Genomic DNA, 52,484 nt, shown 5'->3' on the forward strand with positions numbered 1-52,484 from the left:
TCCGGGCCCCGGTGCGCGTGGACCCGGGCACCGGAGAGGGGGCACGGTCGGCCCGTTCTCGCCATGTCATGGCCCGCAGACACGACCACTACCGCAGGCGCCGCGCCGGACACCGCACCCGCCAGGGATTCCTGTACCGCGATCCCGACGAGGGCGGCTGGTACGTGGTGGAGGTTCCCGCCACCGCCCTGGAGCCCGGACCCGGGAGGGCCCTGAAGGTCTCCTTCGACGTGTTGCGGGAGAGCCTGCGCACCTGGGACTTCGGCGTGGTCGACTTCCCTGACCCGCCCCGGGACGGCACGTACGTGCCCACCACCCACGAACAGCACGGCCGCCTGCAACACCGGTGGGTGTACGCGGTGCACCTGCGCGGGCGGCGCGGGATCGCCGCCGTGGCCCCCGACGACCGGGAGGCCCGGGCCCACCTGGCCGCTCACGGGGGTTCCGGAGGGGTGGTTCCGGCGCTGCTGGTCCTCACCGGGAGCGCCGGTCAGGAACGGCGCAACGCCTACCTGTTCCCCCGGCCCCCGGACCCGCCCCCGGGGCGGCTGCCGGTGCCCGACTCCCTGGTGGAGCTGTTCGAGTCGGCGGCCCAGGTCACCGGCTACCAGAGGGCGGCCTTCCCGGACACCCTGGGCGCGGGCGGGGAGTGCCCCGACCGCGCCCCGGTGGGCGGTGCCGGTGGCGGCGGCCTGCCGCGCCGGGGACCGGAACCGGTCTGGTTCGACGTCGACCCCTCGGGGCGGGTGGTCTCCTTCGGCCGCTCCGGCGGCTACCGGGTGACGGTCAGCGACGACGACCCGATCCGCCGGGCGGTCCCGAGGGGCGTGCTCGGACCCCAGCACGGGGACCCCGACCGGACGGAGCGTGCCGGGCGGACCCCGGACGCGTGCCGGGCGCTGTTCGGCGACACCGACCTCCTCGCGGGCGAGTCCGGCGCGGTCAAGGGGCGCGTGTCGTTCGGTAACGCCCTGGGCACGGAGCCCGATCCGGACTACCCGGACGGTGCGGCGCTGCGCGTGCGCCTGCTCTCCCCGCAACGCGGCTGCTTCGCCAACTACCTGGTGCAGGGGCCCGACGCGGCGGGGGAGCGTCCCGACGTCGTCACGTGGTCCCACGAGGGCGACATCCGGCTGGGCGGGTACAAGGCCTACCTGCACCGGCACGAGGACCGACTGGGGTCGCCGGTGCGCTACGACGACCGGGCCCAGGCCGACCTCGGGTTCCTCGTGGTGCGCGAGGGGGCCGACACCGAGCCGCCCCAGGACACCCAGCGCGACGTCATACCTCTCCGGGACGGCCTCACGCTGCGGTCACGGATCACGTTCACGAACCTGACCGCCGCCGAGCTGGGCGCGCTCCTGCGGGCCGTGCTCCTGGGCAATCCGGCGGACGGAGGAGACCCCCGCGACCCCGGGCACGCGCACAAGGTCGGCATGGGCAAGGCGCTGGGCCTGGGCAGCGTGCACCTGCGCCCCGAACTCCACCTGGTGGACCGTCGGGCGCGCGCCGCCGACCTCTCCCTACACCCGGGCGCCGGGGTCACCCGGGCCGGTCCGGGCGCGGTGGCCGCCTTCCTGGACGCCTTCTCCGAGGCCCTGGCCGGGTACCGGGAGGCGCGCGACTGGCGTGCGGTCGACCAGGTGGTCGACGTGCTCCTGGCGAGCCGTTGGCGGGAGCGGCTGCCGTTGGCGGAGACGGCGGTGATGTCACTGCGTCAGTTCGCCGAGTACCCGGTGCTCCCGTCGCTGGCCGAACGCTTCGGGGTACCGGGCGGCTGAGCGGCGGTCCGGGCGCCACCGCGCCGCAGGCCGGGTACCGACGTGTCCTCAGTCGTTGACCGCGTCCGCCAGCGCCTCCAGCAGGTCGGCGCGGCGGTCGGGGTCGTCCTGGGCACCCTGCCACAGCAGCGGCGCCCGGGGGCCCTCCTCCAGGAGTCGGCACAACAGCGCGTCCAGCGAGCCCCGGGGGTCGGCGTCGAAGGCGGCCCGGTGCGCCTGCGCCTCGGCGGCCAGCTCCCGGGCGAGCCAGCCCAGCCACGCCCGCTCGGTCCGGCGGAGCACCTCGCGCCGGGGCCCGTCCGGGTCGGGGTGGCCGTCGCCGCGGGTGTCGCCGTCCTCGGCACCGGTCAGGTCGGGGACGGGGGTGTAGGGCGCGCTGCGGGCCCGGCCCCGGGCGCGCTGCACGAGTTCGAAGTGGCCGGGCATCGTGGCGGCCATCCGCCCCAGGACACCGGTGAGCCGCCGGGCCACGTCCTCGCCGCTCAGACCGGGCAGCAGACGGCGCAGGTGCAGGCGGCGGCGCTGGTCCGGGGTGCGGCCCGGGTCCGCGTCGCGACCCCCGGCCAGCTCGGAGAGCTTGCGCAGCAGGTAGTCGCCGGTGGCGGTGGAGACCAGCGGGGGTTCCTTGACCGCAGTGAGCGACCTGCCGTGCAGGTCCGCGACGGGCACCGCGCTGCCGTCCTCGGTGAAGGACACCGACTCCCCGGGGTGCACGTCCTCCGGCAGGTCGGCGGCGGGGTTGCCCCATCCGGCGGTGAGGACCAGCAGGGCGAGCGCCTCCTGCTCCACCACGTCGGTGGCGACCCGGGCGACGTCGCGCCGCTGGGCCCAGCGGCGGGGGCGTTCGGAGAAGGCGCAGCGGACCTTGCCGTTGGGGGCGGGCTGGGGGTAGACGCGCCGCAGGTTCTTGTACGAACGGTCGCGGCGAACGTCGTCCAGGGCGTCACGGAGGCGGTGCGCGGCACCGCGGTCGATGGCGGAGGACCCGCGCACGCCGGAGGCCCCCGGGGCGGTACGCCCGATCCCGGGCACGGCCTTGGCACCGACCGCGTCGGCGCCCGGAAGGTCGCCCGGGCCACGGGCGGCCGTGCCGTCCGTGACGCCGGCCATCCGCGTGGCGATGACGCTGGTCGGCTCTCCCCGGTGCCTCGCGCACGGACAGTGCTCGAAGCACAGGTCGACGTAGTCGAAGAACTGCTCGGAGTGACCGGCGCAGCCCTGCGCTGTTCCGTCCGAGGAGCAGGGCCCGCACCCCAGGACGCGCGTGAACACGCGTAGGAAGGCGGCCGAACCGAACAGTTCCACGGCGGAGCAGTCATGCTTGCTCACGAACTCTTCTCCCCGGGTGTGCCGGGGCCGGGACGCTTCCCCAGCCCTTCCGGGAAAACGCGTGGTCGAGACGTGAGACGGGTGGTGACACTCCTGCGTCAACGGGAGGTCGATCAACAAAATAGAGCCACCGGGAGCACACTGTCAATTGTCGGTGACTTCACAGTGGGAAAAGCGAATTCCGGGCCTTTAATAAAACGGTCACAGGAAACAACGGCCCCACGAACAACACCACAGGTGACCATCGGGCCAGCACGAGGTGTCCGAGAGAGGGCGGAGAGGGCCTCGGAGCGGGGTGCGTCGCGCCCGTCCCGGTGAAGCGGGCGGCCGACAGGAACGAGTGGTACGGGAGGTCGCTGGATGTCCGTGGTCAATCTGACGCCGCACGAGGTGACGGTCGTCGACGAGCACGCGCGGGTGATCCGGTCCTGGCGGGGATCGAGCGAACCGGCGCGGGTCGAGGCGGTGCGGGTGCCCCTGAGCGAGGTCGAGGGCGTCCCGCTGCTCGCGGAGGAACGCACCCGGGCGCGCCTGCCCGCACCGGTCGAGGGGGTCTGGTTCATCGTCTCCTCGGTGGTCAGCTCCGCCCATCCGGAACGCCACGACCTGCTCGTCCCCTCCGACCTCGTGCGCGACGACAGGGGTGTGGTCACCGGCTGCCGTTCCTTCGTCCTCACCTCCGTTCCCGTCCGGGCGCACCAATACCGGTGCGGTCCCGCCTGCCGGGTGGGAACGTCGTTTCCCTGATCCATTCCGGGCGCGGGTGAGTACTGTGGTCCCGTTCCTGTTGTCCGGGGACCGCCGACAATGGCGCGTCCGGAAGGGAAGACCGTGGACGCACCCCGAGTCGCCGTCGTCCTCGTGGGCCAAAACCCCACGCCCGCCCTCCTCTCCTCCCTGACCCTGCCGGTCGACCAACTGCTGCTGGTGTGCAGCGACGGGACCCTGCCCGTGGCCCGTCGCGTCGCCGAGGCCGTGGGCCGCGCCGCCCGCGACCGGTCCGTGCGCGTGCTCAGCGTCGGCGCGGACCCGCACGACCCCGACGGCGTCACCGGCCTCCTGGACACCGTCCGCCGGGCCCTGGGCGGCCGCCCCTGGTACCTGGACTACACCGGGGGCACCAAGGTGATGAGCGTGGCCGCCGCCCTCCACCACGAACGGTCCCTGCCCGCGGCGGCCAGCGCCTGGCGGTTCTACCTCGACTCCCACAGCGACCTCCTGCGCACGGCCGACCCCGCGAGCCCCGACCACCCCGTGAGCTGTCGCGGCGTCGACCTGCGCACCCTGGCCGGAGTCCACGGCGCCAGCTGGCTCAGCGACCGCGACCCCGAGCCCGTGCGCCGCTTCCTGCGAGGCGGGGACCCCGCCCTGGCGGCCGCCTACCCGAACCTGCCCGAGAGCGAGCGCAACGGGATCGCGGCGGAGGCCCAGGTCCTGTCCCACCTGCGCCGACTGCTGGGCGGGCGGCCCGACACCGAGGTACTGGGTTCGCGCCGTGTCGCCGACCCCTACCGTCCAGGCGGGTCCGTGGCGGACTTCGACATCCTGGTGCGCCACCGCCACCGCGTGCTGTGCGTGGAGGCCAAGACCCGTGCGGAGGACGTGGTGGCGCGCGCGGGCTGGACGGTGGCCAAGGCCCGCAGGGTCTTCGGTGGTGCCACCCTCGTGCTGTTCGTGTACTCGGGCCCGGTCGTCGACGACCTGCGCACCCGGGTCACCGCGTACAACCCGGCGCTGACCGCACGCCACGTGCACGTGTGGAACCTGGACGCCCTGACCGCGCGGGTCACCTCCTTCGAAGCCGTGCGGGACGCCTTCTTCCCGAGCCTGACGGACACGCCCCCGCCGCCCGCGGTCCCCGCCGTCCTGCCGCAGGCCGCCGCCCCGCGCACCGACCCCTCCGGCCACCAGGCCCCCGGACCCCCTCACCGGCACCCCGGTCCCCAGGACGGACCCCTCCTGGTCACGCCCCTGGGCGGCAGCCGCCTGGGCGCCCTGGCCGCCCTGCACGCCCACCGGCCGGCCCGCGCGCTGGTCCTCCCCTCCCGGCAGAGCCTGCGGGGACGGGTCCGCGAGGCCGCCGCCGGAGCCCTGCGCGCCGCCGAACGGCCCGACGCGCCCCCGGCCGACGCCGCCACCCTGCGCTCCGAGGGCTACCGGGACCGGGTCCGGTTGGCCGCCGACCCCGTGGACGGCTACGACTCCGGCGCGGTCCAACGCGCCGTGCAGGGGTGGATCGCCCAGGAGCGGGACGGGGACCAGCCCGTGGTCGTCGACATCACCACCGGAACCAAGGCGATGAGCCTGGGCCTGGCCCGCGCGGCCCTGGGTTCCGGCGCCTGCGCCACCTACCAGCTGCCCCGTGACCGGGCCGTGGTGTGCCTGACGCACGGCCGCCGCGAACTGGACGGCCGGGCCCGGATCGACTGGTCGCTCGTCCTGTCCGGGTACGCCCCCCTGGCCGCCTCGTTGGACCGGGAGGTCACCGGTCCCGCCCGCGACCAGGTGGACCTGGAGCTGCTCGACCTGGCCGGGTCGGCGCTCGGAGCGGCCGCCTCCGGTCCGGTCTCGGTGTGGTGGGACGTCTCCCTGGCCGACCCCGAGGGGTTCCTCACGGCGCAGGAACGGCCCGCGCTGGTCCTGACCTTCGACGACCGTGCGGTGGGTCTGGCCGCTCCGGCCCGCCGTCGGCGCCGCAGTGCGGACGGGCCCCTGCGGGAGGTGAGCCCGGGGGCGTGGGCGCAGAGCGTGTTCGCGGCCACCACCCACCTCAACGTGCGCTGCGACGTGGCGGGTGCGGTGGTGGCGCTGACCCGCCCCGGCCGGGACGTGAGCCGGGCGGGCGAATTGGTCGACTGGATCGCCCAGCCCTCCCCGGGGCACGCGGCGCCCGCTGGCGGGCTCCGGTTCGGCGAACCGCTGTACCCGCTGGTCGTCGAGGTCGACCCGGCGGTCGGAGTCGACCCGACCGGACCGCTGTCCACGGACGTGAGCGGGCTCTGAACCGGGCGGCGGCTCCGGGGCGCCGGGCGCCGACCGGGGCCGACGTGATCCGCGTCCCTTTCGAGAACCGGTGTCCGGTTCGCGGTGTCCCATCCCGTGCCCCAGGATGGGGTCGCGGCCGCCCGGCCGCGTGTGGAGCGGAAGCGGCGGAGCGTACGAGGCATGGCGATCACGGTTGGTCGGGTTCGGTGGGGCGCGGCGGCGGGTGTGTTCGCGCTCCTGCTCGCGGGGTGCACGGGACAGGGCGACGGGGACGCGGCGGCGGCCGAGCCCGCCTCCGGGCCCCGGGAGATCGACTGGGCTCCCTGCTACACCGAGGAGGAGCTGGAGGAGGCGCCCGAGTGGGACGGCGACCCGGAGTGGTTGGAGACCCTCGAGTGCGGCACCCTCACCGTGCCGGTCGACCACTCCGACCCCGACGGTGACACCCTCGACCTGGCCCTGGCCCGCCAGCCCGCCAGCGGTGCCTCCGACCAGCGGGTCGGTTCCCTGGTGGTCAACCCCGGAGGGCCCGGGGAGTCCGGGGTGTCGATGCTGGACCACCCGCTCTTCGCCGACCCCGTCCTCGAGGCCTTCGACCTGGTCGGCTTCGACCCGCGCGGCGTGGGCGGCAGCGAGAGTTTCGCCTGCGGTGACTGGTACGCGATGTACGACGCACGACAGGCGGTGGCCGACCCCGAGAACGTCACCGACGACGACCTCTCCGCCTTGGAGGAGAGCGCCCGCGCCTACGCCGAGGCCTGCGCCGAGTCGGTGGGGGAGGAGTTCCTCGCGAACATGGGCACCGTCAACGTGGTGCGCGACCTCGACCTGATCCGGGACGCCCTGGGCGACGACCGGCTGACCTACGCGGGGTTCTCCTACGGCACCTACATCGGCGCCCTGTACGCGGACATGTACCCCGAGAACACCCGGGCCCTGGTCCTGGACGGCGCGGTGGAGACCGAGCGCCCCAACGTGGAGGTCGCCGCCGACCAGGCCGAGGCCTTCCAGGCCGCCTGGGAGTGGTTCGTCGACGACTGCTCGTACGCTCCCAGCTGCCCGTTCGACGGCGTCGACACGGCGGACCAGCGCATGGAGGGCATCCTCGACCGCCTCGACGCCGACCCGCCCACGATCCGGGACACGCGTGTGGACGGCGAGATCCTGCTGAGCATGGTGAGCATGCAGCTCTACGACGAGGTCTCCTGGTACGACCTGGCCCAGACCCTGGCCGCCCTCGACGAGGACGTCGACGGCGCCCGGCCCGCGCTGGAGGAGCTCTACGACGTGACCTTCGGCCAGCAGGAGGCGGAGACCGAGGAGGGCGACGAGCCCGAGGAACCCGGGGTCCACGAGGACACCGAGGCGGCGATGACCGCCGTCAACTGCGCGGACCGCGACGATCCGACCGACGCCGACGTCTACCGTGATGCCGCCCAGCGGGCCGCCGCCGACTCCCCGTACTTCGGAGCCGACCTGGTGTGGGAACAGCTGCCGTGCGCCTACTGGGTGGACACCGAGGAGGCACCCGCCGGGTTCACCGCTCCCGACGCGCCGCCGATCCTGGTGATCGGCACGCTCGGCGACCCCGCCACCCCCTACGGCTGGGCCGAGGAACTCGCCGACCAGCTCGACACCGCCACCCTGCTCACCTATGAGGGCGCGGGTCACACCGCCTACGGGTACGGGCTGGAGTGCGTGGACAGTCCGGTGGACGCCTACCTGTTGGACGGGCTGGTCCCGGAAACCGGGTTGTCCTGCCCCGCCTGGTAAAAACGCGACGGAACGGACTGTTTACCCTCCTTCCGGAATGTTCAACGCGGCCGCGCCCCCGGACCCTCGGAGGATGGGTCCCGATCACGGACGAATCTGGACGGGACGGGTGTGCGGGTGCGCGGTGCGGGCGGACGGGCTCTGGTGACGGTGGGGACGGCGTTGGCGCTGGTCGCGACGGCGGGCTTCGCGCCTCTCGACGAGTGGGGCCACGCCCGCTCCTTCTACGGCCAGCACGTCGACTGGAGCCCGTGCCTGACCGCTGACGAGATCGCCGGTGCCGGGCCCGTGGAGGGCGACCCGGACTGGCGGGCCCGCCTGGAGTGCGGGACCGTCACCGTTCCCGTCGACCACGGCGACCCGAACGGCCGGACCATCGAACTCGCGGTGGTCCGGCACCCCGCCCAGGGCCCCGCCGAACAGCGCCGGGGGTCCCTGGTGTTCAACTTCGGCGGGCCCGGTCGCGCGGGGGTGGCGCAGTTCGAGTCCGGGCCGCTGGCCCTCTCCCGCAGGGTCCGGGACTCCTACGACCTGGTCTCCTTCGACCCGCGCGGAGTGGGGGAGAGCGCGGGGTTCACCTGCCCGGCGTGGGACGCCATGGAGCGCCCGCTGGAGGCGGTGGAGGACGTCGCGCCCGCCGACGTCGACCACGACCGGCTCCAGGACCTCGAAAGCGCCGCCCGCAGGTTCACGTGGAGCTGCCTGGACGAGGTCGGGGAGGAGTTCCTCGCGAACATGGGCACCGTCAACGTGGTGCGCGACCTCGACCTGATCCGGGACGCCCTGGGCGACGACCGGCTGACCTACGCGGGGTTCTCCTACGGCACCTACATCGGCGCCCTGTACGCGGACATGTACCCCGAGAACACCCGGGCCCTGGTCCTGGACGGAGCACTCCGGACCCGGCGCGGCCTCATCGACGACGGGGTGGAGCAGAGCCGGGGGGCGCAGACGGCGTGGGAGGCCTTTGTCGCCTACTGCCTGGAGGGCGCGCCGGAGTGCCCCTTCACCGGTGCGGAGGAGGCCCCGGGCGAGGCTGAGGCGCTCCTGGCCGGGCTGGACCGCAGGCCCCTCGTCGTCCGGGGGCAGCGGATCGACCGCCACGAGATGCTCACACTGCTGAGGGACTCCCTGCACACCGAACGGCAGTGGGAGAGCGACGCCCATCTGCTCGCCCGGATCGCGCTCGGGGACACCCGGGACCCGTTCGTCCAGGCCTACCTGGGCCGCTTCGTCGACGGCCGGAACGAGAGCCCCGGTGCGGAAGAGTCCGCTTTCATGGCGGTGCGGTGCGCCGACCACGAGCCCCCCGGCGGCGTCCGCGCCTACCAGGAGGGCGCCGAGCGCGCCGCCCGGTCGTCCCCGTTCTTCGGCGGCGACGACGTCTGGTCCTACCTGCCCTGTGCGTCGTGGCCGGACGCGGAGTCCGCCGCCCGCGCACCGAGCGCCCCGATGGCGCCGCTGCTGCTGGTCGTCGGCACCCGCAACGACCCCGCGACCCCCTACGCCTGGGCCGAGGAACTGGCCGACCAGCTGGCCACCGCCACCCTGCTCACCTACGAGGGCGGCGGCCACACCGCGTACGCGGGGGGCAGGTCGTGCGTCGACGCCGCGGTGGACGCCTACCTCCTGGACGGCGTCGTCCCCGAGCACGGCGCCTCCTGCCCCGGAGCCCTCTGAGCCCTGTCCCCACAGGGAACGGAGAGTTTCCCGCCGCGGGGTGGCGGCGCCGCACCGAGGCGACCATACTCCCCTCAGGAGCACGTCGGCGGGGAGAAGGGGAGCGGCCATGGACGCGCGGGCGCAGGGCGGTGCGGCCGGAGCCGAGCGGGGCCCGGAGTCCGGAGAGCGCGGGCACGAGGGGCGGTCCGGGCACGGACCCGCACGGGCCGTACCCGGGTGGCTCGGTCGTTCGGCGGCCGGTGCGGGCCTGCTGCTGGGTGTCGCGCACCTGCTGGTCACCGGCTGGATGGCGGCCTCCGCCGGACAGGCGGTCGGAGCCGGCTACCTGGTCTGGATGCTCGCGCCGTTGGCGATCACGGCGGGCACGGCCGTCGCGGCGCTGGCACTCGTGCGCCCCGGGGCCCGGCGCTGGCTGACCTGGGTCACCGGAACGGTGGCGGTGCTCTGCGCCCTGCTCACGCTGTTCGGGTTCGCGTCCCTGGCCTTCGGTGCCAGCCCGGCGTCACTGTTCCTGGGGCCCGGACCCTACGCCCTCCCCGGCGCGGTGCTCTTCGCGGCCCTCACCGTCAGCTCCCGGCGGGCGCGGCGGGCACCGACCGCTCCGTGACGTCCCGCGCGGCCTCCCGGTAGCGGCCGGGGGACTGGCCGAACTCGCGCTTGAACGCGTTGGCGAAGGCGAACTGCGAGGAGTACCCCACCCGGGTCGCCACGGAACCGATCGGGACGTCCTCCTCCCGCAGCATCCGGGAGGCGGTGGTCAGCCGCCACCACGTCACGTACGCCAGCGGGGACTGGCCCACCAGGGCAGTGAAGCGCCGGGAGAAGGCGGCCCGGGACAACCCCGCTCGCGCACCGAGCTCGGCCACGGTCCACGGGTGGGCCGGATCGCGGTGCACGGCCTGGATCGCGGCGTGGACCGCAGGGTCGCGCAGGGCTCCCGCGAACCCGCACCCGGCGCCCTCCTTCGTGGCCGCGACCTCCTCCAGGTAGGTGCGCAGGATGTACACGACCAGCATGTCCAGCAGGTGCGGGACCAGGGTGTCGCCGCCGGGCCGGTTGGAGCCCAGTTCCCGCCCCAACAGCCCCACCGCCAGCGGCAGCTCCGAACGCTGGCCCACCTTCGCGGGCAGGTGCACCACCGAGGGGAGTTCGGCCAGCAGGGGGTGCGGCCGGGAGGCGCTCGCGTGGTAGGAACCGCCGACCGTGACACAGCTGGGCGCTCCGTCACCCGGCTCACCGACCGTCGCGGCCCCGAACGCGGGCGTCGGCGGCATCTCCTTGGTGCGGGCGGAGCCCCGCGAGCACACCAGTGTGGGCATGGTCTGTCCCGACATCGCGGCGGCGCGCAGCACGGCGGCGCAGTCCACGCCCTCGTGGGGCGGCTCGGGGGAGTCACTCAGCGTGTGCGCGCGGCCGCGCGGCAGGAAGAGCACGTCGCCGGGGCCCAGCTGGAGGGGCTCCCTGCCGTCGACGGACAGCCAGGTCGACCCCTGCAACACCACCATGAACTTGGCGCCGGGGATCTCCGGGAACCGGGTGGCGTAGGGTGCGCGCCACTCCACCCGCGCCGAGTGGGGCAGGCCGGTGCGCACGGTCGAGATGACGTCGCTCAGTACATCCATGCGCCCATCGTATCCCCAGGGTCTTGGGTCGTGGACGAACGCGTATACAACGAAGCGAATCGCGTATAGGAAGTATCGCCCTGGTTCCGTACGGTCGTGAACGTCACCAACCACGAGGGAAGAGTCATGACCCAGAGCGCCACCACCGCACCCCCGACCGTCTCCCGCCCGACCTGGCAGCCGCGCCTGGTCGCGGTGCTCGCGGTCATCGTCGTCAACACCGTCCTGGCCCTGGCGGCGCCGCTGTTCGGCGCCGACCTGGTGATCGCTCCCCGAGGGCAGGAGCCCGGGCCGGTGGCCTGGCCGGTCTTCGTCCTGTTCACCGCCGTGTTCGCCCTGGTCGGATGGGGTGTGCTCGCTCTGGCCGAACGTCTGCTGGGAGCACGGCGCGGGCGCCTCGTGTGGACGGTCGCCGCGGTGCTGATCACCCTGGTGATGTTCGTTCCGCCGCTGATGGCGGAGGCCAGCGCCGCGACGGTCGTGGTGCTTCAGCTCTCACACCTGGTGGTCGCCGCGATCATCCCGGTGTTCTGGAGGACCTCCCGGGTCTGACCCCGACACGCCACGACCCCGTGCACGAGGTGAGGCCCCTCATGTACGGGGTCGTGGCGTATCAGGAGAGCGGCCCGATTCTCTGGACGGTGGAGGGCTACTGTCGCGAGGGGCGCGCGGCTTGACCCTCTGGTAACCGCAACCCTGAGACTGGGCGCATGAGCCTTTCCATCAAGGACTTCAGCGAGATGAGCGAGCTGTCTCCGCAGACGCTGCGCTTCTACCACTCCGAGGGGTTGCTGGTCCCCGCCGTGGTCGACGACGACACCGGCTACCGGTACTACGACTTCGAGCAGGTCCAGGACGCCCTGCTGGTCAGCGCGCTGCGCGGCACCGGCATGAGCGTGCGGGAGGTGCGCCTGGCGGTAGAGTCCCCCGACACGGCGGCCGGACTGCTGGACGAGCACACCGAGGGACTGCGGCGACAGCGCGCGGCAGAGGACGAGGCGATCGCGACCGCACGGAGCCTGCTCACGGTCTGGCCCGAAGTGCGGCGGCGGGAAGTTCAGGAGGCGACGGTGCTCTCGAAGGCGGTCGCGGCGGTTCCCGTGGAGAAGCGGCGGGGCCAGCCGGAGCGGTACGACTGGGACGCCGTCGTCGCGGCGGTGCGGGCCGCGGTCACGGAGCTCCGTGCACTCGCGGAGGAGCAGGGCGCCGAGGTCGCCGGTGACCCCTGGTTCACGTGGGCGGGGGAGTCCCACGAGCAGCGGGAGGCCGCTCTCACTTCCGAGGGGCCGCACTGGCTGGCCAAGCTCCCGGTCACGGCGGACGAGGGAGGGCGGACCGCGTTGGCCGAACGGGTGGACGTCCAGGTCTTCGAGGCCCGAGAAGAGCTCGCCATCCACCTCCCGGGCCGGGCCACCATGCCCAAACACGCGACGGCCCAGCTGAGGCTGGCGACGCAGGTTCCCGAGGGTCTCTTCCCCGACGCCTCCACCCAACGCCACATCCTGCACGAGGACGGTGTGGAGACCGCCGTTCGCCTGAGCCCGCTGAGCACTGCTGAGAACATCGACTGAGTGACGGCGAAGGGCCCGAGCGTCACGCGCGGGCCCTTCACCGCGTCCGGGTTCAGCCGTGGAAGTCGAATCCTCCGGCGCGTACGCCGTTGGTGAAGGCTTCCCACTCCTGGCGGGTGTAGAGGATGTGAAGGCCCTCGGGATGCTGGCTGTGGCGCACGGCGACCCGCCCCGACCCGTCACCCAGCGGCCCGGCCTCCACACAGGTGGCGCCGCCGTTGGAGCTGTAGGTGCTGATGTGCCAGTTGATGGTGGCGCGTTCCTGCTCGGAAAGCTGCTGGAACGTCGGCTCGGGGGTCACGATGGCTCCTCGATGAGCGCCGAGATGCGCTCGGCGGTCGCGTCTGTGCTCAGGGACTTAGCCCACAGCCGATCATATCGCTGGGCCATCGGATCGGCCTCCGCCTGCTCCAGATAGACGGCACCGTTGGGGGTCTCGGCGTACACCACGTCGGGGTAGGGATCGTCCATCACGAAGTACTGGAACGCTCCTTCGGGACTCTCATGCGCCCCGGACGTGAACGGCAGCACGCGAAGGTGGATGTTGGGGCGTCCGGCCAACCCCAGCAGGTGGGAGAGCTGTTCGCGCATCACCTCGGCGGAGCCCACACGGCGGTGGAGTACGGACTCGTCCAGGAGTACGTTCATGGTGGGCGGATTCTCCCGAGTCAGGAGTTCCTGGCGTTGGAGTCGGACCTCCAGACCCTGCACGATGTGCTCTTCGGATGTGTCGAACTCCGCTGTGCGGATGGCGGTCTCGGCGTATCGTTCGGTCTGGAAGAGCCCAGGGAGCAGTACGGTGTCGAACAAGCGCTGCTCGACGGCCTGAGCTTCCAGCCAGATGAAGTCCACGAACTCGGTGAACTCGTCCGGGTAGCCATCCCACCAGCCGGTCTGCCAGACACTTTCGCTGAGTCGCATCAGGTTCTCGCGGTGCCGGGCGTCGTTCACCCCGAACAGGTCGAGCATGGCCATCATGTCCGGCCGTCGAACCGGGTAGATGCCGTTCTCGAAGCGACTGACGGTGCCCATGTTGCGCTGGAGAAAGTCGCCGACCTCCTCGATGCTCATCCCGGAGGCCTCGCGAAGGTCTCGGAGCCGACGCCCCAGCCAGCGGCTCCGCAGTGTGGCTGTCTTCGCCTTCGCCATCCGGCACCTCCTTCAGGCGCGAGCCCAACAATCGATCTTGACGTACAAGCTTGTGAATCTGTTTGACATGTGTCAGCCTAGCAGAAGGTGAGATGGCCGTCACAGAGAGGGTGGCCCTCGACCCGACACGAAGGCGGCCCGGACGGAGAGCTTGGAACCGATCCGTCCGGGCCTGGTGAGCCAGCGATAGGGGATGCCCGTGCAGGACGACCGCCACCGCGACCCGAACTCTGTCTATCAGAAGCCAGACGAGCCCGCCCACCCCCGTGCGTTCTACGTGGACGTCTGGAACGAGGACACCGACACCGCCGAGCACTACTACTACGGGGTGACCCACCCCGGCGGGAACGGCGGTATGGCCCGTCGCATCCTTGGTGGGGGCATCCACCTGTTCCGGTGTCCCGACACCCTCGCGGACCGGATCGGCGGAGAAGTGGTCTGGATCTGACTCCGACCCGGCACACGACGGCGCCCCGGCCGGAGATCCGGCCGGGGCGTCCTCACGTACGACTACAGCCGGGCGGCGGCGGCCTCGTCCACCCAGAACACGGTCTTCTCGCTGCCGCGCGCACCGGCCACCGGGGCCTCGTCCACGCTGCCGCCCGCCACACCCAGGCGGACCGCTTCGGCCTTGGCCGCACCGGCCGCCAGCACCCACACCTGGCGGGAGGCACGGATCGACGGCAGGGTCAGGCTGATCCGCGTGGGCGGCGGCTTGGGGGAGTCGTGCACGGCCACGGCCGAGGCCTCGTTCTCCCGCACCCCCGGCAGGCCCGGGAACAGCGACGCGACGTGGTTGTCGGGTCCCAGCCCCAGCAGGCACACGTCGAACTCCGGCACCGGGCCCCGGCCCCGCGCCGCCACCGACAGCGCCTGCGAGTAGTGGGTGGCCGCCCGCTCCGCCTCCGCATGGTCGGTCCCGTCCGAGGACGGCATGGGGTGCACCTGGTGCGAGGGGATGTCGATGTCGTTGATCAGCGCGTCGCAGGCCTGGGTCTGGTTGCGTTCGGGGTCGCCGTCGGGCAGGAAGCGCTCGTCCCCCCACCACAGGTGGACGTGCCCCCAGCTCATCCCGCTGGCCAGCGCCTCGTCGCGCAGCACCCCCAGGGTCTGGATGCCCACGCCGCCGCCGGTGAGCACCAGATGGAACTCGCGCCCCTCGGCCTCGGCGCTCACGATCAGCTTCACCAGCCGCGACACCACGCTCTCGGCGAGCTGTCGGGCGTCGGTGGTGCGGACGATCTCCGGTTCGGTCATCCTCAGGCTCCGCTTCCAGCGAGCATCGGGCCCAGGTGGCGGGCCGCGCTCGCGTACGTCTCGTCGGCGTCCAGGCGGCGCAGTTCCTCGGCGAGAGCCGTGGAGGCGCCCCGCCTGGCCAGCGCCACCGTCTGGTCCGGCTGCCCCGTCCGGGACAGCGTGGCCACCCGGCCGTCCACCCGGGAGACGGTGATGTCCCCCTGGTCCGTGGTCAGCCGTACCTCGGTCAGCCCCGGCCCGTGCGAGGTGGCGCGCTCCACCTCCACCTCCAGCCGCTGGGACAGCCAGGCGGCCAGCAGTTCGGCGCTCGGGTAGTGCGGTTCGGCCGTGACCCTGGCCGAGTTCACCCACCCGCACGGCTGGTCCATGGCGCTGGCCAGCAGCGAACGCCACGGGGTGAGCCGGGTCCAGGTCAGGTCGGTGTCGCCCGGACGGTAGTGGCTGACCCGCTCCAGCAGGTCCGCCACCGGGTCCGGGGCACGCAGCGCGTCGGTGATCCTGCGCTGGGCGAGCTTGCCCACGGGGTCGGCGGCCGGGTCGGCGGGGCCCCGGCCGGGCCACCACACCACCACGGGCGCGTCCGGCACCAGCAGGGGCGTCAGCACCGAGTCGGGGTGTTCGCCGAGCGGGCCGTACAGGCGCAGCAGCACCGCCTCGCCGGGCCCGGAGGTGCCGGGGCGGCGGATCTCGGCGTCGATGGCCGGTTCGGCCCCCGGGTCGCGGCGGATCAGCGCCACCACCCGCGAGGGGTGCTCGCGTCCGGCCTCGGTGGCCGCGCGGACGGCGTCGTAGTGGTCGGCCTCGTCGGTGACGATGACCAGGGTCAGCACCATGTTCATGGCGCCCCCGCCGACACTGAGGCGCTCGGCCATGAGCGCCTCGGTGATCTTCGAGGTGGTGGTGCGCGGCAGATAGAGCGTCATCGGTTCCTCCCTGCGTGGACGCGGACGGTCACGGCCGCCGCCACTGGCGTCCGTCCCTGGCGAGCAGTTCCTCCGCCGACTCCGGACCCCACGTGCCCGAACCGTACTGTTCGGGCTGGCCCGACGCCGCCCAGTACTCCTCGACCGGGTCGAGGATGCGCCACGACAGCTCCACCTCCTCCTGACGGGGGAACAGCGGCGGGTCGCCGATGAGCACGTCCAGGATGAGCCGCTCGTAGGCCTCGGGGCTGGCCTCGGTGAAGGACTGCCCGTACGTGAAGTCCATGCTCACGTCGCGCACCTCCATGGAGGCGCCCGGCACCTTGGACCCGAACCTCAGGGTGACCCCCTCGTCGGGCTGGATGCGCAGCACGAGCGCGTTCTGGCCGAGCTCGCTCACGTCGCCGCGGGCGAACAGCTGCTGCGGGGCGGCCTGGAACACCAGGGCCACCTCGGTCACCCTGCGCCCGAGCCGCTTTCCGGTGCGCAGGTAGAACGGCACGCCCGACCAGCGCCGGGTGTCCACGTCCAGCCGCAGCGCCGCGTAGGTCTCGGTCACCGAGTCGGACGGGATGCCGTCCTCCTCCAGGTAGCCGCGCACGGCGTCGCCGCCCTGCCACCCGGCCGCGTACTGTCCGCGCGCGGTACCCGTCCCGAGGTCCTCGGGAAGCGACACCGCGGAGAGCACCTTCTCCTTCTCGGCGCGGATCGCGTCGGCGCTGTAGGAGACCGGTTCCTCCATGGCCACCAGCGCCAGCAGCTGGATCAGGTGGTTCTGCATGACGTCGCGGGCCGCGCCGATGCCGTCGTAGTAGCCCGCGCGCCCGCCCACGCCGATGTCCTCGGCCATGGTGATCTGCACGTGGTCCACGTAGCTGCGGTTCCACAGGGGTTCGAAGAGCGTGTTGGCGAAGCGCAGCGCCAGGATGTTCTGGACCGTCTCCTTGCCCAGGTAGTGGTCGATGCGGAACACCGCCGAGGGCGGGAACACGTCGTCGACGACGGCGTTGAGTTCCTGGGCGCTCTCCAGGTCGTGGCCGAACGGCTTCTCGATGACCACGCGGCGCCACGGGGTGGTGCCTCCGGCGCCCTCGCCCTCCCCGGGGGTGGCCAGGCCGCTGCGCTTGAGCTGGGTGACCACGGTGGGGAACAGCTTGGGCGGCAGGGACAGGTAGAACGCGTAGTTGCCGCCGGTGCCGCGCTGGGTGTCCAGCTCCCGCACGGTCCGGGCCAGCTCGTCGAAGGCCGCGTCGTCGTCCAGGTTGCCCTGCACGAACCGCACACCCTCGCTGAGCTGGCGCCACACGTCCTCGTGGAAGGGCGTGCGCGCGTACCTGCGCACCGCCTCGTACGCCTCGGCCGCGAAGTCCTGGTCCTCCCAGTCGCGGCGGGCGAAACCGACCAGGCCGAAGCCCGGCGGCAGCAGGCCTCGGTTGGCGAGGTCGTAGATGGCGGGCAGGAGCTTCTTCCGGGCCAGGTCGCCCGTGACACCGAAGAGCACCAGCACGCTGGGCCCGGCGATGCGGGGGAGCCTTCGGTCCAGGGCGTCGCGGAGGGGGTTGGGTACCGCCCCCGGCATCACCGGTTCTTTCACGGGCTTGCGTCTCTTCCTGTCAGGAACGGCCTGGTGGCTGGTGGAACCCGTGCCCGCGCGGATCACGCGCGGGCACGGGTCGGCGACCGGGAACGGGTCCGGGTCAGGAGAGCTCGTCGAGCTTCATGGTGAGGCGGCCGAGCAGGCTCTCCCAGGAGTCGACGAACTTGACCAGTCCGTCCTCCTCCAGGTGGCGGGTGACGTCGTCGATCTCCACGCCGACCTCGGCGAGCGCGGCCAGGTCCTCCTCGGCGGAGGCGTACCGGCCGCTCACGGTGTCACCGGTGACCTCGCCGTGGTCGGCGGTGGCGTCCAGGGTGGCCTGCGGCATCGTGTTGACGGTGCCGGGGGCCACCAGCTCGGAGACGTAACGGGTGTCCGCGTACGCGGGGTCCTTCACACCGGTGGACGCCCACAGCGGGCGCTGCGGGGTGGCGCCCTCGGCGGCCAGGGCGCGCCAGCGCTCCGACGAGAACACCTCCTGGTGGTCGCGGTAGGCCAGCCGGGCGTTGGCGATGGCGGCGCGGCCGCGCAGCTCCTCGGCGCGCGGGGTGCCGACCGCGCGCAGGCGCTTGTCCACCTCGGTGTCCACACGGCTGACGAAGAACGACGCCACGGACTGAATCCGGGACAGGTCGTGGCCGTTCTCGCGGGCCAGCTCCAGACCCTCCAGGAACGCCTCCATGACCGCGCGGTAGCGGTCCAGGGAGAAGATCAGGGTGACGTTGACGCTGATCCCGTGCCCCAGCGTCTGGGTGATCGCGGGCAGACCCTCGGCGGTCGCCGGGATCTTGATCATGAGGTTGGGCCGGTCGACCAGCCACCACAGCGCCCTGGCCTCGGCGACGGTGCGCTCGGTCTCGCGCGCCAGCCGCGGGTCCACCTCCAGGGAGACCCGGCCGTCCACGCGGTCGGTGGAGTCGTACACCGGGCGCAGCGTGTCGGCGGCCCAGCGGATGTCGTAGGCGGTCAGCAACCGGACCGCCTCGCCCACCGAGACCCCGCGCACGCCGAGCTCGTGCACCTGGAGGTCGTAGGCGTCGCCCTCGGCCAGGGCCTTGTCGAAGATCGACGGGTTGGAGGTGACGCCGGTGACGTGGCGGGTCGACAGTAGTTCGGCCAGGTTGCCGGTGCGCAGCCGGTCACGGCTGATGTCGTCCAGCCATACGGACTGTCCGGCCTCGGACAGGTCCTTCAGAGCGGTGCTCATGCGGGTCTCACGCCTTCCTGAATTCACACACGGAGTGCGGGCCGCCGGGGGTCATCCCGGCGGCCCGCGTCGTCAGCTTCCGACCTTGGCCAGGCTGTCGCGGACCGCCGCGACGACGGCCTCGGAGGTGATGCCGAACTTCTCGTAGAGCGTCTCGTAGGGGGCGGAGGCGCCGAAGTGCTCCAGGCTCACCGAGACACCGGCGTCGCCCACGTAGGAGCGCCATCCCATGGCGATACCGGCCTCCACGGAGACGCGGGCGCGCACCGAGGACGGCAGGACCGTCTCGCGGTACTCCTCGGGCTGGGCCTCGAACCACTCCACGCACGGCATGGAGACCACGCGGGTGGGCGTGCCGGCCGCCTCCAGCTCGGTGCGGGCGGCCAGCGCCAGCTGCACCTCGCTGCCGGTGGCGATGATGATCGCCTCGGGGCTGTCGCCGGTGGCCTCGGCCAGGACGTAGCCGCCCTGGGCCGCGCCTTCGGCGGAGGCGTACTCGTCGCGGTCCAGGGTGGGCACGTTCTGGCGGGTCAGCGCCAGGGCGGAGGGCCGGTCGGCGTTGGCCACGACCTCGCGCCAGACCACGACGGTCTCGTTGGCGTCGGCGGGGCGGATCACGTCCAGGCCCGGGATGGCGCGCAGTGCCCACAGGTGCTCGATCGGCTGGTGCGTGGGGCCGTCCTCGCCCAGGCCGATGGAGTCGTGCGTCCACACGTAGGTGACCGGCAGCTTCATGAGCGCGGCCAGGCGCACGGCCGGGCGCATGTAGTCGCTGAAGACCAGGAAGGTGCCGCCGTAGGGGCGGGTGGGGCCGTGCAGGGCGATGCCGTTGAGGATCGAGCCCATGCCGTGCTCGCGGACGCCGAAGTGCAGCACGCGCCCGTACGGGTTGCCCGGGAACATGGAGCTGGCCCGGTCGAAGGGCAGGAAGGACGGCTCGCCCTTGGGGGTGGTGTTGTTGGACCCGGCGAGATCGGCCGAACCGCCCCACAGCTCCGGCAGGACCGGGGCGATGGCGCTGAGCACCTCGCCGCTGGCCTTGCGGGTGGCCACGCCCTTGGCGCTGGCCTCGAAGGACGGCAGGGCGTCCTCCCAGCCCTCGGGCAGCTTGCCCGCCTGGAGCCGGTCGAAGAGCTCGGCGTGCTCGCCGGCGCCCCGGTGCCAGGCGTCCAGGGCCTCGTCCCACGCGGCGTGCGCCTCGCGGCCGCGGTCCAGGGCCCCGCGGGTGTGCTCGATCACGGCGTCCTCGACCGCGAACGGGGCGTCGGGCAGGCCGAGGATCTCCTTGGTGGCGGAGATCTCGTCGGCGCCGATCGCCGCGCCGTGGATGGCGCCGGTGTTCTGCTTGTTGGGCGCGGGCCAGCCGATGACGGTGCGCAGGCGGATGAAGGTGGGCCGCTCGGTCTCGGCCTTGCCGCGCAGGATCGCCTGGTAGAGGGCGTCGACATCCTCGACGTACTCGCCGGTGGCGGTCCAGTCGACCTCCTCCACGTGCCAGCCGTAGGCGGCGTAGCGGGCCACGACGTCCTCGCTGTGGGCGATGCGGGTGTCGTCCTCGATGGAGATCTGGTTGTCGTCCCAGATCATGATGAGGTTGCCCAGGTTCTGGGTTCCGGCCAGGGCGCTGGCCTCGTGGCTCACGCCCTCCTGGACGTCGCCGTCGGAGCAGAACGCGTACACGTGGTGGTCGAAGGGGCTGACGCCCGGACCGGCCTCGGGGTTGAACAGGCCGCGCTCGCGGCGGGCCGCCATGGCCATGCCGACCGCGTTGCCCACGCCCTGCCCGAGGGGGCCGGTGGTGGTCTCGACGCCGGCGGTGTGTCCGACCTCGGGGTGGCCGGGGGTGAGGCTGTCCCACTGGCGGAGTGAGCGCAGGTCGTCGAGGGTGAGGCCGTACCCGGCGAGGTACAGCTGGATGTACAGCGTGAGGCTGGAGTGACCGATCGACAACACGAAACGGTCCCGGCCCACCCACTCGGGCGCGGCCGGGTCGTGCCGCATCACCTTCTGGAAGAGGAGGTAGGCGGCGGGCGCGAGGCTCATCGCGGTGCCGGGGTGACCGTTACCCGACTTCTCTACCGCGTCCATGGCCAGTGCCCGAACCGTGTCGACGGCGCGGCGGTCGAGGTCCGACCACTCCAGGTTCTTCGGGGTGTGGGCGTTCACGGACTTGTCTGCTCCTTCTCGGCACCCGTGCACCCGGTTCCGGGGCGGGTGTGGGTTGTGTGTGCGTGCTGTACGCCGGGCACCCCTGCTGCGCGCCGCCGGGGTCGACGGGTCGCGGGGGAGGGCGGGATCGGCGTCGACGGCGGACGCGGCGCGGCCCCGTGGCGCGGGGCTCGGGCCGCGGTGCCGGTGCGACAACGTCTGGGTCGCGGTGTCCGGAGCTCGGCCCCCGCTGTGGCGGAGCCGAGAACGGGCCCACCGCCGAGCCTATCGTCCGTGGCCGGGGATGTCGTTGCCCGACACCTCCTGCTAGCGGACGGTAGGGGCGGTTGTGCCGCTTCGTGTCTGGTGGGGGCCCGGTCGAGCCCCGGGGGTGCGTGGCACGTTGGAAGCTCGCACGGGCCTGTGCGACCCTTCTGTACACCCGAGCGGCGGTCCGGAGCCCGGGCGGTCGGCCGCCAGGGCCGGAGGTCACCCGAACGGAGGGGGCTGGTCACCGATCCGGACAGGCAAGTACTACACTTTGTCGTTGACGGGGTTTTCGCTGATCCTGCCGCTTTGTCGGTCCGATCGACCCCGCGTGGCGAGCAGTGTCGAATCCCTAAGAGTTGTCGAGGTATCCGCGTGTCTGAAACCGAGCCGGCCCCCCAGGGGACACGAGTGCCCGCGGGCGTGAGGACGCCGATCTGATGGCCCTCACCAACCACGCACCCCACACCGGTGAGTCCGACACCCCGGCATCCGTCCCCGAGGCCCCCCGCAAGGCCTCCTTCGGCGACCACGCCCGTGCCTACGTCGCCCTCTCCAAGCCCCGAGTCATCGAGCTCCTGCTCATCACCACCATCCCGGTGATGTTCGTCGCCGCCGGCGGAGTCCCCCCGCTGTGGACCGCCGTCGCCACCCTGGTGTTCGGCACCATGTCCGCCGCCAGCGCGAACGCGATGAACTGCTACATCGACCGCGACATCGACCGTGAGATGCGTCGCACCCGGCAGCGCCCCGGAGCGATGGACCTGGTCACCCCGCGCGGAGCACTCACCTACGGGCTGATCCTGGCGGTCGGCTCCACGGTCGGCTTCCTCGTGCTCGTGAACGTGCTGTCGGCCGTGCTGTCCGTCTTCGCGATCGCGTTCTACATCTTCGTCTACACGATGCTGCTCAAGCGGCGCACCGCGCAGAACGTCGTGTGGGGCGGTATCGCCGGCTGCATGCCGGTGCTGATCGGCTGGGCCGCCGTCACCAACAGCCTCGACTGGGCGCCGTTCGTCCTCTTCCTGGTGGTGTTCTTCTGGACGCCGCCGCACACCTGGACCCTGGCCATGCGCTACCGCGAGGACTACGCGGCCGCCCAGGTCCCCATGCTGCCCGTGGTCGCCAGCGACCGCCGTGTGCTGCTGGAGTCGGTGCTCTACACGTGGGCGACCGTGATCGTCTCCCTGATCTTCTGGCCGGTGGCCGGGACCACCTGGTTCTACGGCGTGGTCGCCCTGGTGCTGGGCGCCCTGCTGGTCGTCCAGGCCCACCGCCTGCTCGCCCGCTCGCGGGCGGGCGTGACGGGCGCGCAGCTCAAGACGATGAACTTCTTCCACCTCACCAACGCCTACCTGGCGCTGCTGTTCGTGGCGGTCACCGTCGACCCGCTGATCGCCCGCTTCCTCTCGTAGAGGCCCCCGACAACGTAAGGCGCCCACCCGGGCCGCTCCGGGGCGGGCGCCTTCGCGCGGGGGGCGCTCGAGGGGGACGGCGGACTCGCCCTGCCCCCGGTGCCGTGGGCCGCGATCCGCTTCCCGCCCGCCGCTCCGCCCGCTCCCGGCGGTACTCCCGCCGCTCGTCGCCGCGGTGGTCCGTCCGCCCCCTCCGCTGCTCTGGCGATGGCCGAGACCCGTGCCCGCGCCGCCGTGGAAAGCCTCCTGCCCCACGCCCTCCACTCGCACAACAACCTCACCCTCCTGATCACCGAACACCCGCGCACTCCCCGCCTCAGCCGACACCCCCGCCCGTCCGGGGTTCCCGACTCCTCCAGTCTCCCCGGGCGGACCCGGGCCGGGCGGGTTGTCCACAGGGCCGATTTCCTGGGCGACCGCTCTCATGGCGGAGGGGAGGTGCTCCCGGTTCCGGGGAGGACCACTCCAGGCCGCCGGACCCGCGATCGGGTCACCTCGGGTCGAGGCGGCGCCACACGAGGAGCACGGCCCACACGACCACGGCCACCAGCAGCAGCGCCATCGGTACGTGGGCCTGGAGCGGCCCGTTGCTGCCCAGGGCGGCCTGCGGGAACGCCAGCACGAACGCCAGCAGACTCACCAGTGCCACCCTCCGGTCGTGCGCGGGCCCCGAGGGCGACCCGGCTCCCGGCAGCCGCCACACCAGCAGCGCCGTGGCCAGCTGTGCTCCGGTGGCCACGTGTACCGCCACGGCCCCCCAGTAGTGCAGGGGCAGGGCGGCCGCGTTGAAGGTGATGAGCTGCCCCGCCGTGAGGAACTCCCACAGGAGCGCGGCCAGGCTGGCTCCCGTGGCGACGCGTAGCAGCGGGAGCCACAGCGGTCTCGCGCCGGGCTCGGTGGTCGTGTTCGGCTCCATGCCGTGGCCTCGTCTCCGTGTCGTGCGGACGCTCCGATCCTCTCCCATCCCGACGCCGCGCGGCACGTCGGCGCCCACTCCCGGCCGTGTCGCGGCCCGCCCCTGCGAGGGGGCCCGGAGCGGTACTCCGTCGACCCCGCCGAACGCCCGCTGACCCGCTACGATCTGTGCCCATGCCCCGACTCGACAGCAGGGCGATCCTGCAAGGACGCCGCTCCCGGTACTCGATGACCCTCATCCTGGGCACCACCGTCAGCGTGGTGTGCATGATCGGCATGCTCTCGTACCTGTGGTCGCTGGCGATCGCGGGAGGAGCGGCGGCGGGCATCGACGGCGCCACCGGTTTCGTCGTCAGCCTGGTCGCCGCGATCATCCCGGTGACCATCCTCGTGCCGCTCATCCTCATGCTCGACCGGCTCGAACCCGAGCCCGGCTGGGTGCTGTTCTTCGCGTTCGCGTGGGGCGCGGGGGTGGCGGTCGTGGCGTCGTTCCTGCTCAACAGCTGGGGGCTGACCTACCTCACCAAGCCGGTGTTCGGCGACGGTGTGGCCGAGTTCCTCAGCACGTCCCTGGTGGCGCCGGTCGTGGAGGAGAGCGCCAAGGGCATGGTCCTGCTCATCCTGCTGTGGCGGCGGCGCCACGAGATCGACACCTTCACCGACGGCGTGGTCTACGCGGGGATGGTGGCGACCGGGTTCGCCTTCACCGAGAACATCCTCTACTTCCTCAGCGCGTTCTTCGACGACACCCTCGTCGCGACCTTCGCCATCAGGGGCCTGATCGCGCCGTTCGGCCACCCCGTCTACACCGCGATGATCGGGCTGGGGGTGGCGTACGCGGCGATGCGCACCGGCTCGTGGCGCTTCCTGGCCCCGATCGGCGGTTGGGTGACGGCGGTGCTGTTGCACGGCATGTGGAACGGGTCGACGTACTTCGGGTGGACCGGTCTGGGCGTGGCCTACCTGGTGCTGTTCGTGTTCCTGCTCGGCATCCTCGTGATCGCCGCCCACGACCGGCGCGGCCAGGTCGCCGCGATCGACCGGTACCTGCCCCCCTACATCTCCACGGGCCTGGTCACCCCGGCCGACATCACGATGCTCAGTTCGATGACGGGGCGGCGCCGGGCCCGGGAGTGGGCCGCGCTCAACGCGGGGGCCAAGGGCCGCGCCGCGATGAAGGACTACCAGTTGGCCGCCACCGAGCTCGCGCTCCTGCACCAGAAGCTCGACGCGGGGCTGGGCCGGGACGACTGGAAGGTCAACCGGGACTCGTTCCTCGCGCTGATGCACGTGGCCCGGGACACCTTCCTCGGGAGGCTGCCCCAGCCGGTGACTCCCGGCTGGGCGGAGAACCCCACGGACTCCGGGTTCCTGCGCAGGGCCGACTTCGCGCACGTCATCGCACAGGCGCGGGCCCAGCAGCCGCCTACTCCGAGCGCACCGCGGCAGAACTACGTTCCCCGGCACGGGCAGCCTCCGCGGTGACGTCCCCGCCCGGCGGGACCAGGCGCGTGGTGGCGAAGTACAGGCGGGAGATCGCCACCCAGGTGAGCGCGGAGCCCAGCACGTGCAGGACCACGAGGCCCTCGGGCAGCTCCAGGGCGTACTGGGTGTAGCCCAGGACTCCCTGGAGCAAGACGATCACCAGCAGGGCCACACTGCTCACCCGGGCGATGCGGTGGGCGCCTCCTCGGAAGGCGACCACGGTGGCCAGGAGGCTCCCCGCCAGGGTCAGCCAGCCCAGCACGGAGTGCACCCGGGTCACGGCGGCCAGGTCGAGGTTCCAGCGCGGGGCGAGGGCGTCGCCGCCGTGCGGGCCGGTGCCGGTCACCACGGTCCCGGCGATCAGCAGCAGGAACCCGATCACGACCAGTCCGATGCTCACCGTGTGCAGCATCGGCCCCACGGACACCTGAGGCCGACCCTCGGGCTCCTGGCAGCGTACGTAGAGCGCCACCGTGACGAAGACCATCACCATGGACAGCAGGAAGTGGGTGGCCACCGAGGCCGGGTGCAGGTCGGTCCAGACGGTGATGCCGCCGACCACGCCCTGACCCAGGACGCCGAACGGGATGATCGCGGCCAGCCGGACCAGGTCGCGGCGCCGGGGGGACATGCGCAGCACGGCGACGAGGGTGATCACGGCGACCGCCAGCACCACGAAGGTCAGGGTGCGGTTGCCGAACTCGATGGCGGCGTTGAGGGCGGCGTGGCCGGTGTCGATCGGCACGAAGCTGTCGGGGGTGCACTTGGGCCACTCGGAGCATCCCAGGCCCGAGGAGGTGACCCGCACGGTCGCGCCGGTCACGGCGATCCCGGCGTTGACGGCGATGTTGCCGAGTGCCCAGGCGCGCAGGGACCCCGGGGTGGGGTTCCAGATGGTCCGGGCCAGCAGGACCAGGGCCAGGACGCCCGCGGCGGCCACGGCGATCTGCCATCCCCAGAGGGGGACTCCGAGGAGGACGATGTCCTCCAGTTCGTCCGCCGCGAGCGGGGTGATCGTGGTGAGGGCCGTCGTCGCGGAGGCCGGGGATGCGTACATACGACAGACTGTAGTACATCATCCGTGGGGCGGTGATGCGCCCTCCGCGACGGTGTTGGCCTGCGCGAACCCGGTGCTTCGGTGCCGCTCGGGCGCCTGCGCGCGGGGTCGGTGCGCACGTGTGCGCTCGATCACTGGGCGGTGTGTTCCACGCCGGTGCGCGGCCGACGCGCGGCCGACGCGCGGCCGGCCCGCTCCCGGCGCGGTCGCGGCCGCCAGGGGCGGACACGACGAACGGGGGCCCGGAACACGCTCCGGACCCCCGTCGTCGGGATTCTGGGTCAGGCCTGGCGAACCACTACTTGTTGTGGCTGTTCTGCGCGATGCACTGGTTCAGCAGGTTCAGGTCGAGGTTCAGCAGACCGAGCTGCTGCTGCTCCTGGACACACTGGTGGTAGACCGAGGAAGACTCCGCGGAAGCGGCCCCGGCGCCCAGCCCGAGGAGGCTGGCGGAGAAGAACGCGGTCAGGGCGAGCTTGGCGGCGATACGCATGGGTGTCCCCTTTTGAGTGCGAGTGCTCAGGAATGGGTCGGCCGTCCCAGAGGCAAGGGTTACCGGTGGCGACCGGGCGGAAACACCGCCGGATCGAGGTTTGCCTGATCCGTGGCGGTGATCTCCCGTCCCATGGACGCGGGCGCGCGGCCTTGGTCTCTAGTTGTCCCCGCTCGTATTCGTGTTGGCCTGGTCACTCCGCGTGTGCTCGCGTTCCTCGCGTGCCGCGGCGCTGCGGGTCGCGCCGACACTCGCTGCGATCACGCAGCCCACGGCGAGCCACTGCCACACGGTCAGCAGTTCGCCCAGCAGGGCCAGGCCCACGAGGGCGGCGGCCGCGGGCTGGAGGCTCATCAACACTCCGAAGACCCGGGGCGGCATCCGGCGGAGCGCGTTCAGTTCCAACGTGTACGGCACCACGGAGGAGAGCACGCCCACGGCCAGGCCGAACAGCAGCAGACGCCAGTCCAGCAGCGCCGCACCGCCCTCGGCGATCCCGGCCGGCGCCAGCACCACCACGCCCACCACGCTGGCGATGGCCAGCCCCGAGGCCCCGCTGAACCGCTGCCCCGTGGCGGCGCTCAACAGGATGTAGCCCGCCCAGGCGGTGGCGGCCAGCACGGCGAACAGCACGCCCACCGGGTCGAGCTCACGGAACTCGACGCCCAGCGCGGCCACGCCCAGCCCGGCCAGGCCCGCCCACAACAGGTCCACGCGGCGGCGTGAACCCAGGATCGCGATGGCGAGCGGCCCCAGGTACTCGATGGTCACCGCGATACCCAGCGGGATGCGGGCGAAGGCCTGGTAGATGAAGTAGTTCATGGAGGCCAGGGCCACGCCGTATCCGACCACCACCATCCAGTCGGTGCGGCTGCGCGCCCTCAGCGCGGGGCGCACCAGCAGGGCCAGCAGCACCGCCGAGGTGAGCAGGCGCAGCCACACCACGGCCGCCGGGGGCAGGGACTCGAACAGGGACTTGGCCACTCCCGCGCCGGTCTGCACCGAGACGATGCTGACCATCACCAGCCACACCGGGGGCAGGGACCCCAGGACCGCGCCGGGGGAGAGGGGGCTCGTCGAGCCGCTCCGGGAACTCATGTTGAGTCATCCTACGTTTTCCGGTGCCCTCTCCATCGCACCGGACCCCGCGTTCGCCGTCGTCACAGCGGTGGACCCGGCCCGGGGCCGGGCCACCAGGGCCAGCAGGAGCAGCAGCCAGGCCACCACCACCGTGCCCGGTTGCAGCAGGGTCATGACGAGCCCGATCACCGTGAGGTCGCCCTGCCCGGTGAGGAGCTGAACCCCGATCCACAGGAAGGGAAGCGCCGCGGCCAGGAGGTTCACCGCCAGCGCCGCCCAGACCAGACCGGCCCGCTCCGGGCGGCGCCACACCAGGAGCGCTCCGCCCACTACGAGCAGGAAGACGGGCGGACCCAGGTAGCGGACCACGATGAACCAGGGGACTCCGATGGCTTCCATGGTCGGTCACCCTATCGAGCACCCGGGCGGACACCGCGATCCGGGACGACCGGTGATCAGTGGTGCGGAGCCGACCCGACGACCCGAACGTGCGCCGGGTCGACACGTGGTGTGGAATGGTCCGAGCCCGCGGAGACCGCGGGCGGCCCCGTCCCCGCAGGAGAGTCCCGCCATGTCGTCCCGACGCAGAGCGCCGAGAGCCGCTTCCCAGGAGCCGTACCCGCCCCGGTGGCCGATCGTGGCCGGTGCGCTGGCCCTGCTCCTGGTGGTCGGACTCGGCGGCTACGTCTCGGGGATGTTCGTCGCCGAGGGCGCGGCCGAGCCCGAGGAGATGTCCGTGGTCTCGGGCATCCTCGTCGAGCCGCCCGGCGGACCGGACGAGGAGCCCGAGCCCGAGGAGGAACCCGAGGAGGAAGAGGTGACCCACCCGGCGGGCCTGGACCCCGAACAGGCCTACGTCCTCCAGAGCGTGCACGGGGACCGCGTCATGGACGTGGCGGGCGGCTCCGCCGAGAACGGCGCCCCCGTCCACCTGTGGGACCGCCACGACCAGCCCCATCAGCAGTGGCGGTTCACCCACGTGGAGGACGACTTCTACGAGATCGTCGGCGTGGGCAGCGGCAAGCTGCTGGAGATCCCCACCGACGAGGCGGCGCAGCCGGGCTCGGCCCTGCTCAGCCGCACCGGCGACCCCCACCAGCAGTGGCGTGTGGTCGAGGTGGGCGACGGCGTGGTCCGGCTGCTCAACCGGGCCTCCGGCCAGGCCCTGGAGGGGCAGGGGGGCAGTCCCGACAACGGCACGGCGGTGGCCCAGGGAGAGGACGGCGGCCACCCCCACCAGCAGTGGCGCCTCCTCCCGATCGGGGAGTGAGCGCGACCGGCGGGGGCGTGCCCGGCCCGGGTCCCGCCGGCTTCCTCGTGCCCGTGTTCTCCCCCTGATCGGCGCCCGACCACGGCTGAGCCCTGAGCCCCGTGATCCCTCGGAGTCCACGCACTCCCGCGGCGTCCGCGCGCGCAGCACGTCCCTGACGGAGAACACCCATGAGCCCGCGCCCACGCCGGTTCCTCCGTGGGCGCGGCGGCGGGCCTGTTCCTCGCCGTGGCGCCGCCCGGAGCGGGCTATCCGCTGGTTGGTGCGGTGCTGGTCGTGGTGGCCGCCGCCGTGCTGCTCACCGCCGGGTCCCGGACCCGGTTCAAGGCGCCAGCAGCAGTGACCGGACCGTCCCCCATGACGCGGGGTCGGCGGCGTCGAGCAGGAGGCGCCCCGGCTCGTCGGGGCGGTACGGGGTGCCCTCGGGGCGTCGGCTGACCGCTCCGGCCTCGTCGAGCAGGAGCCCGCCGGGCGTGTGGTCCCAGGGCATGGGATCGGCGAACAGCATGAAGTCCAGCTCCCCCGCGAGCAGACGCGGGTAGTCCACCCCCGCGCACCCGGAGCCCCGGTTCACGTCGGCGAACCTGGACGCCCCCGCGTTCACGTGCTCGTGTTCCTCCGGGGACAGCCGTCTGCGCTGGACCATGCCCCGCAGTTCGGCCGGGTCGGTCGGCGCGGGCGCGCGGCGCAGCCGTACGCCGTCCCGCCAGGTGCCGGAACCGAGCTCGGCCACGTGTGCGGTGCCCTCGGTGGGGCGCAGAATCCAGGAGGCCACCGCCCGCCCCTCGCGGACCAGGGCCGCCATCACGGCGAACCTCGTGTCGCCGTTGGCGAAGTTGCGGGTGCCGTCCACGGGGTCGACGACCCAGGCGACCGGCTCCTTGCCCAGGAGCCCCACCAGGGCGGGGTCGGCGGCGGTGGCCTCCTCGCCCACGACCGGCGCGTCGACCAGCTCCCGGAGGCGGCGGCCGATCACCGCCTCCGCCTCGCGGTCGGCGACGGTGACGATCTCGCCGGGTGACTTCTCCGACACCTCGTGCTCGGACAGGGCACCGAAACGCGGCAGGATCGTCGATTCGGCGGTCTCGCGGAGCACGGTGGTCACCGCGTCGATGTCGATGGTCATGACCGACACCCTAGGCCGTGGACTCTCCGTGGAGCGGGTCGGGCCGTGGGCGTCGGGCTGTTCCCGGTGGAGCGTCCGTCACTCCCAGCGGAACAGCCGGGAGGCCAGGAGACCGGCGACGACCGTCCACACGGTGAGCACCGCGAAGGCGCCCAGGCCGGGCAGGGACCCGTCGGTGAGCACGGCGCGGAGCCCCGAGCCGAGGGCGGTGATCGGCAGGACCGACACGGCCTGCTCCATCGGCCCCGGGAAACTGCTGGTGGGGAACAGGACCCCGCCCAGACCCAGCATGAGCACGTACACCAGATTGGCTCCGGCCAGGGTGGCCTCCGCGCGCAGCGTTCCCGCCATCAGCAGGGCCAGGGAGCTGAACGCGGCCGTGGCCAGCAGTACCAGCGCGAGCAGGGCCAGCACTCCCGCGAGGTCGAGGGAGGGGGCCCATCCCAGGAGCAGCGCGACCACGCACAGCACGGAGATCTGGATGGCCTGCACGCCGAGCACGGCCAGGGTCTTGGCGGCCAGCAGCCCGAACCGGGAGAGCGGGGTGGCGCCGAGGCGTTTGAGCACCCCGTAACGGCGCTCGAACCCGGTTCCGATCGCCAGACCGGTGAAGGAGGTGGACATGATCGCCAGCGCCAGCACTCCGGGGGTCAGGGCGTCCACACGGGCACCCTCGCCCACGTCCAGTACGTCGACCAGGCTGAACCCCACCAGCAGCAGGACGGGGATGACCATGGTCAGCAGGAACTGCTCGCCGTGGCGCAGCATGACCCGCAGTTCCATCCCGGCCTGGGCGGCGATCATCCGCCACATCGGGGCGGCGCCGGGAGCCGGGGTGAACAGGCGCGCGTCGAGGGCGGGCGTCGGGGCGTCGGTGACGGCGGACGCGGCCGTCCCTGAGGTGTTCTGGGTCATCAGTCGCGCAGTTCCCGGCCGGTGGTTTCGAGGAAGACGTCTTCGAGGGTACGTCGCCGTACGCGCAGGTCCTCCGCGAGGAGGCCGGAGGAGGCGCACCACGCGGTGACGGCGGCCAGGAACTCCGGGCCGAGGTCGTCGGGGTCGTCGGTGGCCACGGAGTACTCGTGCCGACCGCCGGTGTCGGTGGCGCTCACACGGCCGCCGGAGGGCAGGGCCGCCTCCAGCGCCCCGGTGTCGACCGGGGTCGCGGTGGAGAAGCGCACCTCGCGCCGCCCCTCGGTGAGTTCGGCCGGGGTGCCCTCGGTGACCACCGCGCCGCGGTCGATGATGACCACGTGGTCGGCCAGCCGCTCGGCCTCCTCCATGTGGTGCGTGGTGAGGATCACCGCCACCCCGGCCTCGCGAAGCGCCGAGACCAGGTCCCAGGTGGCCATGCGCGCCTGGGGGTCGAGTCCGGCGGTGGGCTCGTCGAGGAAGACCAGTTCGGGGCGGCCGACCACGGCGCAGGCCAGGGAGAGGCGCTGCTGTTGGCCGCCGGAGAGGCGGCGGAACGGGGTGGCGGAGACGGAGGTCAGGCCCAGTCGTTCCAGGAGCAGGTCGGGGTCGACCGGGGTGGCGTGGAAGGAGGCCATCAGGCGCAGCCACTCGGCGGCCCGGGCCCCGGTGGGCACTCCGCCGGACTGCGGCATCACACCCACACGGGGCTTGAGCTCCGTCGCGTCGGCGACCGGGTCGAGCCCCAGGACCCGCACCCTCCCGTCGTCGGCGTGGCGGAAGCCCTCGCAGATCTCGATGGTGCTGGTCTTGCCCGCGCCGTTGGGGCCGAGCAGTGCGGTCACCGCGCCGCGGCGGGCGGTGAACGTGAGGCCGGTGACGGCCGTGGTGGCGCCGTAGCGCTTGACCAGGTCGACGACCTCGACGGCGGGTGTGTCCATGGGGCCTGAGTTTACGTGCGCCGGGGCCGCCGGCTTCACCACCCCGCCCTTCCCGGGGTGGCCCTGTTCGGGAGTGGAACGAACGTCCCTCTTCGGACAGCCGGAAATCGAAGCTGCCGGTGGTGTGATGGGGGGAAGAATGGCGGGTGCTGCCTGGTTGTAGGGATCTGGCCGCCGTGTTCACTGGGGCGGTGGAGGTGCGTGCGGCCCCTGGGTTCGCCCGGCTCCTCCGGGCCGTCCATCACGGGATTGCCCGCATGGTGGAACGCCGGTCTCGATGATTGGGAACATCGTGCGAATTCCGGCGGCGCGAAAGGGGCGTTCGGGCACGCCCCGCGAGCGAACTCCCAGATTAGGCAAGCCTGACCTTCGTGATGAAGCGCATCGAGGCGGGTTTGCCTAGGCGGACTTATTTAGGCCACACTGATGTTGTCTAAAGTCGAGAGCCGAAGGACGAGCGGGAGGGGATCACTGTGTCGGACCTGTCCGGTGCGCCCGGTGCGCCCCGGCCCCTGAACGGGCCCGACCACGGGACCCGCGCCCGCGTCGCACGGCTGATCCTGGAGAAGGGTCCGATCACCGCCTCCTCGCTGGGGGAGCGGCTCGGACTCACCCCGGCGGCCATCCGCCGCCACCTCGACAACCTGACCGTCGAGGGCATGGTCGAGGCCCGGGACGCCCGGCCCACGCACGGCCGACGCCGCAGGGGCCGCCCGGCGCGCGTCTTCGCCATCACCGAGGCCGGGCGCGACGCCTTCGTCCACGCCTACGACGACCTCGCCTCCAACGCCCTGCGCTTCCTAGCGCGGACCTCCGGTCCCGAGGCGGTGGGCGAGTTCGCCCGGAGCCAGGTCGCCGACCTGGAGCGGCGCTACCAGCCCCTGTTGGACGCCGTTCCCCAGGAACAACGGGTCCGGCTGCTGGCCGAGGCGCTCTCCAACGACGGCTACGCCGCCACCGCGGGCCGGGCGCCCGCGCCGGGTGGCGGCGACCAACTGTGCCAACACCACTGCCCCGTCGCGCACGTGGCCGCCGAGTTCCCGCAGCTCTGTGAGGCCGAGATCGAGGCCTTCGCGCGGCTCCTGGGCACCCCGGTGCGCCGGTTGGCCACCATCGCCCACGGCGACGGTGTGTGCACCACGCACGTCACCCCACGGGGAGACGGGGCGAGCGGGGAGGACGGCACCCCCGCGTCCAAGAAGGCCATCCGCCAGCGGGCGGGCGGCTCAGTTCACCAGAAGGACGTCTGAGTCCAGGAGGAGTCCGCGCATGACTTCCGTCGCGCACCCCGAGCTCGAAGGGCTCGGAACATATGAGTACGGCTGGGCCGACTCCGACGTGGCCGGAGCCTCGGCCCGTCGTGGCCTGAACGAAGAGGTCGTCCGGGACATCTCGGACAAGAAGAGCGAGCCGGAGTGGATGACCAAGCTCCGCCTCAAGTCGCTGAAGCTCTTCGACAAGAAGCCCATGCCCGACTGGGGCGCGGACCTGTCCAAGATCGACTTCGACAACATCAAGTACTTCGTGCGGTCCACCGAGAAGCAGGCCACCTCCTGGGAGGACCTGCCCGAGGACATCAAGAACACGTACGACAAGCTGGGCATCCCCGAGGCCGAGAAGCAGCGCCTGGTCGCCGGTGTCGCCGCCCAGTACGAGTCCGAGGTCGTCTACCACCAGATCCGCGAGGACCTGGAGGAGCAGGGCGTCATCTTCCTGGACACGGACACCGCCCTCAAGGAGCACCCGGAGATCTTCGAGGAGTACTTCGGCTCCGTCATCCCTGCCGGTGACAACAAGTTCGCCGCGCTGAACACCGCCGTGTGGAGCGGCGGGTCCTTCATCTACGTGCCCAAGAACGTGCACGTGGAGATCCCGCTCCAGGCCTACTTCCGGATCAACACCGAGAACATGGGCCAGTTCGAGCGGACGCTGATCATCGTCGACGAGGGCGCCTACGTCCACTACGTCGAGGGCTGCACCGCGCCGATCTACAAGTCGGACTCGCTGCACTCCGCGGTCGTCGAGATCATCGTCAAGAAGAACGCCCGCTGCCGTTACACGACCATCCAGAACTGGTCGAACAACGTCTTCAACCTGGTCACCAAGCGCGCCATCGCCGAAGAGGGCGCGACCATGGAGTGGGTCGACGGCAACATCGGCTCCCAGGTGACCATGAAGTACCCGGCCGTCTACCTGATGGGCGAGCACGCCAAGGGCGAGACCCTGTCGATCGCCTTCGCGGGCGAGGGCCAGCACCAGGACACCGGCGCCAAGATGGTGCACTGCGCGCCCAACACCTCCTCCAAGGTGGTCTCCAAGTCGGTGGCGCGCGGCGGCGGCCGCTCCTCCTACCGCGGCCTGATCCAGGTCCAGGAGGGCGCCCACCTCGCCAAGTCCTCGGTGGAGTGCGACGCGCTGCTGATCGACACCATCAGCCGTTCCGACACCTACCCCTACAACGACCTGCGCGAGGACGACACCGAGCTCGCGCACGAGGCCACCGTCTCCAAGGTCAGCGAGGACCAGCTCTTCTACCTGATGAGCCGCGGGATGGGCGAGGAAGAGGCCATGGCCATGGTCGTCCGAGGATTCGTGGAGCCCATCGCACGGGAGCTCCCGATGGAGTACGCACTGGAGCTCAACCGTCTGATCGAGCTCCAGATGGAAGGATCGGTGGGATAAGTTGACGACCGCGAACACAGAGCCCAAGGCGCACAGCCACGGGCTGGGACAGATCCCTGTCTCCAAGCTCGACACGCACGGCTCGCAGGACGTGGACGCCTTCCCCGTCCCGAACGGGCGTGAGGAGGAGTGGCGGTTCACCCCGCTGCGCCGCCTGAAGAAGCTGCACGACTGGAAGGGCTCCGCCGACGGCACCGACGAGGTCTCCGTGGACGCCCCCGAGGGCGTCACCGTGGAGACGGTCGGCCGTGACGACGAGCGGCTCGGCAAGGCGGGCCTGCCCGTCAACCGGGTGATCGCCCAGGCCTACACCTCCTTCGAGAAGGCCACCGTCGTGACCGTCCCGCAGTCGCTGGCCGCCGACAAGGCCATCACCATCGACCGCAAGGGTCTGGGCGGCACCGCGTTCGAGCAGCTGCTCATCGACGTCAAGCCGATGGCCGAGGCCACCGTCATCATCACGAACACCGGCACCGGTGTCCGCGCGGGCAGCCTCGACGTCCACGTCGGCGAGGGCGCCAAGCTCACGCTCGTCACGCTCCAGGAGTGGGACGACGACGCCGTCGAGGTCAGCCAGCACAACACGCGGGTCGGCAAGGACGCCAGCTTCCGGTCGATCGTCATCACCCTCGGCGGTGACGTGGTCCGTCTGTCGCCGCGCGTGTCCTACGACGACCGGGGCGGCAACGCCGAGCTCTACGGGCTCTACTTCTCCGGCGACGGCCAGCACCACGAGCACCGCTCGCTGATCGACCACAACGTGTCCAACACCCGCTCGCGGGTGGACTACAAGGGCGCGCTGAGTGGCAAGGACGCCCACGCGGTCTGGATCGGTGACGTGATCATCGGCGAGGGCACCACCGGTACCGACTCCTACGAGAACAACCGGAACCTCCAGCTCACCGACGACACCCGGGTGGACTCCGTCCCGAACCTGGAGATCTTCACCGGTGAGGTGGCGGGCGCCGGGCACGCCAGCGCCAGCGGGCGGCTCGACGACATCCACCTGTTCTACCTGCGTTCGCGCGGTATCCCGGAGGAGGAGGCGCGCCGCCTCATCATCCGCGGCTACTTCCTGGACATCGTCAACCGCATCGACGACCAGGACCTGCGCGACCACGTCATGGAGAAGGTCGAGCGGAAGCTCGCCGCGCATGAGTGAGCAGGGCGGTTGGGTCAAGGTCGCCGAACTCGACGAGATCCCCGAGGAAGGGGCGCTCGGCGTCGAGACCGACGACGAGACCCCCATCGCGCTGGTGCGCACCGAGGGGCAGGTCTACGCGCTGCGGGACGTGTGCTCGCACGCGGAGGTGCGCCTCTCGGAGGGCGAGGTCGAGGACGGCACCATCGAGTGCTGGCTCCACGGCTCGTGCTTCGACCTGCGCTCGGGGGCGCCGGTCAACCCGCCCGCGACCCAGCCGGTCCCCACCTACGACGTGAAGATCGACGGCGACGACGTGCTCGTGTCGCTGGATGACAAGAATTCCTGAGGCCTGAAATGACGAAGTTCGAAATCCGCGGTCTGCGCGCCGACGTCCTCATCAACGAGGACGAGCGGCAGGAGATCCTCAAGGGCGTTGACCTCACCATCAACTCCGGTGAGACCCACGCCATCATGGGCCCCAACGGCTCCGGCAAGTCCACCCTCGCCTACGCGATCGCGGGCCACCCGCGCTACGAGATCACCGAGGGCGAGGTCCTCCTCGACGGCGAGAACATCCTGGAGATGGAGGTGGACGAGCGGGCCCGCGCCGGCGTCTTCCTCGCCATGCAGTACCCGGTCGAGGTCCCGGGCGTGTCCATGTCCAACTTCCTGCGCAGCTCCGTCGGCGCGGTGCGCGGCGAGGCTCCCAAGCTCCGCCAGTTCTCCAAGGAGCTCCAGGGCGCGATGAAGGACCTGTCCATCGACCCGGCGTTCGCCGCCCGCGGCGTGAACGAGGGCTTCTCCGGCGGTGAGAAGAAGCGCCACGAGATCCTCCAGCTGGAGCTGCTCAAGCCCAAGGTCGCCATCCTGGACGAGACCGACTCCGGCCTGGACGTCGACGCGCTCAAGATCGTCTCCGAGGGCATCAACCGCGCCCAGGAGAGCAACGACCTCGGCGTCATGCTCATCACGCACTACACCCGCATCCTGAAGTACGTGCGTCCGGACTTCGTGCACGTCTTCTCGGGCGGCCGCATCGCCGAGTCGGGCGGCTCCGAGCTCGCCGACGTCCTTGAGTCCGAGGGCTACGAGCGGTTCGTGAAGGCGGGCGCGTAACCATGGCCCTCCGCGAGCCCGGTCAGCCCGACACGGCTCCGCTCGACACGCGGGCGATCCGGGAGGACTTCCCGATCCTCTCCCGGACCGTCCGCGACGAGCGCCCGCTGGTGTACCTCGACTCCGGGGCGACCTCGCAGAAACCGCGCCAGGTGCTGGACGCCGAGCGCGGGTTCTACGAACGCCACAACGCGGCGGTGCACCGTGGGGCGCACCAGCTCGCGGAGGAGGCCACCGACGCCTACGAGTCCGCCCGGGAGACCATCGCCCGGTTCGTCGGCGCCGACGCCGACGAGGTGGTGTTCACCAAGAACGCCACCGAGGCGGTCAACCTGGTCGCGTACGCGATGAGCAACGCGGCCACGGCCGACGAGGAGCTGCGCCGGTTCCAGGTCGGCCCCGGCGACGAGATCGTCGTGACCGAGATGGAGCACCACGCCAACCTGGTGCCCTGGCAGCAGCTGTGCCAGCGCACCGGGGCGACGCTGCGCTGGTTCCCGGTCACCGACGAGGGGCGTCTGGACCTGTCGGACCTGGGCGAACTGGTCAACGAGCGCACGAGGATGGTGGCGTTCACGCACCAGTCCAACGTGCTCGGCACGGTCAACCCGGTGGCCGCGATCACCGCGCGGGCCCGGGAGGTCGGCGCGCTGGTCCTGCTGGACGCCTGCCAGTCGGTGCCGCACATGCCGGTGGACGTGCGTGACCTCGACGTCGACTTCCTGGCCTTCTCGGGGCACAAGATGCTCGGTCCCAACGGGATCGGCGTGCTCTGGGGGCGCCGGGAGCTGCTCGCGGCCATGCCGCCCTTCATCAGCGGCGGTTCGATGATCGGCGTCGTGCACATGAGCCACTCGACCTGGGCGGACCCACCGCAGCGCTTCGAGGCCGGTGTGCCGATGGCCCCGCAGGCCGTCGGTCTGGCCGCCGCCTGTGACTACCTCTCCGAGGTGGGCATGGACCGGGTCGCCGCGCACGAGCACGCGCTCACCGAGTACGCGCTCAAGCACGTCGGCGCGATCGAGGGCGTGCGCGTCGTCGGTCCGACCGAGGCCGTCGACCGGGGCGGCGCGGTGTCGTTCGTGGTGGACGACATCCACCCGCACGACCTGGGTCAGGTCCTGGACGACCGGGGTGTGGAGGTCAGAGTCGGGCACCACTGTGCCTGGCCCCTGCACCGCAAGCTCGGTATCGTCGCGACCACACGGGCGTCGTTCTACCTCTACAACACGTTGGAGGACGTGGACGCGCTGGTGGAGGCCATCCGGGCCGCCCAGAGGTTCTTCGGGACCCGGGACTAGTACGAGGATTCTGCCTGACCATGCAGTTGGACGCGATGTACCAGGAGATCATCCTGGACCACTATCGGAACCCGCACCACAAGGGGCTGCGCGATCCGTACAACGCCGAGGCGCACCACATCAACCCCACCTGCGGGGACGAGGTGACGCTCCGGGTGACCCTGGCTCCCGCCGCCGACGGCGGCGCGCTCGACGAGAGGGCGGTCGTCAGCGACGTCTCCTACGAGGGGATGGGCTGCTCGATCAGCCAGGCCAGCACTTCGGTGCTGACCGACCTGCTCATCGGCAGGACGGTGGCCGAGGGTATGACGACCCTGGACGCGTTCACCGAGCTGATGCAGTCCAAGGGCAAGGGTGAGCCGGACGAGGACGTGCTGGAGGACGCCGTGGCGTTCGTCGGCGTGTCCAAGTACCCGGCCCGGATCAAGTGCGCCCTGCTGGGGTGGATGGCCTGGAAGGACGCGGTGTCGCAGTCCTTGGAGAAGGAAGGCGCCTGAATGAGCGACAACGAGACCACGACGACCGAGACCGCCGAGAAGACCGAGGCCGCTCCGCGCTCCCCTGAGGAGGAGGCGCTGGCCGAGGAGATCGCGGAGGCGCTCAAGGACGTGATCGACCCCGAGCTCGGCGTGAACATCGTCGACCTGGGTCTGGTCTACGGGGTGAACCACGACGACGAGTCGATCACCCTGGACATGACCCTGACCAGCGCGGCCTGCCCGCTGACCGACGTGATCGAGGACCAGGCCAACAGCGCCCTGGACGAGTTCGAGCGCGACGTGAAGATCAACTGGGTCTGGATGCCGCCGTGGGGTCCGGACAAGATCACCGACGACGGACGGGACCAGCTGCGCATGCTGGGCTTCAACGTCTGATCCGACTCCGTCGGAGTGCGGGCCGGGTTCCCTCGGGGGGCCCGGCCCGTGGTGTGTCCGGGTGGCCCCCGTCGCGGCGCCGTCCGGCGGTGGTGCATGATGCGGCTATGGCATCCCCCTCCGTCTCCGGTTCCGATGCGGACCTTCCCGGTGTCCCCGTAGAGCCGCGCACCTCCGCCTGGTGGATTCCCGTGTGGGTGCTGTCCGCCTGTGTCTGCCTGGCCGCGGCTCTGACGACGCACGCGTCCCTGTTCCTGGTGGCGTTGCACTCCCTGACCTGGGGTCTGGCACCGCTGTTGTTCTGGCTGTGGCCGCTGGTGTGGCTGCTCGTGCTCCCGGTGGGCCTCACGCACTTCGTGCTGGTGTGTCTGCGCAGACCCGGTGCCATGCGCCGTGGTCTGCTGGTCGCGCAGGCCGTGATGATGGCGCTGTACCTCGCGACGACATGGGGCCTGGTCGCCGTCGTGGCGGCGAACGGAAACCTGTTCGTGGTCTGAGCCCTCCGCGCGGGTGCGCTGACGAGGTCTTCGGCGCCGGTGCCGGTCGGGTTCAGTGCCGGTGCCGGTCGAGCCCGGCCATGTCCCGTACCTGGCGGGCGACGTCGTGCGGGGTGCGGGCGGCCCTACGGAAGGGGATGCGGACGTCGTGGTCGCCGTCCGGCCCCTCCCACCGCAACCGAAGCCCGTGCCGGTCCACGCCGAGCGGGCGCGGGCGACCGGGCGGAAGCGGGGTGCCGCAACGGGCGGCCAGGGCCCAGAGCACGTCGGGGTGGTCGTCCTCCAGGTGGCGCAGCCAGGGGCCCTCCCACCGGCCGAAGGGGTCGGCCGCGGCGTCCGTGAACTCCTCCGGGTGCAGCAGGTGGCAGCCGTCGTGGTCGGAGTGGATGATCAGGTGCGGCTCCATGACGACCAGGGTGCGTCCGTGGCCGAGGTCGAGCAGGCGCTCGTCGGGGTCGTCGGCCAGGGCGGCCAGGGCGCGGTCGCGGGCCTCGCGGAGCGGGGGCACGCGCAGCGTGCCGCTGATCCACAGGAGCGAGCGCGTGGGGTCGCGCAGGTCGACCGGGGCGGTGTCGGTGAACTCGACGGTGGCCTCCAGGGCGCCGTCGCCGATCTCGGCGAGGACCCGGTGCTGGTCGGGGACGAGCAGGGTGACCTCGCCCTGGAACGTGGTGTGGCACGCTGCGCCGGTCAGGTGCAGGCAGACGTCGTCGCTGGTCACCGTGGCCGGGTTGGGTCGGGCCAGGACGGAGCGGGCCCGTTCGGCGGGGGAGGGGGCGAGGGACTTCGGGTACGGGAGCAGGAGGACCACCTCAACTCTATTAGGTAAGGCTAACCTACATCCTGTGGTCGCGTCGGGGAAGCCCCGGAACGGCCCGACCGCCCGTCGAACCCCGCACCGGCAGGGCGCCCGACGCGAGAAGGGGCCGCACCGGAACTCCGGTACGACCCCTCGACGAGGGCGAACGCCTCAGTGGGCGGCGAACATGGCGGTGCGCAGCTCCCCGGCGATGTCCTCGTCCCCACGCAGCGACAGCGCCTCCAACAGCGACTGCGGGTCCGCCAACGACTCGTCACCGTTGTCGGTGATCCGGCGCGAGAGGATTCTGAGTGCCTCCTCCGGCGCGGCCGGGGCCGTGTAGCCGATCAGGTGCAGGGCGCGCGCGGCGGGCGGGTGTCCGCTCAGGTCGCCGGCGGGAAGCTTGCGCGCGTCCAGTCGGTCGCCCGAGACCGTGATGAACATCCGGTCGCCCGGCTGGGCGGCCTGACGCCGCAGCAACGGCCGCAACGAGTCGAAGGCGGGCTGGTCACGCCAGACCAGGACGAGCAGGTCCGCGCCGGGCGCCGTCAGGCACAGCAGGCGCCCGGGCTGAAGGCCCAGGTGGGTGGCGTAGCCGGTGGGAACCGCGACCGGGGCACCGTTGAGGTGGTCCGCGGTGATGTCGATGCGGTGCCACCAGCGTCCGTCCGGGGCCCGGAAACAGCGGGCCGACGCGGCCGGGTCGCTCGTCCCCGGTCGTACCGGGGACGGGTGGACCGGGTGGGCCAGCGGCGGGACCGGGGGCGCCATCGGCACCGGCGGCGCGACGGCCCCGAACCCGACCTGCTCGGGACCGGTTCTGACCTGGTGGGAGGGCTCGGCGGCGTGGGCTGCTGGCTCGACGGGGCCGGGCTGTCCGTCGGGTCGGCGCCGGATCGGCAGACCGTTCTCGGTGGTGGCGCCGGACCCCTCGGGGGTGTGGTTGTCGCCGGGGGCCTCCATGGGAACGGAGGAGTCCACATACACGTGGCCGTCGCGCAGACTCACCCCGGGCGTGCTCAGCAACCAGGCCCGGAGCTCCTGCTGGCGGATGCCGATCCGGCCCAGGCGGATGCCCGCCTCGGTCAGGTTGGGGGCGTCACCCAGCAGTTCGCGGGTCTGCCAGCGCAGCTTGTTCGGATCGTCGGCGATGAGCCAGCCGTTGTGCATGCGCCGGTCGGTGAACAGGGTGATGATCACGCGCCAGAGCGGGGTGTGCAGCGTGGGCACGTCCACCGGGTGGTCGGGGTGCGCGTTGATGAGCCGGTCGATGGTGGTCGCCGAACCGAGCTGTTCGGAGAGCTCGCGCAGGTGTTTGGTGATGGCGGCGCCCTCGGGCGAGCCCAGCCAGCGCAGCAGGCGCTCCTCCACCTTACGCTGGGCCCCGCGGATCTCGGTGACGTCCACCGAGATCTGCTCGGAGAGGACGCGGATGCTGATCGGGTCGGTGGCGAAGAGGCGTTCGGCGGCCACCGTCCGCTCCAGCTCGGGCCAGGAGCGGAACATCTCCTCGACCTGGTCCACCAGCGGGTGCTGGCCCAGGACCGGGGCCGGGGGCTCCTCCACGCGTTCGGGTGCGGGGGCCTTGGTGCGGCTGAAGCTGGGGCGGCGCAGGGTGCGGCCGGGGCCCAGCAGGGAGCTGCGGAACTGCGAGCGCAGGTCGCCGACACCGCTGCTCGCGGTGGCGGCGGCCTCGGTGGCGACGGCGTCGGCGCTCAGGACGGACCCCGGGATCATCGCCGCCGAGCTGACCATGCTGCCGACCGGGGCGGGGGTCTCCGGAACGGGGGTCTCCGGGGCCGGGGCCGCCCGCTCGGGCGCGGGTTCGGCGACGGGCGGGTCCTGGTCCCGTTGGGCGCGCAGTGCGCGCAGGGTGCGGATCGCACGGGTGGCGGGGGTCTGGGGCGGGCTCGCCGACCCCTCGGAGTCGTCGGCCCGGTCGGGTGCCCCGCCCGCGCCGGTCGCGCTCTCCAGGTAGTCCAGCGCGCTGCGCACGTGTTCGGGGGCGGCGTCGGGCAGCCAGTGCGCGATGGTGCGCACCGCCTCCGTCATCAGGGCGGGGGAGGGGGTGGGCCCGCCGGGGAGTTCGCAGCAGGGTTGGAGGGCCCGCCAGGCGATCGTGCTCACGACGTCCAGTACTCCGCAGCCAGGCAGACGCCACTCGCGCATCTCCTGGGGGCAGGCCGCGATGAGGCGGTCCCAGTCACCCGCGGTGGCGACCACCGCGCCCCGGACCGGTTCGGCCAGGTCGGAGCAGTCCACGGGTTGTGCGCGCAGGCTCGGCAGGAACTCCGACAGGGCGATGTGCCCCCAGTGTTCGACCGCGAGGCGCGCCAGCCCGTTCGCCAGCCAGGGCGGACCGGCGATGTCCAGGACCCGGGTGAGGGGCAGCGAGTGCCACCAGCCGTCGATGAGACGGTCGTGGTGGAGCAGTGGTGCCACGTCCGGCGACCTCGACCACCGCAGGGCGGGCGCGAGGTCGACGAGGCAGATCGGAGAGACGGCGTTCATCCGCTGGGGACCTCGACCTCCTGGTGTCTGCACGTGAATTGGGGAGGAACCGCACGGGCCTTCGGTTCGATGCACCACAGTACGCGCCCTTGACCCGGACGAGGACGGATCTTGGCCCGACTCGATCGCTGCCGCGTGGGGGCACGGCGGACCGAGGGGCAGGGGTGCCGTGAGCACTTCCCCGAGATCGTACGTGCCCCGGGGCCACATGGGTAGTCCCGGGAGCGACGGACCGCCGATACCCGGGGGTGACCTCCGCGTGTGATCACCGTGACCAAGGAGATTCGCCCACAGAGGTCGCCAGGGGCTGTGAGCTACCTCATAAGGGACTTCTGGCTCTTCTCGGGCGCACCGGGCGTTGTCCCCTCGGGGCTCCGACGGCGTGGGCGGGACCGGCGCGCTGACGTTGGTCGCGGGTATGCTGGACGGGCACTGTCCTCGCCCGAGCGTCCCTCGGCCGGGTGTCCGCGACGCGGTTCACCCCGGGTCCGACGGTGCTCGGGCATTCGGGCCAGCGGCAGACCGCGACCCGCCAAGACTTCCGTCCCGCGCACCCCGGCGCATGGCAGGCGAGGGACGGTCGATCCGGATGATTGGTTGACGTGACAGACCTTGAGATGAATCCCCCCGCTGCTGCGCCCGCGAACAGACCGGAACTCATCCGGTCCTACGTGGCGATCGGTGACAGCATCACAGAGGGGATGGAGGACGACAGCGGGCCCGGCGGCGAGTACCGGGGCTTCGCGGACCGCCTCGCGGAACACCTGGGCACGCTCTCCCCGGACTTCCGCTACGCCAACCTCGGCGTCCGAGGACGTCGGATGAAACACATCTTCGGCGAACAGCTGGAGCAGACCCTCGCCTGGAAGCCCGACCTGGTCACCGTGCTCGCGGGCGGCAACGACGTCCTGCGCCCCGGCGGGGACCTCGACGCGCTGGCCGAGAAGTTCGAGTGGGGCGTGCGCCAACTGCGCGACGCGGGCATCCGCGTGGTGATCCTCGCGGGCCACGACACCGGCTGGATTCCGGTCCTGCGCCTGTACCGGGGCCGGATCGCGGTGTTCAGCATGCACATGCGGGCCGTGGCCGAACGCACCGGGACCGAGATCGTCGACCTGTGGGCGCTCAACGCCCTCAACGACCCCCGGGCCTGGAGCGACGACCGCCTGCACCCCAACGGCGCCGGGCACCAGATCGTCGCGGCGCGTGTCGCCGACCTGCTGGGCCACCCGATGGGACCACCCGAGTCCTGGACCGACCCGTGGGCCACCCCGCCCCAGCAGCTGCCGCGTATCCTGCGCCGCCGTGAGGGCCGCCGCTGGGCCCGCCAGTACCTCGTCCCGTGGCTGCGCCGCCGGGCGATGGGGCGCTCCTCCGGCGACGGCCTGCTGCCGCGCCGACCCGAGCTGGACTACCTGCACGACGAGAAGACCCGTGAGGAACTCCGCGAGCGGTTGAGCCAGGCCGGCGCCGACACGCACTTCAACGACTACGCGGCGGACGACACCCCGCCGACCAGCAGCCCCTCGGGCACCAAGGGCCCCGAACCCCTGCGCTGACCCGACCGGTCTCCCACGGTGGCCGCGCTCCCCGCACCCGCGGGGACGCGGCCACCGTCGCGTTCACACCCCCCACGCGCGCGGGCCGGGTGGACGGGCGGGGACCGAGCCGCGCTCAGCGCGCCCCGGCCCCGGTCACTGCCGGGCCAGGGACTGGATGAGGTCGCTGACGTGCACGACCCCCACACACTGGCCGTACGGGTTGGTGACGATCAGGTCGTCGTACACGCGCTCGCGGTCCTGCCCGGCCACCCGCAGCGCCGAGATCGCCGACATCCACGCGGGCACGGTCCGGGGCGACTCCGCCAACCGCAGCGCGGGGCGCTTGGCGTGCAAGGCGTGCCCGTACCGCCCGGTCACCGACAACAGGAACCGGGTCCGGTCGATGACCCCGGTCGGCCGCTCCCGGTGATCGATCAACACCACGCTGTTGAGCGCGGTGTCCTGGGTGAAGGCCTCCATGACGTGCTCGCCCGTGGACTCGGAGTCGAAGTCCAGCGGAGGCACCATGAACTCGGTGACCCTCGGGCCCGCGTCCGAGTCGTCCAGCGCGGTGGCCGCGGGCTCCGGCACGGGGTTCACCCGCTCGCCGGGCCGCCACCCCGGCCCGGCGAAGAACGCGCCGCAGCCCAACCGCACCCCGCACTCCCGCAGACGCACGATCTCCTCGCCCCGGTCCACCCCGGTCGCCATCGCGTACACGCCGCTGCTGCGCCCGATCCGGGCCAGGCCGTCCACGATCCCCCCGTTGCGCTGGTCGCCGTCGATCCCCGACACCAGGACCGGGTCCAACCGGATCAGGAACGGCGTGGCCTCCACCACCAGGTCCGGCCGGGCCATCGCGGTGCCGAAACCGCACCGGAACCCCAGGGAGCGCAACCCCGCCACGGCGGTCAGCACGGTGGCCCGGGGCAGCTCCACCAGATCCGGGGTGAGCATCAGGGTGACGTCGCGCGGTCGGCGGCCGGCCCGTCGCAGGGCGCTCTCGACCAGCCCCGCGAGCCCGGTGCCGTCGGCGAGTGCCACCGAGGGCAGCGGCAGGACCAGCGGCAACTGGCTCTCGACACCGTCACCCGCGCGGACCAGCGAGGCCAGCCACTCGGCGACCAGGGCGGGGCCGCCGCCCCGGCCGTCCGGACGGCCCAGACCGGCGGGAACGTTCGCGACGACCTCGACCGCCACCACGGCGCCGGAGTCCAGGTCCACGACGGGACGGAAGGCCGGACCACGGGGACGGGGCGCCGACCGCTCGTCGGCACCGGGAACCGGCCGGGTCTGTGTGCGAGGCAGGGTGGACACGTCGTCCATGGTCGCGCGCGGGGCGCGCCGACCTGAAGACCCGCGCGGCGGAGTTCAACCGTTCTTGGGACGTGGGCCGCCGGGCGTTCACGCGGGGTTGACGGCCGCCACGGACACGACAGGGGGCGTCACCCTGCGGTGACGCCCCCTGGGGACCTGAGCCCGTAGGTCGCGCACGGGCCCGCTCGATCAGGCGCGGCGGAAGGCCACCGCGATGTTGTGGCCGCCGAACCCGAAGGACTCGTTGATGGCGGCGACGTCCCCGGCCGGCATCTCCCGGGGCTTGTCGCGGACGATGTCCACGGCCACCTCCGGGTCGAGCTCGGCGATGTTGATGGTCGGCGGGATCTGGCCCTCGTGCAGCGCCAGGATCGTCGCGATCGACTCCACCGCGCCCGCGCCGCCCAACAGGTGGCCGGTCATGGACTTGGTGGAGGTCACCACCACCCGGTCGGCGGCGGCCTCGCCCAACGCCGAGCGGATCGCCCGGGTCTCCCCGACGTCCCCAGCCGGGGTCGACGTGGCGTGCGCGTTGACGTGCACGATGTCGCTCGGGCTGAGGTCCGCGTCGGCCAGGGCCTGGGTGATGGCGCGGGCCTGACCGGCACCCTCCGGGTCGGGCATGACGATGTCGTGGGCGTCGTCGGTGTAGCCGACCCCGGCCGCGTGGGCGTACACGTGCGCGCCGCGCTTGGCCGCGTGCTCGGCCGACTCCAGGACGAGGATGCCCGCGCCCTCACCCATGACGAAGCCGTCGCGGTCCTTGTCCCAGGGGCGGGAGGCGGTCTGCGGGTCCTCGTTGCGGGTGGACAGCGCGCGCATCGACGCGAAGGAGGCGATGTTCAGGGGGTGGATCGCGGCCTCGGTGCCACCGGCGATCACGACGTCCGCGCGGCCCGCGCGGATCATGTCGACACCGTTGGCGATCGCCTCTGCGCTGGAGGCGCAGGCGCTGACCGGGGCGTGGGCGCCCGCGCGCGCGGTGAACTCCAGGGCCACGGCGGCCGCGGGGCTGTTGGGCATGAGCATGGGCACGGTGAACGGCGAGACCCGCTTCCAGCCCTTCTCACGGAAGGTGTCGTACTGCTCCAGGATGGTGAGGATGCCACCGATCCCGCTGGAGACGACCACACCGAGGCGGAGGGGGTCGACGTCGGGGGCTCCGGCGTGGTCCCACGCCTCCTGGGCGGCGATCAACGCGAACTGCTGGGTCCGGTCGAGGCGGCGCAGCCGGGGGCGCGGCAGCTTCTCGGAGGGCTCCTGCGCGATCTGCCCGGCGAAGTGCACCGGAAGCTTCTCGTGCCAGTCCTCCGGCAGCATGCTGATCCCGGAGCGGCCGTCGAGGAGCGCGGACCATGTGGTCGCGACGTCACCCCCGAGGGGGGTGGTGGCGCCGAGGCCGGTGACGACGACATCGGTCTTGGACATGATCCGATCGCCCTTCTCGTGGGTCGATCCCCCGGCGCTGTCCGCCGGGAGGCGTGGCGAATGAGTGGGTCTGGGGTGTCCTCGGTGGGGACGGGGCGGGCCGCCGGTCCGGGGTGGGGACCGGCGGCCCGGACACGCTACTTCTGGATGAAGTTGATGACGTCCTGGACGGTCTTGAGGTCCTTGAGCTGGTCGTCGGGGATCTCCACGCCGAACTTGTCCTGCGCGGCGACGGCGATCTCGACCATGGACAGCGAGTCGATGTCCAGGTCGTCCACGAACGACTTCTCCGGGGTGACCTCGGCGGGCTCGGTGCCGACGATCTCCTCGACGATATCGCCGAGGCCCTTGAGGATGTCCTGCTCGCTGTGGTCGGCCATGTTCTTCTCCTTGCTTGACGAATGTGGTGTCGGGTGGCGTTCCCGGGCGGGGCGGGCGGACCCTCCCCGGTGGGACCGGACGGATCAGGGGATGCGGATGACCTGGGCGGCGTAGACCAGGCCCGCGCCGAACCCCAGGGTGAGCACGGTGCTCCCCGACGGCAGTTCCCCGCGTTCGACCATGCGCGAGAGCGCGAGAGGGATCGACGCTGAGGAGGTGTTGCCCGCGGTGACGATATCGCGGGCCACGAGCGCCTGCGGCGCCCCCAGCTTGCGCGCGATGGACTCGACGATCCGCAGGTTGGCCTGGTGCGGCACGAAGGCGGTGAGCTCGGTGGGCTCCACACCCGCGCGTTCCAGGGCCTCCAGGGCCACCTTGTACAGCTCGGTGGTGGTCCACCGGAAGACGGCCTGGCCCTCCTGGTAGAGGTACTTGCCCTCGCGCAGGTGGATCGTGTCGGCCCGCTCCCCGGAGGAGCCCCAGACGACCGGACCGACGCCGTGGTCCTCGGAGGCCGAGACCACGGCGGCACCGGCTCCGTCGGCGAAGATCACACAGGTGGACCGGTCCTGCCAGTCCACCCAGTCGCTGAGCTTCTCCGAGCCGATCACCAGGACGTTGCGGGAGCTCCCGGCCCGAACGGAGTCCGAGGCCAGCCCGAGCGCGTAGACGAACCCCGCACACGCGGCGTTGACGTCGAAGGCGCCGGGGGCGTCGATGCCGAGCCGGGCGGCCACGGTCGCGGCGGTGTTGGGGATCTGGTCCTGCGCGGTGCAGGTGGCCACGATCACCAGGTCGATCTCCTCGGGGGAGATCCCGCCCGCGGCCAGGGCCTTGCCCCCGGCCGCCACGGCCATGCTCGCCACGGTGTCCTCGGGGCCCGCGACGCGACGCTCCCTGATGCCCACGCGGCTCTGAATCCACTCGTCGGTGGTGTCAACGCGGGACTCCAGGTCGGCGTTGGTCACGACCCGCGACGGCTGGTACCCGCCGAGGGAGCGGATCGCGGCGCCGCCGGGCGCGCTCGGGACGTTGAACATGCTCAGCCTTCCTGCTGGCCCGCGGGGGAGGCGGTCCCCGCGTGCTCCTTGATGAGGGCGCCGGCGCGTTCGAGGTCGTCGGGGGTCTTCACCGCGAGGATCTCGATGCCGCGCAGGGCGCGCTTGGCGAGCCCGGCGAGCGTGCCCGCCGGAGTCAGCTCGATGAACGCGGTCACCCCGAGGTCGGCGAGCGTGTCCGTGCACGCGTCCCAGCGGACGGGGGAGGAGATCTGCGAGACCAGGCGGTCCAGGTAGTCGGCGCCGTCGGCGACCACGGCGCCGTCGGCGTTGGACAGCAGCCGCACGGTCGGGTCCGCGGGGGTCAGGCCCCGGGCGGCCTCGCGCACCCGCTCGACCGCCGGGGCCATGTGCGCGGTGTGGAAGGCGCCCGCCACGGACAGGGGGCGCAGCCGGGCCCGCTCGGGCGGGTTCTCGGCGAAGGCGGCCAGCTGGGCGGTGGTGCCCGCCGCCACGATCTGACCGGAGCCGTTGTCGTTGGCCGGGGTCAGACCGGCGGCCTCGATCGCGGCCAGGACGTCCTCGCGCCGCCCGCCCAGGACGGCCGTCATCCCGGTCTCGGTGCGGGCGGCGGCGTCGGCCATCCCGCGACCGCGTTCGGCGACCAGGGCCAGGGCGTCCTCGGGGGAGAGCACACCGGCCAGCGCCGCGGCGGTGAACTCGCCCACGCTGTGCCCGGCCGTGGCGTCCACGAGGGAGGACGGGGCGGGCAGCGGGGCGCCGGGGGCGGCGTGCGGGGCCAGGAGCGCGCTGGCAGTGGCCAGACCGGCGCTGACCAGCAGCGGCTGGGCGACGGCGGTGTCGCGGATCTCGTCCGCGTCGGCCGTGGTGCCGTAGCGCACGAGGTCGAGCCCGGTCACCTCGGACCACGCGGAGAACGTCTCGGCCATGCCGGGGAGTTCGAGCCACGGGGAGAGGAAACCGGGAACCTGGGCGCCTTGGCCTGGAGCAACGATTACAAGCACGACATCAACCTTGCCCTGTAGGAGATCACCAGTTGGATAGGGAGAGACACGAAGTTCACCGAAGTCGGTTTGTAGGTAATCCACAAATCGTCGCCGGTCATGTGTCCACAAGCCCGAAACGGGTGGAGGGGATCACTTTCCGACGGTACGCGGAGCCCCCGGAGCGCCGGTCCCGGGCCCGGTCGGCACCGGCGTGACGGCCGACACGGGACATAACCCGGGACCGGGTGCGGAGGGGATGCGAACCTAGACGGGTGAACACCGAACCCCGACCGACCGAGGACGGCGCGAGCGCGCCGACCGGGAACGGCGCCCCACAGGAACAGATCCGCGCCGAGACCGTACGCCGACTGGAACGCTCCATGGGGGTGCTGGGCACCGCCGCCGTCAGCCGTATGGAGGAGCGGCTCGCCTGGTTCCGACGCATGTCGGCCCAGGACAGGTCGTGGATCGGCCTCGTGGCGCAGTCCGGTGTCGCCGCCTTCGTGGACTGGTTCCGCGACCCGGAGCGTGGTCGGCCCGCCATCACGGTGGAGGTGTTCGGCACCGCCCCGCGCGAACTCACCCGTTCGGTCTCCCTCCAGCAGACCGTCGACATGATCCGTGTGGTCATCGAGGTCGTGGAGGGCCAGGTGGACGACCTGGCCGCGCCCGGCGGCGAGCAGCAGCTGCGCGAGGCCATGCTCCGCTACACCCGGGAGGTCGCCTTCAGCTCCGCCAAGGTGTACGCCCGGGCGGCCGAGGCCCGCGGGGCCTGGGACGCCCGGTTGGAGGCGCTGATCGTCGACGCCCTCCTGCACGGCGACCAGGTGGAGGGCCTCCAGACCTGGGGGTCGGCGCTGGGCTGGTCGCACACGCCGGTGATCGCGGTGGCGGGGGACATCGGCGACGAGGACGGCGGCAAGGTCATGGACGACCTGCGCTCGGCCGCGCGCCGACTGGGCTACGACGTCCTCGCGGGGATGCAGGGGCGCCGAGTGGTCCTCGTGGTCGGGGTGGGCGACCGCCACCCGGTCGACGAACTCCCGGCGGCGCCGGTGGAGCCGCTGGCGGGGCTGTTCGGGGACGGCCCGGTCGTGGTGGGTCCGGCCGTGCCCGACCTGCACGCGGCGGGGGCCTCGGTGCGCTCGGCGGTGAACGGCCTGCGCGCCGCCGTCGCCTGGCCTGACGCCCCCCGGCCCGTGCTCGCCGACGACCTGCTGCCCGAGCGGGCGCTGGAGGGCGACGCGGAGGCGCGCCAGCAGCTGGTGACGGAGGTGTTCCTGCCGCTCCGGGGCGCGGGCTCGCCCCTCCTGGACACGCTGTCGGTGTACCTCGAACACGCCTCGTCACTGGAGGCCACGGCGCGGATGCTCTTCGTGCACCCGAACACGGTGCGCTACCGGTTGAGCCGGATCTCCGAGCTCACCGGGCACATCCCCTCCGACGGCAGGGGCTCCTTCGTGCTGCGGGTGGCGGTGGCCCTGGGGCGCCTGTCCGAAACCCGCGACGGAGCGTCCTGACGGTGGTCTCCTGAGGGGGTGACCAGGGTGACCTCCGTCACGCCGTCATCCGATCGTTACCTCCCTTTTCTGCTGATTTATGGAAGTTTCACCAGCGTCGGGTATGTGTGTAACTGACCGTGTGCGCCCGGGGACAACGCGAAAAGGGATAGCTTTGATACGGGCAGGTTGCGGGTGGAGCCAGAGGCGACGAAACCCTCGGGCGTCGCTCCCCGCACCGCTCCGTCACGACGTTAATGGGGGGTCCAGCGCTGTGGTCGAGCGACCGAGGAAGAGGTTCCGGATACTACGCCCGGTGATCGATTTCGTACTCCAGCCCACGCAGGAGGGCGAGCTGCGCCGGCGGGTGCTGTTCTGGCTCCCCGCGCCGCTGCCCGTCCTGGGGCTGGTCTACCTGCTGGTGGGCGGTGCGATGTCCGCCTCCGGCTGGACGATCCTGCTGGCCGCCAGCGTGGGAGTGGGCACGCTGCTGCTCGCGATGATCGTGCAGCCCACACCGCTCCCCGAAGGGTTGGCGCCGCCGGTCTCGGCCCGCCGGTCCCTGCACCGCTTCCGGCAGTTCACCCAGCTGAGAGTGGCCCTGGCCCTGGTCCCCGTGGCCATCGGCGCCGCCGCCGCGATCGCTGGCGGCGGTATGTACCCGCTGTTCGCCGCACTCGCCCTGGCCTGGCCGCAGCTCCTGCTCGCCATGCCGACCTTCTTCACCATCACCAAGGCCCGGCGCGCCATGGAGGCCTGGGGCACCACCGCCTACCTGTGGCACGCGCTCTCCCGCCCCGCCAAGGTCACCTGGCCGGTCGTCACCCCGCTGGCGCGCTCCTACCGCGCCTGGCGTACCGACCGCGCCCGCCGTCTGGCCCGCCAGAAGCAGGAGGACCAGCAGCAGGACCAGGCCTGGAAGGAGGCCGTGGACGAGGAGAAGCGCAACCCCACCGAGGCTGCGGCCCCCGTGGAGCGGCGGCCGGAGAACGGGGGCCCCGGGCTCCAGCGCACCCGCAAGCTGCACGCACTCCCGGAGGAACTCGACGACCACGACAACGAACCCACGGCCCTGCTGGCCCAGCCGGACCTGAAGGCGGACGAGGGCGCCCACCCGTCGGCCTCCGGACCGCGCGGCACCGTCAACCGGGCCGCCCGCCAGCTCCTGGAACAGGGCGGCGCGCTCAGCCTCAGCGTGCGCAACCGGCGGCGCGGGCACGCCAGCCGCCGCCCGCCCACGCACAAGCCCTAGCCGCGAGCTCCCGGGCGGTTCGATCGTCGCGGCGTCCCCGAGCCGCCCTCCCGGGTGCCCACGAAGGAGGCGGCGGCGTCCACCGCCGAGCGCCCGGGAACGCGCCAGACGGGTCGCATCACGCGTTGCAGCAGCACGCCGACGAACTCC

48 protein-coding genes (1 of these 48 running past the window's edge) are annotated in these 52,484 nt (G+C 72.2%); 24 read left to right on the forward strand and 24 right to left on the reverse strand.

Translation table 11 applies throughout. The annotated features are described in order from the left end of the window. A protein-coding gene (locus ABZ635_RS14275) for a TIGR03986 family CRISPR-associated RAMP protein (RefSeq protein WP_357764143.1) crosses the window boundary here: on the forward strand, positions 1–1,781 show its 3' portion. The gene continues 358 nt to the left of window position 1, outside the view; the window shows 1,781 of its 2,139 coding nt (coding positions 359–2,139); its start codon lies beyond the left edge, outside the window; it ends in the stop codon at positions 1,779–1,781. Between the two features lie 48 nt (positions 1,782–1,829). Here ABZ635_RS14275 and ABZ635_RS14280 read toward each other — a convergent pair whose 3' ends face one another. Next, positions 1,830–3,110, reverse strand: coding sequence for a hypothetical protein (locus ABZ635_RS14280; protein ID WP_357764146.1), 1,281 nt, complete (start codon positions 3,108–3,110; stop codon positions 1,830–1,832). Positions 3,111–3,470: 360 nt separating this feature from the next. Between ABZ635_RS14280 and ABZ635_RS14285 the strand changes: the two genes are divergently transcribed. The 5 genes from ABZ635_RS14285 (at position 3,471) to ABZ635_RS14305 (ending at position 10,158) form a co-directional block, all read left to right on the forward strand. Beyond that, positions 3,471–3,857, forward strand: a complete 387-nt coding sequence (locus ABZ635_RS14285; protein WP_357764149.1) for a hypothetical protein — start codon at positions 3,471–3,473, stop codon at positions 3,855–3,857. 84 nt (positions 3,858–3,941) lie between these two features. Next, positions 3,942–6,113: a CRISPR-associated protein gene (locus tag ABZ635_RS14290; protein WP_357764152.1), complete on the forward strand. Its 2,172-nt coding sequence runs from the start codon at positions 3,942–3,944 to the stop codon at positions 6,111–6,113. A gap of 162 nt (positions 6,114–6,275) precedes the next feature. Beyond that, on the forward strand, positions 6,276–7,868 hold the full coding sequence (locus ABZ635_RS14295; protein WP_357764155.1) for an alpha/beta hydrolase: 1,593 nt from the start codon (positions 6,276–6,278) through the stop codon (positions 7,866–7,868). A 144-nt stretch (positions 7,869–8,012) separates the two neighbouring features. Continuing rightward, positions 8,013–9,548 carry an alpha/beta hydrolase gene (locus ABZ635_RS14300; protein ID WP_357764157.1) on the forward strand — a complete coding sequence of 512 codons (1,536 nt, stop codon included), beginning with the start codon at positions 8,013–8,015 and terminating at the stop codon, positions 9,546–9,548. Between the two features lie 109 nt (positions 9,549–9,657). Further along, positions 9,658–10,158 (forward strand): hypothetical protein, encoded by a 501-nt coding sequence (locus ABZ635_RS14305; RefSeq protein ID WP_357764160.1) that lies wholly within the window; start codon positions 9,658–9,660, stop codon positions 10,156–10,158. Here ABZ635_RS14305 and ABZ635_RS14310 read toward each other — a convergent pair. After that, the gene (locus ABZ635_RS14310; protein WP_357764163.1) at positions 10,118–11,173 is read right to left on the reverse strand and encodes an AraC family transcriptional regulator; all 1,056 of its coding nucleotides are present in this window, start codon (positions 11,171–11,173) and stop codon (positions 10,118–10,120) included. The two genes, ABZ635_RS14305 and ABZ635_RS14310, sit on opposite strands and share 41 nt — an antisense overlap. Positions 11,174–11,299: 126 nt before the next feature. Between ABZ635_RS14310 and ABZ635_RS14315 the strand changes: the two genes are divergently transcribed. Then, the gene (locus ABZ635_RS14315; protein WP_357764166.1) at positions 11,300–11,725 is read left to right on the forward strand and encodes a DUF6069 family protein; all 426 of its coding nucleotides are present in this window, start codon (positions 11,300–11,302) and stop codon (positions 11,723–11,725) included. A 158-nt stretch (positions 11,726–11,883) separates the two neighbouring features. Next, the gene (locus tag ABZ635_RS14320) at positions 11,884–12,744 is read left to right on the forward strand and encodes a MerR family transcriptional regulator (protein WP_357764170.1); all 861 of its coding nucleotides are present in this window, start codon (positions 11,884–11,886) and stop codon (positions 12,742–12,744) included. Positions 12,745–12,796: 52 nt separating this feature from the next. On the opposite strand, the gene ABZ635_RS14325 is transcribed toward ABZ635_RS14320, so the two are convergent. Continuing rightward, positions 12,797–13,045: a DUF397 domain-containing protein gene (locus ABZ635_RS14325; protein WP_357764173.1), complete on the reverse strand. Its 249-nt coding sequence runs from the start codon at positions 13,043–13,045 to the stop codon at positions 12,797–12,799. Beyond that, a complete protein-coding gene (locus ABZ635_RS14330; protein ID WP_357764175.1) occupies positions 13,042–13,893 on the reverse strand; it encodes a helix-turn-helix transcriptional regulator in 852 nt (283 codons plus the stop codon). Before ABZ635_RS14330 ends, ABZ635_RS14325 begins: the two co-directional genes overlap by 4 nt. Before the next feature lie 193 nt (positions 13,894–14,086). On the opposite strand from ABZ635_RS14330, the gene ABZ635_RS14335 reads away from it, so the two are divergent. Beyond that, positions 14,087–14,341 (forward strand): hypothetical protein, encoded by a 255-nt coding sequence (locus ABZ635_RS14335; RefSeq protein ID WP_357764178.1) that lies wholly within the window; start codon positions 14,087–14,089, stop codon positions 14,339–14,341. 62 nt (positions 14,342–14,403) lie between these two features. On the opposite strand, the gene pgl is transcribed toward ABZ635_RS14335, so the two are convergent. The 5 genes from pgl to tkt all read right to left on the reverse strand — a co-directional run bounded on the left by pgl (position 14,404) and on the right by tkt (position 21,043). Beyond that, positions 14,404–15,150 carry a 6-phosphogluconolactonase gene (gene pgl, locus ABZ635_RS14340; protein WP_357764181.1) on the reverse strand — a complete coding sequence of 249 codons (747 nt, stop codon included), beginning with the start codon at positions 15,148–15,150 and terminating at the stop codon, positions 14,404–14,406. 2 nt (positions 15,151–15,152) lie between these two features. Continuing rightward, positions 15,153–16,073 (reverse strand): glucose-6-phosphate dehydrogenase assembly protein OpcA, encoded by a 921-nt coding sequence (locus tag ABZ635_RS14345; protein ID WP_357764182.1) that lies wholly within the window; start codon positions 16,071–16,073, stop codon positions 15,153–15,155. Between the two features lie 28 nt (positions 16,074–16,101). Continuing rightward, positions 16,102–17,652 carry a glucose-6-phosphate dehydrogenase gene (gene zwf / locus ABZ635_RS14350; protein ID WP_357764272.1) on the reverse strand — a complete coding sequence of 517 codons (1,551 nt, stop codon included), beginning with the start codon at positions 17,650–17,652 and terminating at the stop codon, positions 16,102–16,104. 118 nt (positions 17,653–17,770) lie between these two features. After that, positions 17,771–18,877 (reverse strand): transaldolase, encoded by a 1,107-nt coding sequence (gene tal, locus ABZ635_RS14355; RefSeq protein WP_357764184.1) that lies wholly within the window; start codon positions 18,875–18,877, stop codon positions 17,771–17,773. A 72-nt stretch (positions 18,878–18,949) separates the two neighbouring features. Next, entirely contained in the window at positions 18,950–21,043 is a 2,094-nt protein-coding gene (tkt, locus tag ABZ635_RS14360; protein WP_357764187.1) for a transketolase, read from the reverse strand. A 689-nt stretch (positions 21,044–21,732) separates the two neighbouring features. Here tkt and ABZ635_RS14365 point away from each other — a divergent pair. Beyond that, positions 21,733–22,707: a heme o synthase gene (locus ABZ635_RS14365; protein ID WP_357764189.1), complete on the forward strand. Its 975-nt coding sequence runs from the start codon at positions 21,733–21,735 to the stop codon at positions 22,705–22,707. Between the two features lie 490 nt (positions 22,708–23,197). Here the strand turns inward: ABZ635_RS14365 and ABZ635_RS14370 are convergent, their stop codons facing one another. Beyond that, positions 23,198–23,623, reverse strand: coding sequence for a hypothetical protein (locus ABZ635_RS14370; protein ID WP_357764191.1), 426 nt, complete (start codon positions 23,621–23,623; stop codon positions 23,198–23,200). Between the two features lie 173 nt (positions 23,624–23,796). Here ABZ635_RS14370 and ABZ635_RS14375 point away from each other — a divergent pair, with 173 nt between their 5' ends. After that, positions 23,797–25,107: a PrsW family intramembrane metalloprotease gene (locus ABZ635_RS14375; RefSeq protein ID WP_357764193.1), complete on the forward strand. Its 1,311-nt coding sequence runs from the start codon at positions 23,797–23,799 to the stop codon at positions 25,105–25,107. On the opposite strand, the gene ABZ635_RS14380 is transcribed toward ABZ635_RS14375, so the two are convergent. The 4 genes from ABZ635_RS14380 to ABZ635_RS14395 form a co-directional block, all read right to left on the reverse strand. Beyond that, positions 25,049–26,164 carry a COX15/CtaA family protein gene (locus ABZ635_RS14380; protein WP_357764195.1) on the reverse strand — a complete coding sequence of 372 codons (1,116 nt, stop codon included), beginning with the start codon at positions 26,162–26,164 and terminating at the stop codon, positions 25,049–25,051. The genes ABZ635_RS14375 and ABZ635_RS14380 overlap by 59 nt on opposite strands. 298 nt (positions 26,165–26,462) lie before the next feature. Beyond that, complete coding sequence (locus tag ABZ635_RS14385; protein WP_357764198.1) at positions 26,463–26,657, reverse strand: hypothetical protein; 195 nt, start codon at positions 26,655–26,657, stop codon at positions 26,463–26,465. 159 nt (positions 26,658–26,816) lie between these two features. Continuing rightward, positions 26,817–27,755: an EamA family transporter gene (locus ABZ635_RS14390; RefSeq protein WP_357764201.1), complete on the reverse strand. Its 939-nt coding sequence runs from the start codon at positions 27,753–27,755 to the stop codon at positions 26,817–26,819. A gap of 6 nt (positions 27,756–27,761) precedes the next feature. Continuing rightward, positions 27,762–28,136, reverse strand: coding sequence for a hypothetical protein (locus ABZ635_RS14395; RefSeq protein WP_357764203.1), 375 nt, complete (start codon positions 28,134–28,136; stop codon positions 27,762–27,764). Between the two features lie 172 nt (positions 28,137–28,308). Between ABZ635_RS14395 and ABZ635_RS14400 the strand changes: the two genes are divergently transcribed. Beyond that, positions 28,309–29,007, forward strand: coding sequence for an RICIN domain-containing protein (locus tag ABZ635_RS14400; RefSeq protein ID WP_357764205.1), 699 nt, complete (start codon positions 28,309–28,311; stop codon positions 29,005–29,007). A gap of 322 nt (positions 29,008–29,329) precedes the next feature. Here ABZ635_RS14400 and ABZ635_RS14405 read toward each other — a convergent pair whose 3' ends face one another. The 3 genes from ABZ635_RS14405 to ABZ635_RS14415 all read right to left on the reverse strand — a co-directional run bounded on the left by ABZ635_RS14405 (position 29,330) and on the right by ABZ635_RS14415 (position 31,986). Further along, the gene (locus tag ABZ635_RS14405; protein ID WP_357764208.1) at positions 29,330–30,133 is read right to left on the reverse strand and encodes an inositol monophosphatase; all 804 of its coding nucleotides are present in this window, start codon (positions 30,131–30,133) and stop codon (positions 29,330–29,332) included. 78 nt (positions 30,134–30,211) lie between these two features. Beyond that, positions 30,212–31,048: an ABC transporter permease gene (locus ABZ635_RS14410; protein ID WP_357764211.1), complete on the reverse strand. Its 837-nt coding sequence runs from the start codon at positions 31,046–31,048 to the stop codon at positions 30,212–30,214. Beyond that, positions 31,048–31,986, reverse strand: coding sequence for an ABC transporter ATP-binding protein (locus ABZ635_RS14415; RefSeq protein WP_357764214.1), 939 nt, complete (start codon positions 31,984–31,986; stop codon positions 31,048–31,050). Before ABZ635_RS14415 ends, ABZ635_RS14410 begins: the two co-directional genes overlap by 1 nt. A gap of 482 nt (positions 31,987–32,468) precedes the next feature. On the opposite strand from ABZ635_RS14415, the gene ABZ635_RS14420 reads away from it, so the two are divergent. The 9 genes from ABZ635_RS14420 (at position 32,469) to ABZ635_RS14460 (ending at position 39,601) form a co-directional block, all read left to right on the forward strand. Beyond that, positions 32,469–33,236, forward strand: coding sequence for a helix-turn-helix domain-containing protein (locus tag ABZ635_RS14420; RefSeq protein ID WP_357764274.1), 768 nt, complete (start codon positions 32,469–32,471; stop codon positions 33,234–33,236). A 19-nt stretch (positions 33,237–33,255) separates the two neighbouring features. Beyond that, positions 33,256–34,668, forward strand: coding sequence for a Fe-S cluster assembly protein SufB (gene sufB, locus ABZ635_RS14425; RefSeq protein ID WP_357764217.1), 1,413 nt, complete (start codon positions 33,256–33,258; stop codon positions 34,666–34,668). Position 34,669: 1 nt separating this feature from the next. After that, positions 34,670–35,830: a Fe-S cluster assembly protein SufD gene (gene sufD / locus ABZ635_RS14430; protein WP_357764220.1), complete on the forward strand. Its 1,161-nt coding sequence runs from the start codon at positions 34,670–34,672 to the stop codon at positions 35,828–35,830. Further along, on the forward strand, positions 35,823–36,158 hold the full coding sequence (locus ABZ635_RS14435; RefSeq protein ID WP_357764223.1) for a non-heme iron oxygenase ferredoxin subunit: 336 nt from the start codon (positions 35,823–35,825) through the stop codon (positions 36,156–36,158). The genes sufD and ABZ635_RS14435 overlap by 8 nt, the downstream gene beginning before the upstream one ends. An 8-nt stretch (positions 36,159–36,166) precedes the next feature. Further along, complete coding sequence (gene sufC / locus ABZ635_RS14440) at positions 36,167–36,928, forward strand: Fe-S cluster assembly ATPase SufC (RefSeq protein WP_357764226.1); 762 nt, start codon at positions 36,167–36,169, stop codon at positions 36,926–36,928. 2 nt (positions 36,929–36,930) lie between these two features. Beyond that, complete coding sequence (locus ABZ635_RS14445; protein ID WP_357764228.1) at positions 36,931–38,229, forward strand: cysteine desulfurase; 1,299 nt, start codon at positions 36,931–36,933, stop codon at positions 38,227–38,229. Between the two features lie 20 nt (positions 38,230–38,249). After that, positions 38,250–38,726 carry a Fe-S cluster assembly sulfur transfer protein SufU gene (gene sufU / locus ABZ635_RS14450; RefSeq protein WP_357764231.1) on the forward strand — a complete coding sequence of 159 codons (477 nt, stop codon included), beginning with the start codon at positions 38,250–38,252 and terminating at the stop codon, positions 38,724–38,726. Further along, positions 38,727–39,104 (forward strand): metal-sulfur cluster assembly factor, encoded by a 378-nt coding sequence (locus ABZ635_RS14455; protein ID WP_357764233.1) that lies wholly within the window; start codon positions 38,727–38,729, stop codon positions 39,102–39,104. It begins immediately after the preceding gene. 107 nt (positions 39,105–39,211) lie between these two features. After that, complete coding sequence (locus ABZ635_RS14460; RefSeq protein WP_357764236.1) at positions 39,212–39,601, forward strand: hypothetical protein; 390 nt, start codon at positions 39,212–39,214, stop codon at positions 39,599–39,601. 52 nt (positions 39,602–39,653) lie between these two features. On the opposite strand, the gene ABZ635_RS14465 is transcribed toward ABZ635_RS14460, so the two are convergent. Continuing rightward, the gene (locus tag ABZ635_RS14465) at positions 39,654–40,412 is read right to left on the reverse strand and encodes a DUF2470 domain-containing protein (protein ID WP_357764238.1); all 759 of its coding nucleotides are present in this window, start codon (positions 40,410–40,412) and stop codon (positions 39,654–39,656) included. A 159-nt stretch (positions 40,413–40,571) separates the two neighbouring features. Continuing rightward, on the reverse strand, positions 40,572–42,911 hold the full coding sequence (locus ABZ635_RS14470) for a hypothetical protein (protein ID WP_357764241.1): 2,340 nt from the start codon (positions 42,909–42,911) through the stop codon (positions 40,572–40,574). Positions 42,912–43,528: 617 nt separating this feature from the next. Between ABZ635_RS14470 and ABZ635_RS14475 the strand changes: the two genes are divergently transcribed. Next, positions 43,529–44,470, forward strand: coding sequence for an SGNH/GDSL hydrolase family protein (locus ABZ635_RS14475; protein ID WP_357764244.1), 942 nt, complete (start codon positions 43,529–43,531; stop codon positions 44,468–44,470). Positions 44,471–44,605: 135 nt separating this feature from the next. On the opposite strand, the gene ABZ635_RS14480 is transcribed toward ABZ635_RS14475, so the two are convergent. The 5 genes from ABZ635_RS14480 to ABZ635_RS14500 all read right to left on the reverse strand — a co-directional run bounded on the left by ABZ635_RS14480 (position 44,606) and on the right by ABZ635_RS14500 (position 49,601). Continuing rightward, positions 44,606–45,769 (reverse strand): EAL domain-containing protein, encoded by a 1,164-nt coding sequence (locus tag ABZ635_RS14480; protein ID WP_357764247.1) that lies wholly within the window; start codon positions 45,767–45,769, stop codon positions 44,606–44,608. Positions 45,770–45,958: 189 nt separating this feature from the next. Beyond that, on the reverse strand, positions 45,959–47,197 hold the full coding sequence (gene fabF, locus ABZ635_RS14485; protein ID WP_357764250.1) for a beta-ketoacyl-ACP synthase II: 1,239 nt from the start codon (positions 47,195–47,197) through the stop codon (positions 45,959–45,961). A 137-nt stretch (positions 47,198–47,334) separates the two neighbouring features. Continuing rightward, positions 47,335–47,577 (reverse strand): acyl carrier protein, encoded by a 243-nt coding sequence (locus ABZ635_RS14490; RefSeq protein WP_357764252.1) that lies wholly within the window; start codon positions 47,575–47,577, stop codon positions 47,335–47,337. Positions 47,578–47,661: 84 nt separating this feature from the next. After that, positions 47,662–48,618 carry a beta-ketoacyl-ACP synthase III gene (locus tag ABZ635_RS14495; RefSeq protein ID WP_357764254.1) on the reverse strand — a complete coding sequence of 319 codons (957 nt, stop codon included), beginning with the start codon at positions 48,616–48,618 and terminating at the stop codon, positions 47,662–47,664. A gap of 2 nt (positions 48,619–48,620) precedes the next feature. After that, positions 48,621–49,601: an ACP S-malonyltransferase gene (locus tag ABZ635_RS14500; RefSeq protein ID WP_357764257.1), complete on the reverse strand. Its 981-nt coding sequence runs from the start codon at positions 49,599–49,601 to the stop codon at positions 48,621–48,623. Between the two features lie 254 nt (positions 49,602–49,855). On the opposite strand from ABZ635_RS14500, the gene ABZ635_RS14505 reads away from it, so the two are divergent. Both ABZ635_RS14505 and ABZ635_RS14510 read left to right on the forward strand, forming a co-directional pair. Beyond that, a complete protein-coding gene (locus ABZ635_RS14505) occupies positions 49,856–51,103 on the forward strand; it encodes a helix-turn-helix domain-containing protein (protein ID WP_357764260.1) in 1,248 nt (415 codons plus the stop codon). Between the two features lie 295 nt (positions 51,104–51,398). Beyond that, positions 51,399–52,334 carry a hypothetical protein gene (locus tag ABZ635_RS14510; RefSeq protein ID WP_357764263.1) on the forward strand — a complete coding sequence of 312 codons (936 nt, stop codon included), beginning with the start codon at positions 51,399–51,401 and terminating at the stop codon, positions 52,332–52,334. The last annotated feature ends 150 nt before the right edge of the window (positions 52,335–52,484 follow it).

This window comes from Nocardiopsis sp. NPDC007018 (genome assembly GCF_040635075.1).
Taxonomy (GTDB): domain Bacteria; phylum Actinomycetota; class Actinomycetes; order Streptosporangiales; family Streptosporangiaceae; genus Nocardiopsis.

What these genes read in the sequence shown, in the direction of transcription:
- ABZ635_RS14285 (WP_357764149.1), top strand. Translation starts at nt 3,471, where the DNA reads ATGTCCGTGGTCAATCTGACGCCGCACGAGGTGACGGTCGTCGACGAG.
- ABZ635_RS14295 (WP_357764155.1), top strand. Translation starts at nt 6,276, where the DNA reads ATGGCGATCACGGTTGGTCGGGTTCGGTGGGGCGCGGCGGCGGGTGTG.
- ABZ635_RS14305 (WP_357764160.1), top strand. Translation starts at nt 9,658, where the DNA reads ATGGACGCGCGGGCGCAGGGCGGTGCGGCCGGAGCCGAGCGGGGCCCG.
- ABZ635_RS14310 (WP_357764163.1), bottom strand. Translation starts at nt 11,173, where the DNA reads ATGGATGTACTGAGCGACGTCATCTCGACCGTGCGCACCGGCCTGCCC.
- ABZ635_RS14315 (WP_357764166.1), top strand. Translation starts at nt 11,300, where the DNA reads ATGACCCAGAGCGCCACCACCGCACCCCCGACCGTCTCCCGCCCGACC.
- ABZ635_RS14320 (WP_357764170.1), top strand. Translation starts at nt 11,884, where the DNA reads ATGAGCCTTTCCATCAAGGACTTCAGCGAGATGAGCGAGCTGTCTCCG.
- ABZ635_RS14330 (WP_357764175.1), bottom strand. Translation starts at nt 13,893, where the DNA reads ATGGCGAAGGCGAAGACAGCCACACTGCGGAGCCGCTGGCTGGGGCGT.
- ABZ635_RS14335 (WP_357764178.1), top strand. Translation starts at nt 14,087, where the DNA reads ATGCCCGTGCAGGACGACCGCCACCGCGACCCGAACTCTGTCTATCAG.
- pgl (WP_357764181.1), bottom strand. Translation starts at nt 15,150, where the DNA reads ATGACCGAACCGGAGATCGTCCGCACCACCGACGCCCGACAGCTCGCC.
- ABZ635_RS14345 (WP_357764182.1), bottom strand. Translation starts at nt 16,073, where the DNA reads ATGACGCTCTATCTGCCGCGCACCACCACCTCGAAGATCACCGAGGCG.
- zwf (WP_357764272.1), bottom strand. Translation starts at nt 17,652, where the DNA reads ATGCCGGGGGCGGTACCCAACCCCCTCCGCGACGCCCTGGACCGAAGG.
- tal (WP_357764184.1), bottom strand. Translation starts at nt 18,877, where the DNA reads ATGAGCACCGCTCTGAAGGACCTGTCCGAGGCCGGACAGTCCGTATGG.
- ABZ635_RS14365 (WP_357764189.1), top strand. Translation starts at nt 21,733, where the DNA reads ATGGCCCTCACCAACCACGCACCCCACACCGGTGAGTCCGACACCCCG.
- ABZ635_RS14370 (WP_357764191.1), bottom strand. Translation starts at nt 23,623, where the DNA reads ATGGAGCCGAACACGACCACCGAGCCCGGCGCGAGACCGCTGTGGCTC.
- ABZ635_RS14375 (WP_357764193.1), top strand. Translation starts at nt 23,797, where the DNA reads ATGCCCCGACTCGACAGCAGGGCGATCCTGCAAGGACGCCGCTCCCGG.
- ABZ635_RS14380 (WP_357764195.1), bottom strand. Translation starts at nt 26,164, where the DNA reads ATGTACGCATCCCCGGCCTCCGCGACGACGGCCCTCACCACGATCACC.
- ABZ635_RS14385 (WP_357764198.1), bottom strand. Translation starts at nt 26,657, where the DNA reads ATGCGTATCGCCGCCAAGCTCGCCCTGACCGCGTTCTTCTCCGCCAGC.
- ABZ635_RS14390 (WP_357764201.1), bottom strand. Translation starts at nt 27,755, where the DNA reads ATGAGTTCCCGGAGCGGCTCGACGAGCCCCCTCTCCCCCGGCGCGGTC.
- ABZ635_RS14395 (WP_357764203.1), bottom strand. Translation starts at nt 28,136, where the DNA reads ATGGAAGCCATCGGAGTCCCCTGGTTCATCGTGGTCCGCTACCTGGGT.
- ABZ635_RS14400 (WP_357764205.1), top strand. Translation starts at nt 28,309, where the DNA reads ATGTCGTCCCGACGCAGAGCGCCGAGAGCCGCTTCCCAGGAGCCGTAC.
- ABZ635_RS14405 (WP_357764208.1), bottom strand. Translation starts at nt 30,133, where the DNA reads ATGACCATCGACATCGACGCGGTGACCACCGTGCTCCGCGAGACCGCC.
- ABZ635_RS14410 (WP_357764211.1), bottom strand. Translation starts at nt 31,048, where the DNA reads ATGACCCAGAACACCTCAGGGACGGCCGCGTCCGCCGTCACCGACGCC.
- ABZ635_RS14415 (WP_357764214.1), bottom strand. Translation starts at nt 31,986, where the DNA reads ATGGACACACCCGCCGTCGAGGTCGTCGACCTGGTCAAGCGCTACGGC.
- sufB (WP_357764217.1), top strand. Translation starts at nt 33,256, where the DNA reads ATGACTTCCGTCGCGCACCCCGAGCTCGAAGGGCTCGGAACATATGAG.
- ABZ635_RS14435 (WP_357764223.1), top strand. Translation starts at nt 35,823, where the DNA reads ATGAGTGAGCAGGGCGGTTGGGTCAAGGTCGCCGAACTCGACGAGATC.
- sufC (WP_357764226.1), top strand. Translation starts at nt 36,167, where the DNA reads ATGACGAAGTTCGAAATCCGCGGTCTGCGCGCCGACGTCCTCATCAAC.
- ABZ635_RS14445 (WP_357764228.1), top strand. Translation starts at nt 36,931, where the DNA reads ATGGCCCTCCGCGAGCCCGGTCAGCCCGACACGGCTCCGCTCGACACG.
- sufU (WP_357764231.1), top strand. Translation starts at nt 38,250, where the DNA reads ATGCAGTTGGACGCGATGTACCAGGAGATCATCCTGGACCACTATCGG.
- ABZ635_RS14455 (WP_357764233.1), top strand. Translation starts at nt 38,727, where the DNA reads ATGAGCGACAACGAGACCACGACGACCGAGACCGCCGAGAAGACCGAG.
- ABZ635_RS14460 (WP_357764236.1), top strand. Translation starts at nt 39,212, where the DNA reads ATGGCATCCCCCTCCGTCTCCGGTTCCGATGCGGACCTTCCCGGTGTC.
- ABZ635_RS14470 (WP_357764241.1), bottom strand. Translation starts at nt 42,911, where the DNA reads ATGAACGCCGTCTCTCCGATCTGCCTCGTCGACCTCGCGCCCGCCCTG.
- ABZ635_RS14475 (WP_357764244.1), top strand. Translation starts at nt 43,529, where the DNA reads ATGAATCCCCCCGCTGCTGCGCCCGCGAACAGACCGGAACTCATCCGG.
- fabF (WP_357764250.1), bottom strand. Translation starts at nt 47,197, where the DNA reads ATGTCCAAGACCGATGTCGTCGTCACCGGCCTCGGCGCCACCACCCCC.
- ABZ635_RS14490 (WP_357764252.1), bottom strand. Translation starts at nt 47,577, where the DNA reads ATGGCCGACCACAGCGAGCAGGACATCCTCAAGGGCCTCGGCGATATC.
- ABZ635_RS14495 (WP_357764254.1), bottom strand. Translation starts at nt 48,618, where the DNA reads ATGTTCAACGTCCCGAGCGCGCCCGGCGGCGCCGCGATCCGCTCCCTC.